General features: G+C 69.5%; 47 protein-coding genes and 1 tRNA gene (1 of these 48 running past the window's edge). 21 read left to right on the forward strand and 27 right to left on the reverse strand.

The annotated features are described in order from the left end of the window. Positions 1-185: 185 nt before the first annotated feature. From ACZ7L5_RS13580 to ACZ7L5_RS13590, 3 genes are all read right to left on the reverse strand, one after another. Positions 186-1,082, reverse strand: a complete 897-nt coding sequence (locus tag ACZ7L5_RS13580; protein ID WP_471516766.1) for a glycosyltransferase family 2 protein — start codon at positions 1,080-1,082, stop codon at positions 186-188. A 126-nt stretch (positions 1,083-1,208) separates the two neighbouring features. Next, entirely contained in the window at positions 1,209-2,594 is a 1,386-nt protein-coding gene (locus ACZ7L5_RS13585; protein WP_471517330.1) for a Tat pathway signal sequence domain protein, read from the reverse strand. 897 nt (positions 2,595-3,491) lie between these two features. Beyond that, positions 3,492-4,031: a hypothetical protein gene (locus ACZ7L5_RS13590; RefSeq protein WP_471516767.1), complete on the reverse strand. Its 540-nt coding sequence runs from the start codon at positions 4,029-4,031 to the stop codon at positions 3,492-3,494. Positions 4,032-4,130: 99 nt separating this feature from the next. Here ACZ7L5_RS13590 and ACZ7L5_RS13595 point away from each other — a divergent pair, with 99 nt between their 5' ends. Together ACZ7L5_RS13595 and ACZ7L5_RS13600 are read left to right on the forward strand one after the other, a co-directional pair. After that, on the forward strand, positions 4,131-4,613 hold the full coding sequence (locus ACZ7L5_RS13595) for a hypothetical protein (RefSeq protein WP_471516768.1): 483 nt from the start codon (positions 4,131-4,133) through the stop codon (positions 4,611-4,613). A gap of 490 nt (positions 4,614-5,103) precedes the next feature. Continuing rightward, entirely contained in the window at positions 5,104-5,970 is an 867-nt protein-coding gene (locus tag ACZ7L5_RS13600) for an ETEC_3214 domain-containing protein (protein WP_471516769.1), read from the forward strand. Between the two features lie 98 nt (positions 5,971-6,068). Here the strand turns inward: ACZ7L5_RS13600 and ACZ7L5_RS13605 are convergent, their stop codons facing one another. From ACZ7L5_RS13605 to ACZ7L5_RS13620, 4 genes are all read right to left on the reverse strand, one after another. Continuing rightward, positions 6,069-7,184 carry a hypothetical protein gene (locus ACZ7L5_RS13605; protein ID WP_471516770.1) on the reverse strand — a complete coding sequence of 372 codons (1,116 nt, stop codon included), beginning with the start codon at positions 7,182-7,184 and terminating at the stop codon, positions 6,069-6,071. 610 nt (positions 7,185-7,794) lie between these two features. After that, positions 7,795-8,877, reverse strand: a complete 1,083-nt coding sequence (locus ACZ7L5_RS13610) for a pentapeptide repeat-containing protein (protein ID WP_471516771.1) — start codon at positions 8,875-8,877, stop codon at positions 7,795-7,797. A 240-nt stretch (positions 8,878-9,117) separates the two neighbouring features. Then, positions 9,118-9,792 carry a YdcF family protein gene (locus ACZ7L5_RS13615; RefSeq protein WP_471516772.1) on the reverse strand — a complete coding sequence of 225 codons (675 nt, stop codon included), beginning with the start codon at positions 9,790-9,792 and terminating at the stop codon, positions 9,118-9,120. Next, the gene (locus ACZ7L5_RS13620; protein WP_471516773.1) at positions 9,789-10,583 is read right to left on the reverse strand and encodes a GntR family transcriptional regulator; all 795 of its coding nucleotides are present in this window, start codon (positions 10,581-10,583) and stop codon (positions 9,789-9,791) included. Before ACZ7L5_RS13620 ends, ACZ7L5_RS13615 begins: the two co-directional genes overlap by 4 nt. Positions 10,584-11,158: 575 nt before the next feature. Here ACZ7L5_RS13620 and ACZ7L5_RS13625 point away from each other — a divergent pair. The 14 genes from ACZ7L5_RS13625 to ACZ7L5_RS13690 all read left to right on the forward strand — a co-directional run bounded on the left by ACZ7L5_RS13625 (position 11,159) and on the right by ACZ7L5_RS13690 (position 21,948). After that, positions 11,159-11,452 (forward strand): DUF6284 family protein, encoded by a 294-nt coding sequence (locus ACZ7L5_RS13625; RefSeq protein ID WP_471516774.1) that lies wholly within the window; start codon positions 11,159-11,161, stop codon positions 11,450-11,452. After that, complete coding sequence (locus ACZ7L5_RS13630; protein WP_471516775.1) at positions 11,449-11,895, forward strand: Pycsar system effector family protein; 447 nt, start codon at positions 11,449-11,451, stop codon at positions 11,893-11,895. The genes ACZ7L5_RS13625 and ACZ7L5_RS13630 overlap by 4 nt, the downstream gene beginning before the upstream one ends. Next, positions 11,892-13,004 carry a conjugal transfer protein gene (locus ACZ7L5_RS13635; RefSeq protein WP_471516776.1) on the forward strand — a complete coding sequence of 371 codons (1,113 nt, stop codon included), beginning with the start codon at positions 11,892-11,894 and terminating at the stop codon, positions 13,002-13,004. The genes ACZ7L5_RS13630 and ACZ7L5_RS13635 overlap by 4 nt, the downstream gene beginning before the upstream one ends. Further along, complete coding sequence (locus ACZ7L5_RS13640; protein ID WP_471516777.1) at positions 13,004-13,351, forward strand: RRQRL motif-containing zinc-binding protein; 348 nt, start codon at positions 13,004-13,006, stop codon at positions 13,349-13,351. The genes ACZ7L5_RS13635 and ACZ7L5_RS13640 overlap by 1 nt, the downstream gene beginning before the upstream one ends. 1 nt (position 13,352) lies before the next feature. Next, positions 13,353-13,673, forward strand: a complete 321-nt coding sequence (locus ACZ7L5_RS13645; RefSeq protein ID WP_471516778.1) for a hypothetical protein — start codon at positions 13,353-13,355, stop codon at positions 13,671-13,673. Between the two features lie 2 nt (positions 13,674-13,675). Then, positions 13,676-13,846 (forward strand): pRL2-8, encoded by a 171-nt coding sequence (locus tag ACZ7L5_RS13650; RefSeq protein ID WP_471517331.1) that lies wholly within the window; start codon positions 13,676-13,678, stop codon positions 13,844-13,846. Between the two features lie 65 nt (positions 13,847-13,911). Next, the gene (locus ACZ7L5_RS13655; RefSeq protein WP_471516779.1) at positions 13,912-14,148 is read left to right on the forward strand and encodes a hypothetical protein; all 237 of its coding nucleotides are present in this window, start codon (positions 13,912-13,914) and stop codon (positions 14,146-14,148) included. Positions 14,149-14,249: 101 nt separating this feature from the next. Beyond that, the gene (locus ACZ7L5_RS13660) at positions 14,250-16,376 is read left to right on the forward strand and encodes an FtsK/SpoIIIE domain-containing protein (RefSeq protein ID WP_471516780.1); all 2,127 of its coding nucleotides are present in this window, start codon (positions 14,250-14,252) and stop codon (positions 16,374-16,376) included. 203 nt (positions 16,377-16,579) lie between these two features. Beyond that, entirely contained in the window at positions 16,580-17,044 is a 465-nt protein-coding gene (locus tag ACZ7L5_RS13665; RefSeq protein WP_471516781.1) for a hypothetical protein, read from the forward strand. A 19-nt stretch (positions 17,045-17,063) separates the two neighbouring features. Further along, the gene (locus ACZ7L5_RS13670; protein WP_471516782.1) at positions 17,064-17,357 is read left to right on the forward strand and encodes a hypothetical protein; all 294 of its coding nucleotides are present in this window, start codon (positions 17,064-17,066) and stop codon (positions 17,355-17,357) included. Between the two features lie 89 nt (positions 17,358-17,446). Continuing rightward, a complete protein-coding gene (locus ACZ7L5_RS13675) occupies positions 17,447-18,325 on the forward strand; it encodes a bifunctional DNA primase/polymerase (RefSeq protein WP_471516783.1) in 879 nt (292 codons plus the stop codon). 2 nt (positions 18,326-18,327) lie between these two features. Next, entirely contained in the window at positions 18,328-19,803 is a 1,476-nt protein-coding gene (locus ACZ7L5_RS13680) for an ATP-binding protein (protein WP_471516784.1), read from the forward strand. Positions 19,804-20,281: 478 nt separating this feature from the next. After that, positions 20,282-20,485, forward strand: a complete 204-nt coding sequence (locus tag ACZ7L5_RS13685) for a helix-turn-helix domain-containing protein (RefSeq protein ID WP_471516785.1) — start codon at positions 20,282-20,284, stop codon at positions 20,483-20,485. 65 nt (positions 20,486-20,550) lie between these two features. Further along, positions 20,551-21,948, forward strand: a complete 1,398-nt coding sequence (locus tag ACZ7L5_RS13690; RefSeq protein WP_471516786.1) for a tyrosine-type recombinase/integrase — start codon at positions 20,551-20,553, stop codon at positions 21,946-21,948. 47 nt (positions 21,949-21,995) lie between these two features. On the opposite strand, the gene ACZ7L5_RS13695 is transcribed toward ACZ7L5_RS13690, so the two are convergent. The 11 genes from ACZ7L5_RS13695 to bldG form a co-directional block, all read right to left on the reverse strand. Further along, positions 21,996-22,069 (reverse strand) — tRNA-Thr (locus ACZ7L5_RS13695). A gap of 215 nt (positions 22,070-22,284) precedes the next feature. Further along, positions 22,285-23,922: an alpha/beta hydrolase gene (locus tag ACZ7L5_RS13700; protein ID WP_471516787.1), complete on the reverse strand. Its 1,638-nt coding sequence runs from the start codon at positions 23,920-23,922 to the stop codon at positions 22,285-22,287. A 157-nt stretch (positions 23,923-24,079) separates the two neighbouring features. After that, complete coding sequence (locus tag ACZ7L5_RS13705; RefSeq protein WP_471516788.1) at positions 24,080-25,285, reverse strand: DNA polymerase III subunit delta'; 1,206 nt, start codon at positions 25,283-25,285, stop codon at positions 24,080-24,082. Between the two features lie 503 nt (positions 25,286-25,788). Then, positions 25,789-29,031 (reverse strand): dTMP kinase, encoded by a 3,243-nt coding sequence (tmk, locus tag ACZ7L5_RS13710; RefSeq protein ID WP_471516789.1) that lies wholly within the window; start codon positions 29,029-29,031, stop codon positions 25,789-25,791. Positions 29,032-29,219: 188 nt separating this feature from the next. Continuing rightward, entirely contained in the window at positions 29,220-32,057 is a 2,838-nt protein-coding gene (gene topA / locus ACZ7L5_RS13715) for a type I DNA topoisomerase (RefSeq protein ID WP_383234110.1), read from the reverse strand. Positions 32,058-32,306: 249 nt separating this feature from the next. Then, the gene (locus ACZ7L5_RS13720; protein ID WP_471516790.1) at positions 32,307-32,504 is read right to left on the reverse strand and encodes a hypothetical protein; all 198 of its coding nucleotides are present in this window, start codon (positions 32,502-32,504) and stop codon (positions 32,307-32,309) included. Positions 32,505-32,857: 353 nt separating this feature from the next. Beyond that, entirely contained in the window at positions 32,858-34,408 is a 1,551-nt protein-coding gene (locus tag ACZ7L5_RS13725; RefSeq protein WP_471516791.1) for a DUF7059 domain-containing protein, read from the reverse strand. 37 nt (positions 34,409-34,445) lie between these two features. Next, the gene (locus ACZ7L5_RS13730; protein WP_362383897.1) at positions 34,446-35,042 is read right to left on the reverse strand and encodes a small secreted protein; all 597 of its coding nucleotides are present in this window, start codon (positions 35,040-35,042) and stop codon (positions 34,446-34,448) included. 214 nt (positions 35,043-35,256) lie between these two features. After that, positions 35,257-37,662 carry a sodium-translocating pyrophosphatase gene (locus tag ACZ7L5_RS13735; protein ID WP_471516792.1) on the reverse strand — a complete coding sequence of 802 codons (2,406 nt, stop codon included), beginning with the start codon at positions 37,660-37,662 and terminating at the stop codon, positions 35,257-35,259. A gap of 303 nt (positions 37,663-37,965) precedes the next feature. Continuing rightward, positions 37,966-38,397 (reverse strand): ATP-binding protein, encoded by a 432-nt coding sequence (locus ACZ7L5_RS13740; RefSeq protein WP_471516793.1) that lies wholly within the window; start codon positions 38,395-38,397, stop codon positions 37,966-37,968. A gap of 123 nt (positions 38,398-38,520) precedes the next feature. Next, complete coding sequence (bldG, locus tag ACZ7L5_RS13745; protein ID WP_003975386.1) at positions 38,521-38,862, reverse strand: anti-sigma factor antagonist BldG; 342 nt, start codon at positions 38,860-38,862, stop codon at positions 38,521-38,523. 82 nt (positions 38,863-38,944) lie between these two features. Between bldG and ACZ7L5_RS13750 the strand changes: the two genes are divergently transcribed. Then, positions 38,945-41,494: a DEAD/DEAH box helicase gene (locus ACZ7L5_RS13750; protein WP_471516794.1), complete on the forward strand. Its 2,550-nt coding sequence runs from the start codon at positions 38,945-38,947 to the stop codon at positions 41,492-41,494. A gap of 309 nt (positions 41,495-41,803) precedes the next feature. Here ACZ7L5_RS13750 and ACZ7L5_RS13755 read toward each other — a convergent pair whose 3' ends face one another. From ACZ7L5_RS13755 to ssd, 7 genes are all read right to left on the reverse strand, one after another. Next, on the reverse strand, positions 41,804-42,271 hold the full coding sequence (locus ACZ7L5_RS13755; RefSeq protein WP_471516795.1) for an Rv3654c family TadE-like protein: 468 nt from the start codon (positions 42,269-42,271) through the stop codon (positions 41,804-41,806). Between the two features lie 203 nt (positions 42,272-42,474). Then, complete coding sequence (locus ACZ7L5_RS13760; protein ID WP_471516796.1) at positions 42,475-42,888, reverse strand: TadE family type IV pilus minor pilin; 414 nt, start codon at positions 42,886-42,888, stop codon at positions 42,475-42,477. Then, positions 42,875-43,084: a DUF4244 domain-containing protein gene (locus ACZ7L5_RS13765; protein ID WP_362383886.1), complete on the reverse strand. Its 210-nt coding sequence runs from the start codon at positions 43,082-43,084 to the stop codon at positions 42,875-42,877. Before ACZ7L5_RS13765 ends, ACZ7L5_RS13760 begins: the two co-directional genes overlap by 14 nt. A 153-nt stretch (positions 43,085-43,237) precedes the next feature. Next, positions 43,238-44,026: a type II secretion system F family protein gene (locus ACZ7L5_RS13770; RefSeq protein WP_471516797.1), complete on the reverse strand. Its 789-nt coding sequence runs from the start codon at positions 44,024-44,026 to the stop codon at positions 43,238-43,240. A 40-nt stretch (positions 44,027-44,066) separates the two neighbouring features. Continuing rightward, entirely contained in the window at positions 44,067-44,927 is an 861-nt protein-coding gene (locus ACZ7L5_RS13775) for a type II secretion system F family protein (protein ID WP_471516798.1), read from the reverse strand. A 187-nt stretch (positions 44,928-45,114) separates the two neighbouring features. Beyond that, a complete protein-coding gene (locus tag ACZ7L5_RS13780) occupies positions 45,115-46,308 on the reverse strand; it encodes a TadA family conjugal transfer-associated ATPase (RefSeq protein ID WP_471517332.1) in 1,194 nt (397 codons plus the stop codon). Positions 46,309-46,715: 407 nt separating this feature from the next. After that, positions 46,716-47,843 carry a septum site-determining protein Ssd gene (gene ssd, locus ACZ7L5_RS13785; RefSeq protein WP_471517333.1) on the reverse strand — a complete coding sequence of 376 codons (1,128 nt, stop codon included), beginning with the start codon at positions 47,841-47,843 and terminating at the stop codon, positions 46,716-46,718. Positions 47,844-48,400: 557 nt separating this feature from the next. On the opposite strand from ssd, the gene ACZ7L5_RS13790 reads away from it, so the two are divergent. After that, positions 48,401-49,234 carry an HAD family hydrolase gene (locus ACZ7L5_RS13790; protein WP_363033622.1) on the forward strand — a complete coding sequence of 278 codons (834 nt, stop codon included), beginning with the start codon at positions 48,401-48,403 and terminating at the stop codon, positions 49,232-49,234. A gap of 496 nt (positions 49,235-49,730) precedes the next feature. On the opposite strand, the gene ACZ7L5_RS13795 is transcribed toward ACZ7L5_RS13790, so the two are convergent. After that, the gene (locus ACZ7L5_RS13795; protein WP_471516799.1) at positions 49,731-50,555 is read right to left on the reverse strand and encodes a Fic family protein; all 825 of its coding nucleotides are present in this window, start codon (positions 50,553-50,555) and stop codon (positions 49,731-49,733) included. A 101-nt stretch (positions 50,556-50,656) separates the two neighbouring features. On the opposite strand from ACZ7L5_RS13795, the gene ACZ7L5_RS13800 reads away from it, so the two are divergent. Further along, positions 50,657-51,670 (forward strand): ATP-binding protein, encoded by a 1,014-nt coding sequence (locus ACZ7L5_RS13800; RefSeq protein WP_471516800.1) that lies wholly within the window; start codon positions 50,657-50,659, stop codon positions 51,668-51,670. 23 nt (positions 51,671-51,693) lie between these two features. Here ACZ7L5_RS13800 and ACZ7L5_RS13805 read toward each other — a convergent pair whose 3' ends face one another. Then, on the reverse strand, positions 51,694-52,977 hold the full coding sequence (locus ACZ7L5_RS13805) for a polysaccharide deacetylase family protein (RefSeq protein ID WP_471517335.1): 1,284 nt from the start codon (positions 52,975-52,977) through the stop codon (positions 51,694-51,696). A 373-nt stretch (positions 52,978-53,350) separates the two neighbouring features. Between ACZ7L5_RS13805 and ACZ7L5_RS13810 the strand changes: the two genes are divergently transcribed. Next, complete coding sequence (locus tag ACZ7L5_RS13810; protein ID WP_471516801.1) at positions 53,351-55,990, forward strand: bifunctional SulP family inorganic anion transporter/carbonic anhydrase; 2,640 nt, start codon at positions 53,351-53,353, stop codon at positions 55,988-55,990. A gap of 395 nt (positions 55,991-56,385) precedes the next feature. Then, on the forward strand, positions 56,386-57,671 hold the 5' portion of the coding sequence (gene acs / locus ACZ7L5_RS13815; protein ID WP_471516802.1) for an acetate--CoA ligase. It continues 673 nt past the right edge of the window; only the first 1,286 of its 1,959 coding nucleotides appear in the window; the start codon lies at positions 56,386-56,388; its stop codon lies beyond the right edge, outside the window.

The following is a 57,671-nucleotide window of genomic DNA, read 5'->3' on the forward strand; positions in this document are numbered from 1 at the left end:
CTGGCCCGACGGTGCGCGCGTACGACGCGTAACTCGGGGGAGTGTCGCCGCCGCGGCCGGATTCGGGGACGTATGCGGGTCCCGGTCGGCGGAGGTGAACGACCGGGACCCGCGTCCCCATCCCCTCCCACCGACTCCCCCTCCCCGGCCCGCTGTGGCCATGTCGCCCCCCTTGGGGTTGGCTCTCAGATGACCGGCGGCCGTCCCAGCCGGCAGAGCCGCCACACCGTGCGCCACCCCATGGGCCGCCGCTCACCGGCAGGTTCCCGTACGCCCTCCAGGAAGCCGCCGAACCAGGCGCGCAGGCCGGCGAGCGACGAGCGGTTGCGTACGAGGGTGAGGAGCACCCACAGCCCGAGATGCACGGGAATCAGCGCGAGGGGCAGTCGGCGGCGGGTCAGCCAGACCCGGTTGCGGGCGTTCACGCGGTAGTAGATGGCGTGCCGGGCGGGCGAGGTCTTCGGGTGCTGAAGGAGGAGTTCGGGCGCGTACAGGATGCGCCAGCCCGCGTCGACGGCCCGCCAGGCCAGGTCGGTCTCCTCATGGGCGAAGAAGAACTCGGCGGGCCAGTCCCCCGTCTCGGCGAGCATCGCCATACGCAGTGCGTGCCCGCCGCCGAGGAACCCGGTGACGTACCCGCCCCGCAGCGGATCCGACTTGCCGATCCTGGGCACGTGCCGCTGCTGAGTCTCGCCGTGCTCGTCGGCGATGCGGAAGCCGACGATGCCGAGCCGGTCGTCGGCGGCGTACAGGTCACGCACCCGCCGCAGCACGCCGGCGTCGACGAGGAGTCCGTCGTCGTCCAGCTCGACCACGACGTCGACGTCCCCGAAGTCGCGCAACCGGGCGAGGGCCGCGTTCCGTCCGCCCGGGCAGCCGAGGTTCTCGTCGAGCTCGATCGGCGTGAACTCACCGGGCAGCCCGAGCCGTGCGGCGAACTCGGGCAGCGGGCAGCCGTTGCCGACGACGACGATCCGTGCGGGGGCGAGGTCCTGCTTGGCCACGGACTCGAGCAGCGCGTCGACCTCGGCGGGGCGGTTCCCCATGGTCACCACGGCGACAGCGATCCTCGGATCCGTCATACCCTGCCCTCACCTCGTCCCGGCTGCGATTACCGCCGAGATGCTAGTGGTTCACGGTAAGGACGTCTCAATTTCTCCTTCTCGCAGGGCGATCGGCGGGCTACCTGCCTCGGGGCGAGGGCCGGCTCAGACCCGCAACGGGTTGGAACACATGGCCGCCATCAAGTACCAGGCGGTCGCCCCCACGTGCCGATACGGGTAGTACCCGAACCCGAACCCCGTGTCGAGCGGACTGCTGGCCGACACGACGCCCGCCCGCTCGGGAAGCGCCCGCCCACCGACGGTCTGACCCCCGCCGAGCAGATCCTGGGCCCGCTCGATGGAGTCGAGCAGCCGCCGCGCACGCGCCTCGTCACCGCGTCGGCGCCGTTCCCGCAGGGCGAGCGCGAGATGAGCGGTCCCCTCGAACCAGACGCCGTTGCGGTCGGGCCTGGGCTGGGAGTCGGCGATCGGGACGTCCTCGTTCGCGAGGAGGCTTGCGGAACTGAAGGTGACACCGTCGTACGACTGCCCCGCCGGCACCGTGCTGTTGCGCCGCCCGGCGTGGTCGAGGACGGCCAGTTCGCGCGCGGCCCAGTCCAGCGAACGGGCGTGGGCGCGGGAGTCGAGGGCGAGGTGGGTCCAGGTCTGGGTGTCCTCGGGGATCGGCGACCTGTTGACGGTCACCCCGTCATTGGTGCCGGTGTGGAAGAACCCTCCGTCCGGCTCCCACATCCTCATCACGAAGTCCTCGGCACGCGCCCGCCGAGCCAGCCACACCCTCTCCCCCGTGAGCCGGGCGAGCCGGCCGAAGAGGCAGAGGAGGTCGGTGTTGTGCTCGGTGGAGGTGAAGGGCAACTTCTCGTCGGCGCCGTTGACCCCGAACTTGTACCCCCCGAGCGGTTCATCGGTACGCCCGTTCCGCTCGATCCACTCCCCGATCCGCACGGCACCGCCCAGGAACCGCCGCTCCCCCGTCCGCCGCGCGAGCGCACTGAGCGCGATCCCGGCCCACGCCATGTCCCCCACGGCCGTACCCGTGAACCCGAACTGCGTCCCGACATTGACGGACCCGTCCGCCCGCACGAACCCGTCCGGCTGCCGCGAGCCGTCGTAGAAGGTGTACGGCCCGACGTTGTACCCCTGCCGGAGCCGGCCGTCGTCGTGCACCGGGTCGTGCTGCTGGGCGTACAGCAGCGCATCCCCGAGCACGACGGCACGCTCCCGCCCGTCGGCGGTGCGGGCGGCGAGGAGGGCGAGGATCGCGAGGGCGTTGTCGTAGGTGAAGGCGGTACTGAAGAGGCCCGCCTGGTCGGTGTAGCTCTGGGCGAGGCGGGTGGGGCCGTGGTCGGGGTGGGCGTCCATGGCGGTGGTGAGGAAGGTGAGCCCCCGCCGCCGAGGGGATGGGGTGGGCGCGGCTTGGGCGGCGCCGGCACCGGTCCCCGCGAGGGCCGCGACGCCGAGGCCCAGCCCGGTACCCATGAGCGCGCGACGACTGAGCGCCGGCCCCTGCATGCCGTTCATGCGGTTCATGTCGTCCATGTGGTTCAGGCCGTTCATGCGGTTCATGCCGTTCGTGCCGGTCATGGGTCTCCCTCGCCTCTGAGAGCGCTCTCAAGGATGCGCGCTCATTCTGCTGGTGTGCGTGAGGCGGGTCAATGTCCTTGACCTTTCCAGCAGTTGACGTGGGAGAGCCCCGGCCGGCCGGCGGATTACTGGCCGGGGCAGCTCAGGTTCGACCGGTACCGCCCGGACGATCGAAACTGCCACCCCACGGCACCCCAGCCGTGCGACACGCCATGCCCTGAGCAACAGAAAACCCCAGGTCGACGACTACCTGACCTGGGGTTTGATGGAGCCGCCTTCGGGATTCGAACCCGAGACCTACGCATTACGAGCTGTCCGATCTTGGTCCGCAGTGGTCCATGGGCGTCCACCAAAGGGCTCGCGTTGCAGGTCAGGCGACGTGCCGGACGTCCATGGACGAGCGCGTACTGTGCCGGATTGGGCGGCAATCGAGACTAAAACTGAGACTGGCCCAGCCGTACGGCTCCCTTGCGGCCGGAAGAGTAGGTGTCAGATTTACAGCGGGCTGGCTCGGCTGACTGTGAACTGGCGGAACAGGAGTGTGCACTCGTTCTGGGGGATGCCTGGGGGGACGAACTCTCCCCTTCCGACCCCGGATCATCACCAGAGCCGGACGTAGGCACAATCACCGCCGCTCAGGGCATCACGTCACAGGGAGCGCAGTAGTCGAGATGCAACGCGCTGCTCGCTGATCTGCTGCTGCTGGCTGCGCAGGGTGCCGCGCTCGTAGTAGGCGGCCACTGCTGCGAATGCGCCGGCTATCCAGGTTGGGGCATCGCCTCAGTTGATCGGGCCCATGGGCGCATCGTAGATCGCAGGAAGCAGAGCCCCGCAGCAGAGCGATTAGTCAGGGGGGGCCATCAACTTTTGGGCCTCCGTGACGAATTCCCTGCGAGCGGTGGATATCCGGCTAGACGCATCGACCATGATCCGCAGGGAACGCGCGTCCTCACCACCTGCACTAGCGAGCCTACGCGCGGCGATCGACAGCCGCAGGGCCTCCGCATACATGTTCTCTGCCAGTTCAGCCACGTGCTCAGGACCGGTGATCGTGACGTCTGTCGCCGCCCGCTTGAACGCGTCGAGAGCCAGCGACACCTGTCGCCACTCGTCTTGCGTCACCTCCCTGGTTCCGCCCGAAGACGATCGGTGCGCATTGAGAACGTCGTCGATCACCCTCTGAACGGTTTCCCCGTGATCCAATACCGCGGCGAAGGCCGCGCGGCGTTCGTCTCGCAGGCGGTGACGGACGTCAATCGCTTCCTGCTCTCGAGCTTGGCGGCGCGTCGTCCGGGCTTGGAGCAGCGGGCTTACCAACGCCGCCGCCAGCGTCCCCGCGATTCCAAGTCCTGCCGCCCATACTGCAGCATCCCCCTGATCCATGCGGGACATGATGCCGTTTCAAGTCCTTACACGGGCTGCCCACCCCGGCTAGGTGCCGGCCGCGAGGGCTCTCAAGCAGCCTCCGCTATCGTCCGGCCCATGAACTGGGGAGACGTACCTGCATGGGCTGCTCTTGTCGTCGCTGTCGCCGCGGCCGCGATCAGCGGCGTCGCGTTGAAGCACAGCAAGGAGTCGGTGCAGGCGGCGAAGGATTCTGCGGAGGCGGCACGGCGCTCGGCAGCGGCGGACGAAGCCACGCTTGCCGAGATGCGGCGTGAGGCGCAGGAGCGGCGGGGCGCTGAGGCCGAGGCGGCGCGGCCCAAGCCTGTACTGCGCGTGGATCACGTTAAGGGTGTGCTGTACATCGTGCGGAACTACGGCACCGGGCCAGCCGTCAACGTGACGACCGTACGGGCCGGCGAGCCGGACCAGTGCCGAGATCTGCCGAACGGCGAGACGATCGAAGCGGGCGACGGCCATGAATTCGCTATCGTCACCGCGATGGGTCTGCCGCTCCCGACGGCGATCTATGTGACCTGGGACGGCCAGACAACGCCATTCGCGCTGTCAGTGCCGAGGTGAAGTGCCTGCGGATCGGCTGTGAGCAATCGGGCTGCCCTTGCCAGGTGGGACACCACACGTGCGAGCAGGCGTAGAAACGACGTGCTCGATATCGGCTGCCCCATCCTGTGCGCTACACAAGGAACCCCTCGGCATACTTACAGCGGGCTCCGCCCACCGTCTGTGACCAGCAGCCTCGCCTCAGACCGCCGCTACTGGGGGACGCCTGGGGAGGCAGCGCTCGCTTCCTACGTCAGGGACCTGCCGTCTTAGCACAGATGATCAAGGACGGCGCCGAGCCTGAGTAATGCCGAGGGCAGGACTCACTACGCCTCTAGCACCGGCCAGCGCGAGAACTGGGCGAGGATAGCTTCAAGCCTTCCAATACTCCAGTCGCAGTTCGCTGTTCCTGCTCGTAAAGGGGAAACGCCACCCAGGTGCGAAGCGCAAGGGCGTAGACGACGCGTGTCATGCGAGGAGAGCACAACCGAAAACCTGCACGCTGGGTCACATGACTGGAGCTTCGAGGCGTCGGAGGGGACGGAACGGCCTCCGGAACAGTGGGGGCGAAGAGGAAGGGCGTTGGTATCACCACCCCTTCCTTAACCACCCAATCTCTAGCGCTCTAATTGTGACTTGCCTTACCGCACTGGCGGCCTTCCTTCTGTCCCTTTTCGCGGGTTGGATTGGCGGCGATGGAAAAGAGGATGACGAGGAGAGGATTTCGAAGCTTCCCCTCGGGGCGACCGTGGAATATTTTCAGCAAACACTTGGTAGTGAAGCGACAATTAACAGGGCCATCGGCGAGGGGTGGCGTGAACTACTGTGGATGCACGAAGAATATGCAGTCGAGGCCATCACTAATAGAGAGGGAACAGTGGAAGGATACTCGGTAACGACACACTCACACGACTTCCGCCCCGTGATTCCTCCAGGAGACGAGGATAGATTGGGAGCGTCTACGTTCGCCGAAGTATGGCCAAAAGGGCCACATGTTGTGAACGCCTTCACACAAGCAGGGCCAGATTACCGATACAGTGAAGCTTTGCCCGGTTCCGCACCTGGGCACAATATCACCTACATCATCACCGATAGCCTTGCCGGTAGAGGACGTGTGGGCGAAACACATGCGCTTGGTCTCGCTAACGCTTTCGGCGGGTTCGGTTCGGGCCCCCCTTGGCGACCCTACTGCGAGAATGATACTGATCATAGCTGGCGAGTCTATGAGACTACGAAGTCGCCAGACATTGCGCGAATGCGCCGCAAAGCCATAGTTACTACGTTTACCATTCTAGGGCCTAGATTGGAACTGTGTGACCTCCCTAAGGGGTTCAGCATTGGACCCACCTTCGATGACGAGAACGCCACCATCCATTGACGCAAGCCGCGACCAGGTCCGCTCTAGCCAGCCATCAGCGGCAGCAAGCCGGGGCGACCTGATATCACGATCAACGACTCGCACTAGGTGCCCGAAAGTCAGAAGTTTTCCAATCGAACCTCATGGCATTCCTCGCACATATCTGCCCAGGTGAGGTATCCGGCACATCCGCAATACGTACAGATTCCCTCGTGTTCCGAGCCGCATCGGAAGCAGATGAAAACGGCTTTGTCGGGAGAAGACACCGCGCGGACTTCGACCACGGCGGCGTCAGCACAGGACGTGCACTGGGCGAGGTCGTCCCCTCCCTCTTTGATGGTCACGTGCTGACTTTCGCCGATGTACTCCCAGGCAGCATCGACGCCGGTCCCGTATGTCTTCCCACAGAACAGGCATTCCAGGTCCATCGCTCCGCCGTCGAGGACCACGGCGTACTGACCGCAAGAGCGGCAGGCCACCGTGCTGCGCTCGTGACCGTCGAGCCGGTCACTGATTGACTCCCGCCGGTGTGCTACGAAATCCGTGAGGTGCTGCAGCTGCGCGCGGACTTTCTCCATCTGCTGCTCGGCAGCCCAAGAGTCTGCGGGCGTGTCGACGTGCGGCAGGACGTCCGCGCTGATGAAGCCAACGAGTAGGTCGAGCACAGGGACGGTCCGGGTCTGCACCGCGATGGCGGTGTCCTGGTGGCCGAAGTGCACGATGCGGTTGCGGAGATCGCCGAGAGCCTTGAGACCCGGGTCCTTGGCATCGATGCCACTCTCGATCTCCACGTCTTCGCCAAGACGCTTCAGCGCCATCTCGATTCCACAGCTCTTGAAGTCGCCGGCCTTGTGCTTGACCTTGTCGAACGTATGGGGTTTGGTCCACACGAGGGCGGGGTCGTGCATTTCCAGGCGGACCTTGAACAGAATCTCGGCCGCGATCTGAAGATGCACGACCGCATACTTCAGCTCGCGGGGAGCGGGACCGCCCTCCGCGGCGAGTGACTCGACGGCACTGACGAGGAAATCAAGGCCGTTGGTGAGCGGGGGGAAGTGGAAGTCCTGCACCTCAGCCTGGATGTCGGCCTTCAGCGCCGGCAGCGTCGACGGGTCCGGGAGTTCGCCACTTCCTGTCTCGGAGCCAGCCGCCGGGTGCGGGACGATGTCGTCGAGCGCCTCGCGCTGCGGCGGATCGGTCCCCTCAGTGGGCACGGGCAGCTCGGTGTCGCTCATGTGTTCCCCAATCCGTCAAATACCGGCTATCCAGGGAGACTCCCCGCCACCCTGCCTATCGGCAAATCGCGGTGCGCGCGGGCGTGCTCGGCCGGGGCGGAGCCGGTCGGGACGATGCGGATCCCTGTCTCCTCCGTCAAGTGCCACTTTTCCACTGCCGGCTCGCCTCCACGCGTCCATGGCCTACTGACGCCAGCGATCACGGTGGTGGCGGACGCACTCCAGGTCGATCGTGTGCCGCGGGTCGGTCCTGAGGACGCCGGCAGACTGGCCGCCGCGGGTCACCGTGAGGTCATCTTTGATAACGATGGCTCCGGCATCGAGCATTACGTGGCAGTTCGGGCACAGGCAGAAGGACGGATCGGATGGGTCGAGCTCGGTCGACTGAGTACCGTTTCTTGCGAGTCAGTGACGGGCAGGAGCGCTTGTTCGAGGAATAGTGGCTTCGCAGTCTTCTTCGTCGGTGCAGCCACCGAGGCGCGTGGGCCGCATGGAAGTAGCGAGGCGTTAAAGCAGTGCAGGGCCACTATCGGAGGGGGCTCCTTGGCCGGCCCCTTCTTGCGGCGAGACGGCGGGCATCGTGTTGCATGCGGTTGCCGAAGCCGTCGCTCTATACGTTATAAGGGTCTCGGCTGTTAGCCACCCATTCCCCTTGACTCATGTGCTGTTCGATTTCCTCGTTAGGTTCAATATCATTGGGTAGCGTGGTAGTGAACGCGATATGAGCTTCGAGAATCTGCTGGCGGCCGAGGTTAAAAGACTTCGAAAGGTCCGTTTGAAATAGAGTTGCCTCGCGCATATTGGCGCCCCATAGATTGGTTTCGGTAAGTTTTGCGTTGTTCAAGTAAGCGCCTTCCAAATCTGTTCTGTACAGGTAAGCGCCAGTGAGGTTTGCATCCTCAAGCTGCGCCCCAGCAGCCTGAGCGTGTTGCAGATTTGCCTGTGATAGGTCTGCCGATCTCAAATCCCACCTTCTCAGATCGGCACTTTCGAGTTGGAGTCCCTTCAGTTTCGCGCCGACGAGATTGACTCGAATAGACTTCGTGTTCTCTGGTCTTCTGGCCAATACGGTGATTGCTGCTTGAGCATCCTCCGACGCTTTTCCATCCGGAACCTCCGTGTCGCCCGCGTCCTCGGTGTTGATTGAGGGATTGCTGCGAACGAAAGCTGCCAGAACTTCGATCACGGTTTTAGCGTCACGTGCACTATCATTCATGATTCGTTCAAGCGAGTAGATCCCTCCTAGTCGTTCAGATAGGTTGGCTGATCCAAGAAGCTTGATCGCCTCGACATAGCGATCCGTGACCTGTCCTTCGCGTGCAATCTCTACTTGCTCGCGGTCCTTTTCTTGGGTGTGTGCGAACTGTTCTTGTGCATGCTCGAATTGCTGTTGAGCGAGTCTGAATTGTTCTTGCGTTTGTGTGAATTGCTCTCGTGCCAGCTTGTGGTTTCGACTGGTGTACCAAAGGCCGATAGTCGTCACTATCCCTGCGCCCAAGGCGACCAGCATGGTGCGGAAACCCGTGATCACAACGCCATCAGCTGGCTGTAGATCACGCTGCCGAAGGTGCGGCCGGTCGAAGTACCAGGGCCCTCTCCAAAGGAGCCACCCGTACCCGCAGACCCCGATCAGTGCGATCAGGGCGACCAGTACCGCTCCGAGGATCTTGCACGCGCGTTTCATGGCAGCCATCCTGCTTCGTGCCGCAGGGTGCTGACCTCGAAAAGTTGAAACCTGAGCTCGGCTGCCCCAACCACGGGGGTGTCTTCATGCCCCGAAGTCCTCAGCGCCCTGCAGGGCGCGGCCAGCCGGGGCGAAGGCAGCAGGCAGGCCGCGCCGCTGAAGCGGCGTACGCCCGCGCCGTGCGCGGGCCTTGATGAGGCAGGGAAAGTGCAGAGCGAAGCTCAAGGTGGGCTGCTGCCTGCCCTGGCATCACGTGCCGGCGCGGGGAGCAACGTCAGCTGGCATGAGTCGGCTGGTGAAGCCTTCGATGCACAGCCGCTCAAAAGCGGCAACGACGGTGTCGGGTACATCCTGCTCGATGGCCAGACCCAACCTCGGGAAAACGAGCACTCGTTGCAGGGCACCTGCGATCATGTCGATCACCATGCGAGCGTCCCCGATGGAGTCGGCGTACTCCTCCAGGCCCATCGGTGTGGACGCGCACACCACTTCGACCTCGGGCCACTTCTTGCGCATCATGGCGTACGAGCGCCGCTCTTCGTACGGCTTGGTCACGAGCAGGACGGACGAGACCTTGACGTCGGCCTCCGCCAACACCGCCTTCGTGAACTCGATGTTCTCGCCGGTGTTGGTGGCACGCGGTTCCAGCAGTACTGCGGAATCGGGCACCCCTAGCTGCAACGCCCGCTCGCGGTAGTGGACAGCCTCACCGCGCGGCATGCGCGCCCTGGTCGTGGGGCTGGTGGCCCCGGTGAAGACGATGACCGGCGCCATGCCCTGGTGGTACAGCTCCGCTGTCACGTCAGCCACACCAAGGTCGTGACTGCCCAGCCCCACGGCCACCGAACAAGGCTGTGGGTCGTGGTGCATGAAGTGGTAGTCCCACAGGAGTCGAGCATCCGCCCATGCCTGTGCCGAGATCATTCCTGCCCCTTCCTGTCCTGTGCCGAGTCGGGAACCTTGAAGTCGTACTCCCACGCGAAGCGAGAAGCCGAGTGAATGCCCACCGCGAACTCCACCACCGTGCCATCTGCGGTGAACGTGGTGCGGTGCAGCTCGACTACGGGCTCACCGGCGGGGAGCTGTAGGAGCTGCACTTCGTCCGCCGTCGGGACGCGGGCGAACAGGGCCTCTCTCATGTGGTCGATCTCGTATCCGGCGTCGTAGAGGACCCGGTATCCGCCGCCACGGCCGGCGGGGCCCGGGGTGGGGTCGACGATGCGTGTCCCCTCGACGTGCTCCGGCCTGTAGTAGCTGGTCAGGGTGTGAGTCGGCTGTACCCCTTCCTTCACGAGTCGGGCGCGTGCGTATACCTCGGAGCCGACTGGGACACCCAGCCCTTCCGCTACGAGGCTGTCTGCCTCGACACGGCTCACATTCTGCGTCTGCTCGTTGCGCTTGTACGCGCGTCCCGATGCGACACGGTCAGCGATGAACGCGACTTCGTCACCATCGCGCCACTTCGCCTTGTCGTACCGGGCGATCCCCAGCCGCTTGAGAGCAGCACGCGGACGCACGACGGTGCCGTGTCCACGCGTCGACGTCACAAGGCCTTCAGCCTCCAAGGCCTTGTAAGCCTTGTGGACGGTCTCCTTCGAGCCTTCCCCGGCCTCGACTAGCTCTCTGATCTGGGGCAACTGGGCGCCCGGCGGGTACTGACCGCCCTTGATCTGCTCCGCGAACCTGTCCGCCAGCTCGCGCCACTTCGGTGCCACGCAGAACTCCTCTCGACGCGAACCAGTGAACCACAGTCCTAGGACTGTTGACAGTCCTAGGACAGCGTGCCATCGTCATTCCAAGCCGTCCGCAGTCCTAGGACAGTGGCCGGAAGGAGCCTTCTTTGGGCTGCTTAGACAACTCCACAGCGTGATCCACCGCAGAACGATGGCCGTGACCACACCGGCTGAGGCGAGTGGAGACCAGTCGGTCATCTCCCGTCAGGGACACGTGCCGACTCAAAAGAACGGATCTGCCCAAGGGCACGCACGCCGCGCGAAAAGACCGAGATGCGATTCCTCGGAGGAGCGGGACTGAGGCACAGATCCATATCGCGCAACACGGGCTGTCACCTCCCGCAAAAGGTGTCCGGCGCGGCTCAGGCCCGCGCACCAGCCCCGGCATCCAGCCGTGAGGGCGCGGGATCGACTCCCGCCCGGGGCGCTCCGGCCGCTGTTCTGCGGCCGTGCCGCGCTTAGTCGCGGCTGATCACCCACAACGGCACGCACCCCCGGAGGGCCAACTCCGGGGGTGCTGTTCGGGCCGTTCACCCCTGTGAGAGGAACACGACCCAATGAGCCACATCGTCACTGTTCAGGACGCTGTTACCGAGTTCGCCGACTACATGGAGCCGACGGATGCGGAGCTGGACGCGATCGAGCAGGAGCTGCCCGTCATCCTGGCGGAACGCGACCTGCTCGACGCGCAGATCATCACCCTCGACCGCACGCCGAACGAGCTGGACGCGCAGCGCATCCGCCGGGCTCGCCGCAAGCTGCTCGCCGCACGCCGGGACCTGGCGAACGCGCCCACTTCGGTACGGCAGCACGCCGGGCACGGCTCGTTCCTGCCGGAGGTGGGAGCGTGAGCGCCACCAACCGCACGTTGACGGCTGCGCACGCTGAGGTGAAGGCGGAGATCGCGCGGACGGACACCAAGACGGGCCTGTTGCTGGCGTTCGTCGGCGCGGTGCTCGCCGGTACCTGGACGGTCGCCCGCGACCTGCCGCTGACCGTTCCCGCCGTTGTGGCGGGCGGGGTCGGGATGGCGCTGCTGGTCGGGGCGGCCGGTCTGCTGCTGCGCTCGACGCGGCCGAACATGCGCGGCCGGCACGGCTTCCCGCTGTGGGCCACCCTCAGCGCCGAGGAGATCACCGCCGCCGTCGCCACCGACCTGGCCGCTGATATTGCCGGGCTGTCCCGGCTCGCGGTCGTCAAGTTCACCTGCCTGCGCCGCGCGGTCGACCTGACTCTGACCGGCGGGGCCCTGCTCATCCTCGCCGCCCTGCTCACCGCCGGGGGTGCCCGATGACCACCGTCAAGCTGACGAAGGTTCAGATCAGTGTCCTGGCTGCCGCGTTCGTGCCGATGCTCGCCACGGGCGTGTTCGGCGGGATCGGCACGTACAGCAACATCGGCCACTCCTACGGAAAGGGCACCGCGCTCGGTGCACTCGCCGCTGGTGAGGGTGCCACCGCCGTGCTGGCCCTGGTCCTGTTGGGCTTGACCATGCTGGGCCAGTCCTCCCCGCGCATCGTGCGGGCAGGGTTGTGGGTGCTGCCGGCCGCGGCCGCTGTCATGGGTGCCATGGCCGCACCCGACCTGGGTCGGACCGTCATCTATGCCCTGACGCCGATGGGCATGTCCGTCTCTGCGGAGGGCATGGCGTTCCTCGCCCGGCGCATCGTGGTCCACACCGACGGCCGCGACGCGGAGCACGAGCGGCGCACCGCCGACCTGGTGCAGTCGCTCGCCTACCACCGCGCCCGCGCCACCCACCACCCCAGCGACCGCATCAAGTGGTGGTCGGAGCGCAAGTCGTGGCGGTTGGCGCGCAAGGTCGGTGTTGGGGATGTGGCGCTCGGATCGAGGCTGCTGGACGTGCAGCGCGATCGGGTCACAGCTGGTGCGGATGCCGCGCTCGCGTCGATGTTCGTCACCCCCGCCGCCCTCGATCCTGTACTGGACGCGAATGCGGAGGAATCGACCGAGACCGTAATGAAACGGTCTATGGCTGAGCTGCGGGAATCGACCCCGGACCCGGTAGTCACGCTGACCCGGCTGACGGTGCCGGATCCGGTCGCGGTGGACCTGGGTAAGTCGATTCCTCCGCTCAAGCCGGTGCCTGCGATCGGCGCCCCGATCGAGCCTGCGGTCACGGAGCCGGTACGGCGGAGTGTTCCTGCGGAATCGGCCCGGCCGCGAGGGGCGACCGGTCGACTGCCCGACGCGGCCCGATCGCCCCGCCCGAAGCGGACGCCGGATCAGTTGCTCGATGAGGCACGCAAGGCGACGGCCGACTGGCCGGACGCGCAGGTGACCGGCGAAGGCATCCGCCGTGCGATCCGCACCTCTCCGGCGAACGCCCGCAAGCTGCGGGATGCCCTGCTCGCTGAGCGGGCCGCCGCCCCGACCGGCTGATGGCGACGCTGCCGGTGTTCCGGTGGCACCTCGCCCCGGACGGCTACGCCACCCGCCGCCAACTGCGCGCACGGGGCTTGCGGCCTGGTGGTCAGGGTGTGGCGGCTCAGTTGGAGCGGCCGCGCCGGCGGCGGGGGCCGCTGGTCGCCTACCTGTACCGCATCGACTGCGCGAAGCCGGTACGGCCGATGACCCCGGCCCGGTGGGCGGCTCTGGCCAAGGCCAACGCCGCCCGCCGCCGCTGCCCGGCCTGCCGGCGCGATGCCGGATACGTCATCCCCACCTCGCTCGGCACCTGCACGCCGTGCGCCTACCCCGGCCCGCCCGGGCCTGAAGGGACTACCTGACATGGGCAACTCCGACATCCGCCGCCTGGACAAGGAGATCCAGCGCACGACGAACAAGCTGAATGCCGTCAAGCGAGGCGAGTGGTGGCCGCTGACCAGCCGTGAACGGCTCGACATGACCCGTGCGATGGCCGGTGGCGCCCGCAGTATCCACCGGGGCCGCAGCACGAGTGGTGCGGAGGACCGGATGGACTCCATCGGTTCCGCCGTCGAGACGCGGCTGAGCGCGGAGCTGACCGCCCTGATCGGCGAGCGCCAGCGGCTCATCACCGAGGCCGCCCGCGCCAAGGCCGCCAAGAAGTCCTCCGGTTGGGGCTGGTGACCATGCCCGCCAAGGAGACGCCTCCGGGCGAGTGCCCGCAGTGCTGGCAGCACGCCCACGACCGGCGCGCACACCGCCACCTCCGGCCGCGCGAGGACTGCCCGCAGTGCGTGGACCACATGGTCAACGGCCACCCCTACATCGTGCCCAAGAAGGCGTCGAAGTGGTGGTGAGCATGGACTGACGCTGTCCCGCCGCTCACCCGGAAGACCCCACGCCCTGCGGCGGTCCGGTCGCCGTGACCGTGCTGGACGCCCTCAATGCGGGGGCCGACGGGTGCGAGCATCACTGCGCCCGGCTGCTGGCCTCCCTCGCGGGTGGGCGTGTCTACGCCCTCCCGGACGCCCCGCCCGGGGCAGCGATCCGTGTCTTCAAGGCCGCCGCCGGTATCCGCCCGTTCTGCTGGGTCGACGGCCCGCGCACACAGCCGTCGCAGCTCAGCGACATCGAGAACCGGGCCCGTCGGGGCCGCTGACGCGCACCTCAGCGTCCGGGCGGCCGTCCCTGCCGGTCCCGGCCGCCCCGGCACTTCTCTCAACTCCCGCCCCGCTCGGGGCAGTCAGGAGACACCCCAGCATGTCCGAGAACGTCGTTTACCTGCACAAGAACATCGAGCCGTCGGCCGAACCGGCGAGCGTGACCACGCTGACCGTGGTCCCCGACGCGGCGCCGCCCAAGCCGGTGCCGCTGTGGGTTCGCTCCGGCCGCGCGGTGAAGACCGCCGCCACCCACGAGCGCACCAAGACCACCGTCCGCGCGGTGGCCCGCCACGGCCTCTACACGTTCAACGGGGGCCGGATCGTGGCCCGCCGCACCTGGGACGCCCGCACTCCTGCCCGCTACGAACGCATGCAGCGCGCCGCCGAAGCCGCGGGAAACTACGAGCTGGCCGAGGAGTGGGAGGAGCGCGGTCAGCGCTTCCGCGACGCACGTCACCGCCGCCGCATGGACCTGCTCCACTCCCCGGTCGAGGGTGCCAAGGGTGTCGCGGTCGGGACCGGCATGGGCATCGGGACCCTGATCGCGCTCGGGGTCGTGATGGCCATCAACAATGGCGACGTCAAGGACGTCATCACGCCGCTCGCGGCGACCATCGACTTCATCGGCCTGCTGATCCGGATCGTGCAGGTGGTGTGGGGTCCGGCACTCTCGATCGGCCCGTTCCTCGCCCTGCTCGCCCTGTGGGCCGTCGGCAGCAAGCAGCAGGCCGCACCCCAGTGGGCGCTTCCGGCGAACGTCCGCTCCGGTGAGGGTGAGCCGATCACGCCGTCGATCGTGGTCAAGGCCCTGCGTGACCTCGGCATCGCTCCACTGAAGAACGCCATCAAGGAGATGGGCGACGCCGGCGCGTCCATGCTCGGACCGATCACGATCGCCGGGTGCGGTGTCGAGGTCGACGTCACGCTGCCCTCTGGGGTGTCGACGAACGAAGTGCAGCAGCGTCGGCGCAAGGTCGCGGAGAACCTCACCCGGCACGAGCACGAGGTGTACATCACGATCCCCGAGGCCGCCCGCACCGTGCGGCTGTGGATCGCCGACTCCGGCGCGCTCGACGAGCCGATCGGCCCGTCCCCGCTGGTCACCGACGACACGATGACCGCGAACTACAAGACCGGCCGCGCCCCGTGGGGCCGGGACCTGCGCGGCGACGCGGCGGAACTGAGCGTGTATCAGCGCCACATGCTCGTCACCGGCCGCTCCAACCAGGGCAAGACCGCCGCCCTGCGCGCGCTCGCCCTGTGGCTGTCGCTGGACAAGTCGGTTCAGTTCTGGATCGCCGACCTCAAGGGCGTCGGGGACTGGAGCATGTTCAACGGCATCGCCGACGTGCTGATCGAGGGACCCTCGGACGACCACTGCATCCAGGCGACCGAGATGGTCGAAGACGCAGTCGATGAGATGAACCGCCGCATCGAGCTGCGCCGCCGCGACCCGTCCGCGACCTTCCCGCCGCTCATCGTCCTGGTCGACGAGGCACAGAAGGCGTTCATGTGCCCGGCCAAGGACAAGGAAAAGCGCCCCTACGGCGGCTCCAAGACCACCTCCCGCTACTACATGGCCGTACGGGAGATCCACAACCAGGGCCGAGTGGTCGACGTGCTGATGTGGCAGGGCACCCAGGACCCCACCAACGAGAACCTTCCCAAGCTCGTGCGCGAAGGCGCCCACACCCGCGCCTCACTCGTGCTGGGCACCGAATCGCAGTCGGCAATGGCGCTCGGGGACAAGGCCGTTGAGGACGGGGCCGCCCCGCACATGCTGCGCCAGGGACTGGACAAGGGAACCCTGGTGGTCGCCTCCGACGGCATCGAGATGCCCAAGGGACAGTCGCACATCACGGTGCGCACCCACTTCATCGACGACGACCCGGCCAATGCCATCGCCGACCGGGCCAAGGCACTGCGCGACGGCGTCACCACCTTGCACTCCATTGAGCGCGGCGAGAAGCGCGACCCGCTCGCCGACATCGCCAGCGTGTTCGGGGATGCGAAGCGGCTGCGGACGCAGGAGATCATCAACCGGCTCGCCGCGCTCAGCCCGGACACCTACAGCGGCTGGACGTTCCTCGATCTCACGCGCGAGCTGAACGACACCGGCGCGGAGCCGTACAAGTCCGACGGCGTCATGGTCGTCAGCCGCGACCGCCTCACCCGCGCACTCGCCAACCGCGACAACGAGGGTTCCGCTTCCGCCGCCGGATGACAGGGAGCCGACCCCGCCCGGGCCAGGGAGGCAGGGAGAACTCCCTAACCCCCTCCCTGACCCGCCTCCCTGGCCCTGACCTGCACGAATGATCACTCAGGGAGGCAGGGAGGCACCCCAGGTCAGACCCCTGAAACCCCTCCACAGCGCCCCTGCAAGGGGGTGCCTCCGCCTCCCTGACCCGGCATCGGAAGGGATTCCGCATGTACCCCGAGCCTGCCCGCCACGCCCCCGCCTACAGGGCCGTGGAAGTCCACCAGCCCACCCCCATCACCCCCGTGGTGATGACGTCGGCGCCGCTCGTTCCCGTCCAGCCGGGCACCGTCCCGGCCGTGGCGAGTGTCGTCCTGCCGGACGGGCGCGTCGTCACCGGCTATGCCATCGAGCCCGCCAAGCCGGAGCCCGTTGCGGCGAAGCCGCCCGTCTCCCGGGCGGCCGTGAACGTCGCCCTCGGGGGCGTCGGGTTCCTCGCCGTGTGCGGCGGACTGCTGCTGCTGACCACGTTCATCGCTGCCCTGACCGCGCTGATCACTCAGCTCATCGTTCTCGCCGCCGTCATCTTCGGCGGATGGATCGCCGTGCAGGTGCTCAGCGCGAGCGGCCACCAGGGCGAGACCACTGTCAACATCCGCAAGGCCGTCATCAAGCGCAACAAGTTCTACGGCTGACACAGGGAGGTCAACACTCGTGATCCGACTCCGTATCAAGGTCGTCTGCTGGTCACGCCGCGCGCTGGCCCTGACCGACACCCCTCGCCCCAACTGCCCGGACTGCCAGGGCAAGGGCGGTCACCACCACGACTACGGCGACCACAACGGCGAGTACGCCGGCACCGAATGGGTGTCCTGCCCCTGCTGGGACGAAAACCGGTGCACGGTCCTGCTGCCGCTCCCGCGCCGCCCCCGCTGGCTGCGCCGCCGCCGCGCCAACGGCCGTGACCCGTGGGGGCCCGGCGGCTACAGCGACGAACCGCCCTTCTAGCGACGCCAAGGGCGACCCCCCACTCACGCCAATGAATCGGGGCCGCCCTTGTCCACCTGCCACTGACTGACCTGTGGAGGTCTCCCAGCATGACCCAACCCACCGACATCCGGCGAGTGCACAGCGGCATGAGTGAGCACCTGCTCACCGCGCTGCACCTCGCAGCGTCCGGCGTCCCGCCCCTGCCACTGCGGGCGGGGAAGCTCCCGTTCGGGAACTGCCCGACCTGCGCGCGCAACGCGTGCGGTGGCAGGCCGAACATGAAGACCCCCGGCCCCTGCTCCTGCCCGCAGCCCTGCCACGGCTGGGCCGCCGCCACCACCGACCCGCACGTTCTCAACTCCCCCCAGTGGGCCACCGCGTGGCGGCAGGCGGCGGCGGTCGCCTACCACCCCGGCGGCGCCGGCGTGACCGTGGTCGACCTCGACAACGCGGACGCCATCACGTGGGCCCGCGGGACTCTGCCCGCCACCCGGACCGTTCGGACGACCCGGGGTGAGCACTGGCTGTACGAGGGCGTCATGCCGTCCGCCAACAAGGTCCGGCCGGGGATCGACGTCAAGTCCCTTATGGGGTATGCCCGTTGGCTCAGTTGGGGCCGTGGCGCCATGGCCGCTCTCCCGGCCTCTGTGCGTGCTCTGGCACTAACGGACCCCTCTACGGCCCGTAGGGCGCCACAAACCCTCTCTGCGCCCCTGGGAGGCCAGAACGGGGAGTGTCGCCACCGCTCGCCCGTGTTTCTGGACCGTGGGATTGCCATGGCGGAGCAGCAGATCACCGGGGCCCGGGAAGCGGTGCACGCCACCGTCTACCGGACGTTCCTCGCCGTGTTGTCCACGCACGGTCGGTGCGGCTGCCTCACGGACACGCATGTCGCCAAGCTGTTCACCGCCGCGCAGGCCAAGGGCGAGACGCCCCGGCACTGCACGGACGCGTGGGCCAACGCCCTCACCACGTTGGGACTGTGACCATGGCAGACGACGAGAAGAACCCCGCCCGCCAGATCATCACCGACTACGCGCAAGCGCACTTCCGGTACTTCCGCACCCCGGACGGGACCGTGTACGCGCAGCGCAACGGCCAGCCCATCGCCCGGCCGATCCGCTCCCAGGGCACCACCGGAAGCCACCGTCAGGAACTCATGGTCGGCCTCTACCGCGACGGACGCGGCGCGTTCAACGGATCGGCCCTGAAAGAGGCGTTGGATTTGATCGAGGCGCTCGCGCTGTCCGAGGACGTGCAGCCCGTGCACATCCGTGTCGCCCCCGGATTCGACGGGGCAACGTGGCTGGACCTGGGACGCGATGACGGGCAGTCCGTGCGCATCCATCCCACCGGATGGGACATCCTCACTCCCGACCCGCAGGAAGTGTGCTGGCGGCGCACCCAGCTCACCGGTGAACTGCCCCTGCCCGTCAAGGACACGAACGGCAAGGGGATCGATCTGTTGATGCGGCTGTGCAACTTCGCCGGTGCGGAGAACGAGTGCCTGGCCATCGCATGGCTGATCGGCTGTCTCGGTCCGTCCGTGCCCGTCCCGGCCCCGTTCCTCACCGGCCCCCAGGGCGCCGGGAAGTCGACCGGCGGGCGGATGTTGGTCCGGATCATCGAGGGCATGAGCGGGGACCTGCGCCGGGCCCCGAAGGACGAAGAGAACCTGATCGCGGCCGTAGCGGCGGGATGGGTCACGGCGCTGGACAACCTCTCGCACATGTCGCCGGACCTGTCAGATGCGATGTGCTGCATCGTCACCGGAGCCGAGAGCGTCAAGCGGGCCCTGTTCACCGACGGGGACGTCTTCCGCGTTGGCTACCGCCGCCCACTGCTGCTCACCGGGATCGACGTGGGCGTCATCCGGCCCGACCTCGCCGAACGGCTCCTCCCGCTGCGCTTGGAGCGGCCCCGCGTGCGACGGACCGAGGCGGAACTGTGGGCGGAGTACAAGGAAGTTCTGCCCGTCGTGCTCGGCTCCCTGCTCGACCTCACAGTCAGGGTTCGTGCAGCGGAGGCGGAGACTCCCACCGACCTGCGCATGGCCGACTTCGCGCACCTGTGCGCGCAGTTCGACGCGGCGACGGGGCTCGGGGCGCTGGCCGCGTATCGGGCCCGGCTGGACGACCTCAACGACGACGTCATCGAGGGCGACCTGTTGGCACAGACCGTCCTAAGCCACGCCGAGACCATTGAGCCAGGTACGGCGCAGCGGATGACGTCCACGGAGTGGCTGTCCTGCCTCAGTCGCCTCTACAGCGGCGATGACTGCCGTCCGCTGCCCAAGGGGTGGCCGACCACGGGCAAGGTGCTCTCCGACCGTCTCAAGCGCCTACAGCCCACCCTCGCCGCACGGGGTGTGCTCATCGACTCCGGCCGCACCAGTCAGGGCCGGTACCTGGAAATGACCCGCCCTGCCCCGGCGCCCCCGCACGGACAGCAGCGGATGCTCTGACCCACGCTCACGCGGACAAGCAAGAGGAGCACCACCCCGCCCCGCCGGGGGTGCTCCTCTTGCTGTTCGGCGCTCGCGCCGCCCCAAGGACGTGCCGCGCAGCGGCTCCTTCTTCGCGTTCTGAGCGGCACCGCACTACGACAGACACCCCCTTCTTTGTCCTAAGAGGGAAGACTCTGCGTCATCTGCGTCACGCGAGCCTGAAAACGGCACCTGACCTGCGACTACCGGCATGACGCAGACGGCCGCGCCTGCGTCATCCTGTGTCATCTGCGTCATGGGCCACGTCACGGATGACGCTGCGCATGACGCATCCATGACGCAGGCCTCGCCCCCAGCGTCACCTAAATCAGCAGGTCAGAGGCCTGAATGACGCTAGCGACGCAATGACGCAGAAATCCACACCTCGGACAGGTGCGGGCAAGGTCCCCCGCGCAACTCCCTGAAAGCGAAGACGAATTGCCCTGGAGGCACCCGGATGAGCACCGCGACTGCCGCCCCCCTCGACCGGCTTCTGTACAAGCCCGAGGAAGCCGCCGAGGCACTCGCCCTCGGTCGGTCTACGGTCTACGAGCTGATGGCCGAAGGCGCCCTGAAGTACATCAAGTTGGGCCGCGCGCGCCGAATCCGGCGCGCTGAACTCGAAGCCTTCGTTGCCGCCCTCGCTCTGCTGCCCAACTGATCCGAGCACACCCAGAGGCGCCCCGAGCACTCCGCTCGGGGCGCCTCCCACGTGGAGGAACACACATGAGCCCCCGGAAGTCGAATCTGGAATCGACCGTCTACTTCGGCGATGACGGCTGGTGGCACGGCCGCGTGACCATGGGCGTGCTGCCTGATGGAAGCCCCGACCGCCGCCACCGCATGGCCCGCACCGAACCGGCCGTGCGCCGCAAGGTCCGCGAACTGGAGAACCTTAGGGAGAAGGGGCGCGCCCCAAAGGCCGGCCGTAAACCGACCGTAGAGCAGTGGATGACGACCTACCTGACCGACATCGCGAGCCTGAAGCTCAAGCCACGCTCGCTGGACGACTACTGGTCCAAGACCCGCAACGACATCGTCCCCAGGGTCGGAAAGCACCGCATCGACAAGCTCGCCCCCGAGCACTTGGAGCAGATGTACCGGGCCATGCTCGACTCCGGTCACGCCCCGTCCCACATCGTCAAGGTCCACCGCATCCTGTCGCGGGCCCTGAAGATTGCCCACCGCCGCCGGATGATCGGCGAGAACGTCGCCACCCTGGTCGACCCGCCCTCGATCGACGAGACCGAGGCGAACCCATTCACCCAGGAAGAGGCCAAGGCATTCCTGGAAGCGGCGGCCAAGCGGCCCACGTTCATGCGCTGGATCGTCGGCGTCGGCATGGGCTTCCGGCAAGGCGAGACCCTGGGACTGCGCTGGCCCTACGTCGACCTCACGGCCGAACTGTTCCACCCCAAGTGGCAGCTACAGCGCCTCACATGGCGCCACGGCTGCGGTAACGCGCACGCCTGCGGGGGACGGCTGCACCGCTTCGAGCCCTGCCCACCCGACTGCGCCACGCACAAGAACTACAAGCGCGGATGCCCAAAGCCGTGCACCAAGACGTGCGTCAAGCACGCGAGCACCTGCCCCGACCGCAAGGGCGGCGGACTGGCCTTCACCCGCCCCAAGACCAAGAAGAGCACGAACCCCGTACCGATCCCCCCCGCCTTCATCCCCTACCTTGTCGCGCACAAGGCACAGCAGGACGAACTACGGGAGGCAGCTGGCGAACTCTGGCAGGAGCACCACGCCGTGTTCACCCGCCCCGATGGCCGCCCTATCGATCCCCGCGCCGACTGGGAGGAATTCAAGGAACTCCTCGACGAGGCGGGAATCACAGACCGTCGCCTCTACGACGGAAGCCGCCACACCGCCGGCACGATCCTCAACGAACTCGGGGTCGACATGCCCACGATCATGGAGATCCTGCGCCACACCCAGATCAGTCAGACCCGCCGTTACGTCAAGGGCCGCTCGCACCTCTCCAAGGACGCCATGCGCCGCATGGGAGACACCTTCCTGCCCGCCCCGGAGCCTGCCCCTGCGTCCGCAACTGAGACTAGAACTGAGACTGGGGACCGCCGCGCGGCCCGCTCTCGCGCCCGCCGCCGCATCCGTTAAAAGCAAAAGCCCCAGGTCACGGCGAGTGAGTCCTGAGGCTTCCACAGAGCCGCCTTCGGGATTCGAACCCGAGACCTACGCATTACGAGTGCGTTGCTCTGGCCATCTGAGCTAAGGCGGCGCGCTGTCCGCACTATGGTGCGATCAGCAACGTCGGTAAGTCTACACAGTTTCTGAGGGTGCTCCGTACCGCCCCCTACCCGGCCCTCCGCGGCCCTCCCCTGGCCCTCCGCGGCCCTCCCCTGGCCCTCCGCGGCCCTCCCCCGGGCCTCCGGCGACTCCCCTCGGGCCCCGGAGCGCGGCGCTCCGGGGCCTGGCATCACCGACCCGCAGCCGTCAGCAGCGCTTGTCCCGGGTAGGCGGTGTCCCCCGGAGGAGATACGTGTTGATCGTCCTGTCGATGCACGCGCTGCCCCGCCCGTACGCCGTGTGGCCGTCGCCGTCGTAGGTGAGGAGGCGGGACGAGGAGAGCTGGCGGGAGAGGGCCTTGGCCCAGCGGTAGGGGGTGGCCGGGTCGCGGGTTGTGCCGACCACGACGATGGGTGCCGCGCCCCTCGCCTCGATGCGGTGCGGCTCGCCGGTCGGTGCCACCGGCCAGTACGCGCAGTTCAGGGTGGCCCAGGCGAGGCCCTTGCCGAAGACGGGGGACGCCTTCTCGAACGCGGGGAGGGCTGCACGCACCTCCTCGGGAGTGGAGAAGGCCGCCGGGAGGTCCACGCAGTTGACCGCCGCGTTGGCGAACATCAGGTTCGTGTAGCGGCCGTCGGAGTCGCGCTCGTAGTAGCTGTCGGAGAGAGCGAGGAGGCCTCCGCCGTCGTTCTCGCGCATCGCCGCGGACAGGGCGTCGCGCAGGGTGGCCCAGGCTCCCTCGTCGTACATCGCCGCGATCACGCCGGTGGTGGCGAGGGATTCGCTGAGTTCACGGCCGGCGGAGTCGCCGGTCGGGATCGGCCGCGCGTCGAGCTTCCCGAAGAAGGCCTTGAGGTTCTTGCCGACCGCGTTCGCCTTCGTGCCCAGCGGACAGTCCCGCTGCCGCACGCAGTCCCGCGCGAACGCCTGAAACGCCGTCTCGAACCCAGCCGTCTGGTCGAGGTTCATCCGGCGAGCGGGCAGGGACGGGTCCATGCCGCCGTCCAGCACCAGCCGGCCCACCCGGTCCGGGAAGAGCCCGGCGTACGTCGCTCCGAGGAAGGTGCCGTACGACGCCCCCACATACGACAGCTTGTCGTCGCCCAGCGCCGACCGCAGGAGGTCCATGTCCCGGGCCGCCTCGGCGGTGGAGACATGCCGGAGCAGGCCGGGTGCGTCCGCTCCGCAGCCCTCCGCGAACTTCTTGTACGCGCCGACGAGCCGACCCGTCTCCTTGTCGTTGTCGGGCGTGAAGTCCGTCTGCGTGTACACGTCCATCTCACGGCCGTCGAGGCACTCGACGGGCTCGCTGCTCGCGACGCCGCGCGGGTCGACCGCGACCATGTCGTACTGGGCCCGCACCTCCATCGGGTAGCCGATCCCCGCGTACTGCTGGAGATAGCCGATCGCCGAACCGCCCGGGCCGCCCGGATTCACGAGCAGCGAACCGAGCCGCTTGCCCGGTCCCGTCGCCTTCTTGCGGGCCACCGCGAGACGGGTCTCCCCGCCGTTCGGCTTGGCGTAGTCGAGCGGCACCTTGATGGTCGTGCACTGGAAGCCGGGCACCCCGCAGCTGTGCCAGGTCAGCTTCTGTGCGTAGTACGGCGTGAGCGCCGCCGGAGTCGACCTCGGCAGCGCGGCCAGCGCCGCCCCCGCCGCCGGGCTTCCGGTTTTCATCGTCGCGTCGGGTGTCCCACCGGAGGAGCAGGCGGAGACGAGCAGCGCGGCAACTGCGATGAGGCTGCCGAACGTGCCGGCCCGCCGGGAGGTCGAGCGGCGGTTGCGTGCGCCCTGCCCGCTGGGGCTCGGGTCTGGGCTGACTGGAGAGCTGGGCCTGGTGTGCATTTGGCGAGCGTAACTCTGTGCAGTGGTTTGGATGCTTTGCGTGCACGACGCGGCTCGTACGTGTTACGTCGTCAACCTCCTGTTGATCACTTCTGCGACCTGGCCGGGGCTGCGGAAACGGCAGGGGCGGGCGCGGGCGGCGGCTCGCCCGGTGAATTCAGCCGGCTCTGAGCGCCATGGTCATCGCCTCCACCGCCAGTAGCGGCGCCACATTGCGGTCAAGGGCGTCGCGGCAGGCGGCGATCGCCTCGATGCGGCGGAGTGTGGACTCCGGGGAACTGTCGCCGGCGAGGCGCTGCAGGGCGTCCTCGGCGTCGGTGTTGGCGAGGGCCACGCGGGAGCCGAGCTGCAGGGCGAGGACGTCGCGGTAGAAGGCGGTGAGGTCGGTCAGGGCGAGGTCGAGGCTGTCGCGCTGCGTGCGCGTACGGCGCCGCTTCTGCTTGTCCTCCAGGTCCTTCATCACGCCCGCCGTGCCGCGCGGCATCCTGCCGCCCTGGACCGCACCCAGCGCCGCCTTCAGCTCCTCGGTCTCCTTGGCGTCCATCTCCTCGGCAAGCTGCTTCGCGTCCTCGGCGGCGGCGTCCACCAGCTCCTGGGCGGCTCTGAGGCAGGCGCCGACCTCGCCGAGCCGGAGGGGCAGCTTGAGCACGGCGGCCCGGCGCTCGCGGGCGGCTGGGTCGGTGGCCAGGCGGCGGGCCCGGTCGACGTGGCCCTGGGTGGCGCGGGCCGCGGCGGCCGCGACTTCCGGTTCGATGCCTTCCCGCCTTACGAGCATGTCGGCGACGGCGTCGACCGAGGGTGTGCTCAGGTTCAGGTGGCGGCAGCGGGAGCGGATGGTGGGCAGGACGTCCTCGATGGAGGGGGAGCAGAGCAGCCAGACCGTGCGCGGGGCGGGCTCCTCCACCGCCTTCAGCACGGCGTTGGCGGACTTCTCGTTCAGCCGCTCGGCGTCCTCGACCAGGATGACCTGCCAGCGGCCGTTCGCCGGCGACGTGAACGACTTGCGGACGGTGTCCCGCATGTCGTCGGCGAGGATCTGGGCGCCGACGGCGGCGACGGTGGTGACGTCGGCGTGCGTGCCGACAAGTGCCGTATGACATCCGTCGCAGAAGCCGCATCCGGGGGCGCCGCCCAGCGCTCTGTCAGGGCTGACGCACTGCAACGCGGCGGCGAAGGCCCGCGCCGCCTGATTCCGCCCCGCCCCGGGTGGTCCCGTGAACAACCAGGCATGCGTCATCTTGGACGCCTCGGGGGGCGGCGCGTCGGAGGCAGCGGCGGTGACGAGGGCATCAGCGTCCCGAGCGGCAGCACCGAGCTGCTCACTCACCCTCTCCTGTCCCACCAGGTCGTCCCACACGCTCACGGGTCACGCCGCCCTTCGCTCACATTTCGCGGTGCGGGATCCATTGTGCGGGGCAGCACTGACAACGAGTGACGGAGCGGGCGGAACCGGCCTGCGCCGACCCCACCATCGCACCGAGCCGGCCTGCCCCGAGCGGTCCCCCGGCGCCGAGCCGACCTGCCCTGAGCGGTCCCCCGCGCCGAGCCGACCTGCCCCGAGCGGTCCCCCGCGCCGAGCCGACCTGCCCCGAGCGGTCCCCCGCGCCGAGCCGACCGGCCGCGAACATCCCCGAGCCGAGCCAGCCGTAGGCCGTACCCCGAGCCACCCCCGCACAGAGCCGACCCCCGACCCGCGCCGACCGGCAGCCCCAGCCGACACCCGGCCGACCAACCGACCTCAGCGCCCCAAAATCTCAGCGCCGCTGAGATCCCAGCACCGCCGGATTTCAGCACCGCCGGATTTCAGCACAGCAAGATCTCAGCGCGGCCGGCGCTCGGCTTCGCCCGACCGCAACCCCAGCGACCTCAGCGCCGCCGCCCCCGGCCGCCGTCCTCGTCCTCGTGCGGCCCCAGCAGCTCGTCCGCCAACGTGGGCAGATCATCGAGCGGCGTCTCCTCGGCCCAGTCGGAGCGAGCCCTTCGGCGCGGTGCCCCGGCCTCGTCGACCTGAGGCATCTCGCGCGTACGCTCCTCCTCCCGGAAGTACCCCGGCGGAACACGGTCCGCGGACTCCCCGGACACCGGAGGCAGCACGGCCGTCTCATCCGCGGCGCCCGGCGGAACCGACGGCAGCACAGCGGTCTCATCGGCGGCACCGGGCGTCACCGGCGGCAGCACGGCCGTCTCGTCGGCCGCTCCGGAAGGCGTCGGCGGCTGCGGCAGCTTCGTGGTCACCTCGGCTTCGGACTCCCCGGATGCACGGCCATCGGATGCACGGCCACCGGCAGCACGTTCACGGGAGGCACGGTCCCCCGAAGACCCCTCACCGCCCGTCGTCCCCGGCCGCTCCTCATCCCGATCCCGCACCGGCCGCAGCACAGTCGTCTCGTCCGAGGCTGCGCCCGGCACCTGTTCCGGCGTAACGACCGGCGTCGGCACCGTCAACGCGTCCCCAGGAACAGCACCGGCAGCGGGCGCCGCCGGCTTCGGGCCCGCCTGGGCCTGCGCCGCGGCCTGCTCAGCGAGCCGCCTCGCCTCCTCGGCCCGCAGCAGGGCCTCCTCCGCCTTGCGCTGCTTCTCCACGCGGACCGCTTCCGCCTCGGCCCGCAGCCGGGCCTCTTCCTCGGCCTGCTTGCGGCGACGTACCTCGTCGGCCTTGCGGCGCGCTTCCTCCTCGGCGCGCACCTTCTCCTCCGCGAGGAGCCGCTGCCGCTCCTCCTCGGCCCGCCGACGTGCTTCCTCGGCCCGCAGCCGGGCCTCCTCCGCCTGCCGTTCGGCCTCGCGCCGCTGCGCCTCCTCCAGCTCGCGCCGCTTGCGCTCCTCCTCCTCGGCACGCAGCCGGGCGAGCTGCTCCTGGCGCTCACGCTCCAGGCGCTCCTCCTCGGCCTTGCGGGCGGCCTCTTCCTCGGCCTTGCGGCGGGCCTCCTCCTCGGCCTTGCGGCGCGCTTCCTCCTGCGCCTGGATCTCCGCCTCCGACAGCGGCAGCATCTGGTCGAGCCGGTGCCGGATGACGGTCGTCACCGCCTCGGGCTCCTGGCCAGCGTCCACCACCAGGTACCGACCGGGGTCGGACGCGGCCAGTGTCAGGAACCCGGAACGCACGCGTGCGTGGAACTCCGCCGGCTCCGACTCCAGCCGGTCCGGCGCCTCGGTGAACCGCTCGCGGGCGATCTCCGGCGAGACGTCCAGCAGCACCGTCAGATGGGGCGCGAGTCCGTTCGTCGCCCAGCGGTTGATCCGGGCGATCTCCGTCGGGGACAGGTCACGGCCCGCCCCCTGGTAGGCGACCGAGGAGTCGACGTACCGGTCCGAGATCACGATCGCGCCGCGCTCCAGGGCGGGCCGGACCACCGTGTCGACGTGCTCCGCGCGGTCCGCCGCGTACAGCAGCGCCTCGGCCCGGTGCGACAGGCCCGCGCTCGACACGTCCAGCAGGATCGACCGCAGCCGCTTGCCGACCGCCGTCGCCCCGGGCTCGCGTGTGACGACGACCTCGTGGCCCTTGCCGCGGATCCACTCGGCGAGCGCCTCGGCCTGGGTGGACTTCCCGGCGCCGTCGCCGCCCTCCAGGGCGATGAAGAAGCCGGCCGTCGCGGGCACCTGCTCGGGGTCGTCGCCGCCGAGCAGTGCGTCCCGCAGGTCATGGCGCAGCGGCACACCGGAGCGGTCGTCGACCTTGGCCAGCACCAGCACGGCCACCGGCAGCAGCAGCGCCCCGACCAGCATCAGCGTGAACGCCGCTCCGCCGTGCGCGAAGACGAACTTGCCGCTCTCCAGCCGGTGCGGCCCGATCAGGGCGGCGACCAGCGGCGCGATCACCGCGCCGAGCGCCACACAGACCCGTACGACCGCGTGCAGATGCTCCGTCGTGCGCGCGCGCCGGAATTCCTCGGCCTCCTGGTCGAGCAGGGTGTGGCCGGTGTTGGCGGCCACGCCCGCGCCGATCCCGGCCAGCGCGACGATCAACAGCACGGTGGTGACGTCCGGGACGAGTCCCGCGGCCAGCAGCGCGACGCCGGTGAAGGCGATCACCAGCGCCAGCAGCCGGCGCCGCGACAGGGAGGGCAGCACGGAGGGCGCCGTACGGATGCCGACGACCACGCCGCCGGTCAGCACGAGTACCAGCAGGCCGTACAGCACCGGGCCGCCGCCCAGGTCCTTGGCGTGCAGCACGGACACGGCGACCACGGCGGACACCGCCCCGGCGACTGCCGCGCATGCCGTCACCAGCAGCGGGATCGCGCCGGTACGGCCCTTGTCGACGCCGGAGCCGGTCTTCGGACGGCGCAGCCCCTCGAGCGGCGACCGCGCGCGGGGGGTGCGCGTGTCGGGCAGCTCCAGGAAGGTCAACACGGACAGGGAAGCGGCGAACAGACCAGCCGCGACGTACGACGCGAGGGCCGCCTGGTGCTGCTCGAACCAGTCGAGACCGGTACCGAGCAGGTTGTTCAGCAGGGCCGCGACGACAAGTGCGGCGGCGGCGAGGGGGACCGCCACGAAGCTCGTACGCAGCGACAGGCGGCGCAGGGCGTCCATGTGGTCCGGCAGCGGTCGTACGGTCGCGCCCTCCGGCGGCGGGGGCGGCAGCAGCGCGGGCGCAGCGCTCTCCCGGCACACCGTCCAGAAGCGCTCGGCGACGCCGGTGACGAAGACCGTCACCAGGAGGAGCGCCAGCGCGTTGTCCGGCGTCCAGTCGATCCACAGGGGCGCGACGATCAGCATGGCGGCCCGCAGGCCGTCCGCGCCGACCATGGTCCAGCGCCGGTCGAGCGGGCCTTCCTGGGAGGTCAGCGAGGTCAGCGGGCCGAGGAGCACGGCGCCGAAGAGCAGCGTCGCCAGGATGCGCACCCCGAAGACCGTCGCCACTGCGAACGCCACGCCCCGGTAACCGCCGCCGAACGACCCCTCGGCGATCGCCGCCTGAAGGGCCAGCAGGACCAGCACCAGGAGGGCGAGGATGTCGCCGACACCCCCTACCAGCTGCGCGCTCCACAGCCGCTTGAGCTGCGGTCGGCGCAGCAGGGCGCGGACGGCACGCTCGCGGGAGTCCGCGGCCAGGGCGTCGTCGGGGGCGGGGTGGTGGGCCGTTGGCTGGTCGGCTCGCGTCATGCGTTCAGCCTATCGGGACCCACCGACAGCCCGGCGCTCCCGCCCGAACGTACGCACGCCCCGACACCAAACTGATGCCGAGGCGTTCGTTTTGCGAACCGGAAGTGAAGAACCGGACCCTCAATCGGCCCCCGTGCGAGCCCGGTTGGACCTCACAAAGACCGATCGCTGCGCACGGGGGCGGCGGCTCAGTCCTCGCTCGCCGACTTCGAAGCCGTCGCCTTCTTGGCGGTCGTCTTCTTGGCCGTCGTCTTCTTCGCAGCCGTCGTCGTCTTCTTCGCCGCGGTCTTCTTGGCGGCCGTCTTCTTGGCCGGGGCGGCCTTCTTGGCGGTCGCCTTCTTCGCGGGTGCCTTCTTCGCCGTCTTCTTGGCGGGCCCCTTCGCCCGCTTCTCGGCGAGCAGCTCGAAGCCGCGCTCGGGGGTGATCTCCTCGACGCTGTCGCCGGAGCGCAGGGTCGCGTTGGTCTCCCCGTCGGTGACGTACGGCCCGAAGCGACCGTCCTTGACGACGACCGGCTTCTCGCTCACCGGGTCGGTGCCCAGCTCCTTCAGCGGCGGCTTGGCGGCCGCGCGGCCACGCTGCTTGGGCTGGGCGTAGATCGCCTGCGCCTCTTCCAGCGTGATAGTGAAGAGCTGCTCCTCGGCCTGTAGCGAGCGCGAGTCCGTGCCCTTCTTCAGGTACGGGCCGTAGCGGCCGTTCTGCGCGGTGATCTCCACGCCCTCCGCGTCCTTGCCGACGACTCGCGGCAGCGACATCAGCTTGAGCGCGTCCTCCAGCGTCACCGTGTCGAGCGCCATCGACTTGAACAGCGAGGCCGTACGCGGCTTCACGGCGTTCTTGCCGGTCTTCGGGGTGCCCTCGGGGAGCACCTCGGTGACGTACGGGCCGTAGCGGCCGTCACGGGCGATGATCTGGTGGCCGGTCTGCGGGTCGGCACCGAGCTCGAAGTCACCGCTCGGCTTGGCGAGCAGTTCCTCCGCGAGCTCCACGGACAGCTCGTCCGGGGCCAGGTCCTCGGGGACGTCCGCCCGCTGGTGGTTCTCGGAGTCCTTCTCGCCGCGCTCGATGTACGGGCCGTAGCGGCCGACGCGCAGCACGATGTCGTTGCCCACCGGGAACGACGACACCTCGCGCGCGTCGATCGCGCCCAGGTCGGTCACCAGCTCCTTGAGGCCACCGAGGTGGTCCCCGTCGCCGTTGCCGGCCTCGGCCGCGCCGCCGTTGTGGGTGCCTTCGCCGAAGTAGAACCGCTTCAGCCACGGCACGGACTGGGCCTCGCCGCGGGCGATGCGGTCGAGGTCGTCCTCCATCCTCGCGGTGAAGTCGTAGTCGACGAGCCGCCCGAAGTGCTTCTCCAGGAGGTTGACCACGGCGAAGGACAGGAAGGACGGCACCAGGGCCGTGCCCTTCTTGAACACGTAGCCGCGGTCGAGGATCGTGCCGATGATCGACGCGTACGTCGACGGGCGGCCGATCTCCCGCTCTTCCAGCTCCTTGACCAGCGACGCCTCGGTGTAGCGGGCCGGGGGCTTGGTGGCGTGCCCGTCGACCGTGATCTCCTCGGCGCTGAGCGCGTCGCCCTCGCTGACCTGCGGCAGGCGCCGCTCACGGTCGTCCAGCTCGGCGTTCGGATCGTCGGCGCCCTCGACGTAGGCCTTCAGGAAGCCGTGGAAGGTGATGGTCTTGCCGGACGCGCTGAACTCGACGTCCCGTCCGTCGGCCGACGTGCCGCCGATCTTGACCGTGACCGAGTTGCCGGTCGCGTCCTTCATCTGCGAGGCGACCGTCCGCTTCCAGATCAGCTCGTAGAGCTTGAACTGGTCCCCGGTCAGCCCGGTCTCGGCGGGCGTGCGGAAGCGGTCACCGGAGGGGCGGATCGCCTCGTGCGCCTCCTGCGCGTTCTTGACCTTCCCGGCGTACGTCCGGGGGGCCGACGGCAGGTAGTCGGCGCCGTAGAGCTGTGTGACCTGGGCGCGGGCCGCCGCGACGGCCGTGTCGCTCAGCGTCGTGGAGTCCGTACGCATGTACGTGATGTAGCCGTTCTCGTACAGCTTCTGCGCGACCTGCATGGTGGCCTTCGCGCCGAAGCCGAGCTTGCGGCTCGCCTCCTGCTGCAGCGTCGTCGTGCGGAACGGGGCGTACGGCGAGCGGCGGTACGGCTTGGACTCGACGGATCGCACCGCGAACTGCGTGTTCTCCAGGGCGGCGGCGAGGGCGCGGGCGTTCGCCTCGTCGAGGTGGAGGGTGTTCGCGCTCTTGATCTGTCCCAGGGAGTCGAAGTCGCGGCCCTGCGCGACCCGCCTGCCGTCGACGGTCTGCAGGCGGGCGACCAGCGACGACGGGTCCGACGAATCCCCGGCGCGGCCGGTCGCGAAGGTGCCCGTCAGGTCCCAGTACTCAGCAGAACGAAACGCGATGCGCTCGCGTTCCCGCTCCACGACGAGCCGGGTGGCGACGGACTGGACTCGGCCGGCCGACAGGCGCGGCATGACCTTCTTCCACAGGACCGGCGAGACCTCGTAGCCGTAGAGGCGGTCGAGGATGCGGCGGGTCTCCTGGGCGTCGACCAGCTTCTGGTTCAGCTCGCGCGGGTTGGCGACGGCGGCCTGGATCGCGGCCTTGGTGATCTCGTGGAAGACCATCCGCTTGACCGGGACCTTGGGCTTGAGCACTTCCTGGAGGTGCCACGCGATGGCCTCGCCCTCGCGGTCCTCATCGGTGGCGAGGAAGAGCTCGTCGGACTCCTTCAGCAGGTCCTTGAGCTTCTTGACCTGAGCCCGCTTGTCGGCGTTGACGACATAGATCGGCTCGAAGTCGTGCTCGACGTCCACGCCGAGGCGACGGACCTCGCCGGTGTACTTCTCCGGCACCTCCGCGGCGCCGTTCGGAAGGTCGCGGATGTGCCCGACGCTCGCTTCGACTACGTAGCCGGGGCCCAGGTAGCCCTTGATCGTCTTCGCCTTGGCAGGCGACTCGACGATGACGAGTCGGCGGCCGCCCTGTGCGGTCTCGCTGGTCGGGGACAACTTCGCTCTTCTCTCCGGTCGACGCTGGGGCCTCCCCAGGGTCGCGTGGATCCCGGGGTCGGGTGGTGGTGACGCTGCGGAGTGTGACGGTACATCCCGCCCGGTTGTCAAACGGGAAAAGCCCGCAACGGCCACTCGAACGGTAACCCGACTTCCGCCATTCCTGCCGCCCGGAGTGCCCACCGGCCTTTTCGAGCCTTTCCGGAAGAGGGCCTCCCAATTACCGGCCGCCCAGCTCGTGGGCCGTTCTCAGAGTCGGGTGAAGCACCATGTTCCGATGATCAGCGCGATCACCGAGACAAGGCCCGCGAGCGTCGCCGATGCGACGGGACTCACACCCTGAGCGACGGGCTGATGCTGCCGCACCCGGACCACGGTCCAGGCCAGCAGCCCTCCTCCGAACAGGGCGAACACAACCCCGGCGAAGAGCGCCGGTCCTGATTCCATGGTTCCGCTTGCCCCTTTTCTCCCGTCAGTATGCGCCCAGCCCGGCGAGGCTGACACGCACGGACGGCGTACAGGCGAACCTGAGGTGAACGAGGAACCGACGGGCCTGTGGACTTCCGCCCCGGTGGACTCAGCCGCCCCGAGCGCCCCGGAATGGGCTCGTGGACCCATGAGACCCACGCCCCTCCCTGGTCCCACTCCTGGGCCGCCTCCCGGTCTCACCTCTGCGCTCCAGCCGTGGATGATCTTCTCCGTACCCGGCGTCCAGATCGACTCGAATTTGATGCTGCACGGCTTGGCGGCGTTGTCGGAGCCCTTCTTGCGGATCATTTCGACCGACGCATGAACTGCGCCTATGACCTGGCCGGCTCGAGAAAGCCCTGCTCCACCAACAGCCGGATCTGCGCGGGCGTACGGTCGCGGAGCAGCACCGGGTCCTCGCCCATGAGTTGGGCGATGGCGTCCAGAATGCGCCCCGCGCTCAGCGAGCCGTCGCACACGCCCGCGAAGCCCGCGCCGACCGTGTCCACCTGGGTGGCCCGGCGCATGCCGCGGTGCTGGCGCAGCACCACGTGCTCCGGGTCCTCGGCGCCGGGCATCCCGATCTGTTCCTGCACGATCTCCGCGGCGAGCCTGAAGTGGTCCTCCAGCAGGGCCGCGTCGTCGTTGGCACGCAGGTAGTCGAGCCGGTCGAAGTGCGCCCGGACCGTCTCGCCGAGGGGCTGCTCGACCGGGTGCGGCCATTCCTCCACCGTGATCGCGGGCACGGCGGCCGACGTCTTGCGCAGGGTGATCCACCCGAACCCGACGGCCTTCACCTTGCGCGCCTCGAACTCGTCCAGCCACGCGTCGTACCGCGCCTGGTACTCGGCCGCGTCACCCCGGTGGTCGCCGGCGTCCCTGAGCCACAGCTCGGCGTACTGCGTGACGTCCTGGACCTCGCGCTGCACGATCCACGCGTCGCACCCGCGCGGCACCCACGACCGCAGCCTGTCCTGCCAGTCCTCCCCTTCCACGTGCTGCCAGTTGGCGAGGAACTGCGCGAACCCGCCCTCGCTCAGCCGCTCCCCCGCCCCCTGAACGATCGACCGGCACAGATCGTCCCCGCCCATGCCGCCGTCGCGGTACGTCAGCCGCGCGCCCGGCGAGATCACGAAGGGCGGGTTCGAGACGATCAGGTCGTACGTCTCACCGTTCTTGAGCGGCTCGAACAGCGAGCCCTCGCGCAGATCCGCGGTCGGGGCGCCGGACAGCGCGAGCGTGAGCGCGCTGATGTGCAGCGCGCGCGGGTTGAGATCGGTCGCCGTCACGCGCGTGGCGTGCTGCGTGGCGTGGAGCGCCTGGATTCCGGAACCGGTGCCGAGGTCCAGGGCGGCGGAGACGGGCGTACGGACGGTGATGCCTGCGAGGGTCGTGGACGCGCCGCCGACGCCGAGGACGACGCCCTCGTTCTTGCTGCCGATGCCGCCGGCACCGCCGACCGCGCACCCCAGGTCGGACACGATGAACCAGTCCTCGCCCGCGGGCCCGCCGTACGGCCGTACGTCGACGGTCGCGGCGACGTCGTCGCCGGGGTCCCCGGGCCCGGCCGGATTCCCGCCGACGCGGACCAGCCACCCGCTCTCCAGACACGCCTCGACGGGCAGAACACCCGCCACGCGCGCGTGCGGGACGGGCTGCTGCAACAGGAACAGCCGTACGAGCGCCTCCAGGGGCGTGTCTCCGCGGGTCGCCCGGAGCGCGGGCACGGTCTCGCTGCGCGCGAGCGCCGCGTACGCGGGCGCGCCGAGCAGTTCGAGCAACCCGTCGGCGGTGAAGGAGGCCCCGAGCAGGGCCTCCCGCAGCCGGGCGGCTACATCGTGGCGGTCGGACGCGGGCAGGGCAGGCAGGCTGGAGTCACTCACGCCCTCATTGTGACCCGCTCCCGCGCGCGGAGGGGGCTCAGCTGTCGGCAGCCGCGGCCGACGCGGTCACCGAGGCGGCCTGCTTGCAGCCCTCCTGTGAGGTCAGCGCCTTCTTGGTGTCGCCCGACTCCAGCGTCTTCAGCGCCTGGACGGCGCTCTTGCGCTGGGTCTCCACCTGCTTCATCTCGGCCGACACGTCCTTGAGGCCGGACGCGAACTTCGCCTGGTTCTTGGTGTCCAGACCGTCGACCCGCTTCTTCAGGTCGCCGTATGCCGCGGACAGAGCGGTGAGCTTCTTGACGACGTCCTGCTGGACCTTCGCGCCGTCCTTGACGCCGGGAGGCGCACCGGCGTTGCTGATGAGGCTCGCGCGGGCCTTGTAGCCGTCGGCAAGGTCCTGGAAGGCCTCGGAATCGGCCTGCTGGAGCTCCTTGGGCGTGCTGGTGGTGTCCTTGGCCGCCTTGGTGATCGCGACGTAGGCCGCCGAGATCTTCGCGTTCTGCGCCGGCACGGCGTCGCAGACCTTCTTGGCCCAGGCGTCCAGCTCCGGGTTGCCCTCGTCGCTCGTGCATCCCGTCAGCGCCAGCAGCAGCACCGCACCGCCGGACAGTGCGGCTGTGAGCTTCTTGTTCACCGGTTTGGTCCCTTCCGTGGCTCTCGGCCACCGGACCTTACACGGATGCCGGGAGGCTGCCGCGAGCGGAATGCGGCATTCATGGCGTTACCCAAGTTTTTGCACCATGTGAGAGAAGGGTCACGGCTGGGGCGTGAACGGACACAAGGCGGGCGGGCGGCACGCGAACGCGCGCCGCCCGCCCGCATCTTGAGCTGGGCCGTCGTAAGACCGGCTATGAAACCACCGCGGGGTCGGCCGGCTTGGCCACCCTGTCGGCGTTGCCTTCGTCACCCATGGCGATACCGCGCCGCTTGGAGACGTACACCGAGCCGACGATCACGAGGAGCGAGAGCACGGCGATCACGACCCGTACCCCGACGTTCTTGTCCTCGCCGTAGCTGAACTGGATGACCGCGGGCGCGATGAGCAGTGCGACCAGGTTCATCACCTTCAGCAGCGGGTTGATCGCGGGACCGGCGGTGTCCTTGAAGGGGTCGCCGACCGTGTCGCCGATCACCGTCGCGGCGTGGGCCTCGCTGCCCTTGCCGCCGTGGTGGCCGTCCTCGACGAGCTTCTTGGCGTTGTCCCAGGCGCCGCCGGAGTTGGCGAGGAACACCGCCATCAGCGTGCCGGAGCCGATCGCGCCCGCCAGGAACGAACCCAGGGCACCGACCCCGAGCGTGAACCCGATAAAGATGGGCGCCAGTACGGCGAGCAGTCCGGGCGTGGCGAGCTCGCGCAGGGCATCCCTGGTGCAGATGTCGACGACCTTGCCGTACTCCGGCTGCTCCGTGTAGTCCATGATCCCGGGGCGCTCGCGGAACTGCCGCCGCACCTCGTACACCACGGCGCCCGCCGACCGCGACACGGCGTTGATCGCGAGCCCCGAGAAGAGGAAGACGACCGCCGCGCCCGCGATCAGACCGACGAGGTTGTTGGGCTGCGAGATGTCCATCATCAGGTTCATCGGCGCGCCTTCGCCGCTGAGTTTCTCGCCCACGTCCCGCGCGCCGGTGGTGATGGCGTCGCGGTACGACCCGAAGAGCGCCGCTGCCGCGAGGACGGCGGTGGCGATGGCGATGCCCTTGGTGATGGCCTTGGTGGTGTTGCCGACCGCGTCCAGGTTGGTGAGCACCTGGGCGCCCGCGCCCTCGACGTCGCCGGACATCTCGGCGATGCCCTGCGCGTTGTCGGAGACCGGACCGAAGGTGTCCATGGCGACGATCACGCCGACCGTGGTGAGCAGGCCGGTGCCGGCCAGCGCCACCGCGAACAGCGCCAGCATGATCGACGTACCGCCGAGCAGGAACGCCCCGTAGACGCCGAGGCCGATCAACAGGGCGGTGTAGACGGCGGATTCGAGACCGACCGAGATGCCGGCGAGGACGACGGTGGCGGGACCGGTGAGCGAGGTCTTGCCGATGTCCATGACCGGGCGGCGGTTGGTCTCGGTGAAGTAGCCGGTCAGCTGCTGGATGACAGCGGCCAGCACGATGCCGATGACCACGGCGACGAGCGCGAGGATCCGCGGATCGCCGTCCTTGGCCGCGATGGCCGCGTCGGTGACGCCGTCGAGGTCGGCGTACGACGACGGCAGGTAGATGTAGACGGCGGCCGCGACGAGCACGATCGAGATCACCGCGGAGATGAAGAACCCGCGGTTGATCGCCGTCATGCCGCTGCGGTCGCTGCGGCGCGGTGCCACGGCGAAGATGCCGATCATCGCGGTGATCACGCCGATCGCCGGCACGATCAGCGGGAAGGCGAGCCCGGAGTCACCGAACGCCGCCGACCCGAGGATCAGCGCGGCGACCAGGGTCACGGCGTACGACTCGAAGAGGTCGGCCGCCATGCCCGCGCAGTCGCCGACGTTGTCGCCCACGTTGTCGGCGATGGTCGCGGCATTGCGCGGGTCGTCCTCCGGAATGCCCTGTTCGACCTTGCCGACCAGGTCGGCGCCGACGTCGGCGGCCTTGGTGAAGATGCCGCCGCCGACACGCATGAACATCGCGATCAGCGCGGCGCCGAGGCCGAATCCTTCGAGCACCTTCGGCGCGTCGGCCGCGTACACCAGCACCACACAGGAGGCGCCCAGCAGACCGAGCCCCACCGTGAACATGCCGACGACGCCGCCGGTGCGGAAAGCGATCTTCATGGCTTTGTGCGAGACGGCGGTGAGATCCTTTTCCGGCTCACCCTCCGCCGGGGTCGCTTCGCGCGCGGCTGCGGCAACGCGCACATTGCTGCGCACGGCGAGCCACATACCGATATAACCGGTGCCCGCCGAGAACGCGGCGCCGATCAAGAAGAACACCGATCGGCCGATGCGCTGATTCCAGTCGTCCGCGGGAAGCAGCATGAGCAGGAAGAACACGACGATGGCGAATACGCCGAGCGTGCGCAGCTGCCGGGCCAGATAGGCGTTGGCTCCTTCCTGGACCGCGGCCGCGATCTTCTTCATGCTGTCGGTGCCCTCGCCCGCCGCGAGCACCTGGCGTACCAGGACTCCGGCGACCACGAGCGCTGCCAGTGCGACGACACCGATGATCGTGATGATGATCCGGTTGTCGTCCGTCAGCACTGCGGCCGCGAGGGTAGTGGGTTGGTCCAGCTGATGAGGGGTAGGAAGCCCCGCCATTCGTCCTCCTTGACGCTTGGGCTGAGCTCAAGATGTGGACGGATTCTAGGTACCGGAACCTGATCAAAACAGAGCGCGGTAAACGGAATCAGCCTTCACATGCCGTTCAGCAAATGATCGGCGTACCGCCACGGAACCCGAAAGCGCTAATGCCCCAAAACCATTGACGCCCGCGTTTACTTGATCAAATTATCGGCGGATTGATCGTGAATTCATTCACGAATTCCCGCGCGCTCCCCGGAAAAACGCGAAGGGGCCCTGCTGAGCAGGGCCCCTTCGCGATGAGACGGGTGGACGGTTCGGTCAGGCGAGCACCGCGGCCGGCGGTGTGGTCGGCCAGGTCATACGGATCAGCCCACCGTGCTCCCCGGCGGAGACTTCGACGTCGTCGACGAGTCCGCTGATGACCGCGAGGCCCATCTCGTCCTCCTCGGCCTCCACTTCGCCGCCGGCGGCACCGGCCGACCGTTCACCGGGAACGGAGCGCGGCGCCTCGTCGCCGACCTCGATGGAGAACTGTTTCTCCTCCTCGATCAGCGCGACCTTCACCGGAGCCGTGATGCCGACGCTCTGGTGCAGTCCGACGGCACGGGTACAGGCCTCGCCGACGGCGAGCCTGACCTCGTCGAGTACGGCCTCGTCCACTCCGGCCCTGCGCGCCACCGCTGCCGCCACCAGTCGGGCGGTCCTGACGTGCTCGGGCAGCGCGCTGAAGCGGAGTTCAACGGTGGCCATGCATCCCCCTCTGAACTACGGGCGTGCTGTCGGGGGACCGGGCCGCCGAAAGCCCAATCCCCCTTCACTTTCACCTTCTGCGGACCCGGGCACGCCGCTGCACGGCGTGCCCGGGTCCGGTGATCAGTCGGTAGCCGCTACCGCTTCCTCGACCGAGGTGTGGATCGGGAACACCTTGGTGAGGCCGGTGATACGGAAGATCTTCAGAATGCGCTCCTGGTTGCAGACCAGGCGCAGGGAGCCCTCATGGGCACGCACACGCTTCAGGCCGCCGACCAGCACGCCGAGCCCGGTGGAGTCGAGGAAGTCCACGCCCTCCATGTCGACGACGAGGTGGAAACTCCCGTCGTTCACCAGCTCGACCAACTGCTCGCGCAGCTTGGGCGCGGTATATACGTCGATTTCGCCACCGACCTCGACGACCGTACGATCGCCGACGGTACGGGTCGACAGGGACAGGTCCACGGATCCTCCAGCACCTTGCTATCGAGCGGTCGTCCCTAGGGACATCTCGGCTTACAGCCCCCTGGACGGTTCGCCAGCCGCGATGGCATTCAATCACTTACCGGCAGGCGTGCACGACGCCTTGGTCCCATTGTCCGTCACGCCAGTGACACACTCGGTGCCGATGGCCAAGAATCTCCGATCCGATCGATCCCCGACGGGCCCCGTTTCCCGGGTGGACCCGGGCACGGTGCTGGGACGGCTCGCCTCGGGACCGAACCGGGCTTCGCGCATCACTCATACGGAGCATGTGCCCCCGCGCGCCGGTCGCCATGCCGTCTGGCCTGATCGGATCCGCGCCGAGGTCATCGCCGCGGTACAGACGGCCGGAATCGAACATCCCTGGGCCCACCAGGCACGCGCCGCCGAGCACGCCCTGGACGGCGACTCGGTGGTCGTCGCCACGGGCACGGCGTCGGGCAAGTCCCTGGCCTACCTGGTGCCGGTCCTCTCGACGCTTCTGGACGGCTCCGAGGCGCCGAACGGACGCGGCGCCACCGCCCTCTACCTGGCTCCGACCAAGGCTCTTGCGGCGGATCAGTGCCGTTCTGTGAAGGAACTTTCACATCCGCTGGGCAATTCCGTACGGTCGGCCGTGTACGACGGCGATACTCCGTTCGAGGAACGCGAGTGGATCCGCCAGTACGCCAACTACGTGCTGACCAACCCCGACATGCTGCATCGCGGCATACTCCCGTCCCACCCCCGCTGGTCCTCCTTCCTGAAGTCGCTGAAGTACGTCGTCATCGACGAGTGCCACACCTACCGCGGCGTCTTCGGCTCCCACGTCGCCCAGGTCCTGCGCCGCCTGCGCCGCCTGTGCGCCCGCTACGGCGCCTCTCCCGTCTTCCTGCTGGCCTCCGCGACCGCCGCCGAGCCCGCGGTCGCCGCCGGCCGTCTCACCGGCCTTCCGGTGGTGGAGGTCGCCGACGACGCCTCCCCGCGCGGCGAGCTGGTCTTCGCCCTCTGGGAGCCGCCGCTCACCGAGCTCCAGGGCGAGAAGGGCGCCCCCGTCCGCCGCACCGCCACCGCCGAAACGGCCGACCTCCTGACCGACCTCGCCGTCCAGGGCACCCGCACGGTCGCCTTCGTACGCTCCCGGCGTGGCGCCGAGCTGATCTCCGTCATCGCGCAGGAACGCCTCGCCGAGGTAGATCGCTCCCTCGCCCGGCGTGTCGCGGCGTACCGCGGCGGCTACCTCCCCGAGGAACGCCGCGCCCTGGAACAGGCCCTCCACTCCGGCGAACTCCTCGGCCTCGCCGCCACCACCGCCCTCGAACTCGGCATCGACGTCTCCGGCCTGGACGCCGTGCTGATCGCCGGCTACCCGGGCACGCGCGCGTCCCTGTGGCAGCAGGCGGGGCGGGCCGGGCGCTCCGGGCAGGGCGCGCTGGCCGTCCTGGTCGCCCGCGACGACCCGCTGGACACCTACCTCGTCCACCATCCCGAGGCCCTGTTCGACCGTCCGGTGGAATCGACCGTCCTCGACCCCGACAACCCGTACGTCCTCGCCCCCCACCTGTGCGCCGCCGCCGCCGAAATCCCGCTGACGGACGAGGACCTGGCACTGTTCGGCCCCGAGACCGAGGCGCTGTTGCCGCAGCTGGAGGCCGCGAAACTACTGCGCCGCCGCACGAAGGCCTGGCACTGGACGCGCCGGGAACGGGCCGCCGACCTGACCGACATCCGCGGCGAGGGCGGCACCCCGGTCCAGGTGGTCGAGTCGGGGACGGGCAGGCTGCTCGGCACCGTCGACGCGGGCGCCGCGCACGGCACGGTGCACGAGGGCGCGGTGCACCTGCACCAGGGCCGTACGTACCTGGTGCGCTCCCTCGACCTGGAGGACTCGGTCGCCCTGGTCGAGGAGGCCGCCCCGTCGTACTCGACGGTCGCCCGCGACACGACGGCGATCTCCGTCCTGGAGACGGACATCGAGGTCCCCTGGGGTGACGGCCGCCTGTGCTACGGCTCCGTCGAGGTCACCAACCAGGTGGTCTCCTTCCTGCGGCGCCGGCTGATCACCGGCGAAGTACTGGGCGAGACGAAGCTCGACCTCCCTCCTCGTACGTTGCGCACGCGCGCGGTGTGGTGGACGGTCACCGAGGACCAGCTGGACGAGGCCCGGATCAACCCGGAGATCCTCGGCGGCGCCCTGCACGCCGCCGAGCACGCCTCGATCGGCCTGCTGCCCCTCTTCGCGACCTGCGACCGCTGGGACATCGGCGGCGTCTCGATCCCGCTGCACCCCGACACGCTGCTCCCGACGGTCTTCGTCTACGACGGCCACCCCGGCGGCGCGGGCTTCGCCGAGCGCGCCTTCCACACCGCCCGCAGCTGGCTCACCGCCACCCGCCAGGCCATCGCCTCCTGCGAGTGCGACGCCGGCTGCCCGTCCTGCATCCAGTCCCCCAAGTGCGGCAACGGCAACGATCCGCTGCACAAGCGGGGGGCCGTGCGACTGCTCACGGTGCTGTTGCGGGGGGCGCCGGAGGAGGCGGGGGAGTCCGGGGTGGGTCAGGGCGAGGAGGTCGCCATGGAGCGGGAAGGGGCCGCTGTCGCGGCTCGTGAGGGCGAGGCTGTGCCGGATCGGTGAGGGGCGCTCTCCCGGCTCGGGGGGCGAGACTGTGCCGGATCGGTAGGGGCAAGCTGCCCCGCGCCCGGCCCGGGCCCCACGGGGCGCGGCGCTCCCACACCGGAGGCGAGAGCCAGCACCTGGCCCCGAGGGCGGGTCTGTCCCGTCGGGCGAGTGAGCCTCCCGTCCCCGGCCCAACCCTTGGGCAGCAGCGGCAGGGGGATCGGCCGGTGGCCGGTGGCCGGTATGGCCACGCAACCGGTCAGGGAGGCGGCGTCGCCGGTCGGTGCCCTCAGGAAAGGCCTGCGCCGTCAGGAAGGACCTGCGTCGTCAGGAGGAACCTGCGTCCTCAGGAGGGGCCTGTGGACTCCCCATCAGCCGGTCCGTCCCCTCAGGGCCGAACGGCTGAGGCCCCGGCGGCAGCGACGCCCGCGTCGGCCCGGCGGGCCCCGCTGGCCCCGCCCGCGCCCTGACCTCCGCCGCGAACGGCCCGCGACCCGACGCCGCCGTCACATCCGACACCTCCCCCACCAGCACACACCTCACCAGCCGCACGCCCTGCGCCTCTGCCACTCGTTCCGCCCGGGCGCAGGCCGCCGTACCGCCCTCTGCCCAGTGGTCGGCCGCCGCCAGCGCCGCGAGATCCGCACCGCCGGCCGCACGGTGCCGGGTCGTGACGGCCTGGCCCAGGGCGAGTACGACGCCGAAGACGACGCAGAGTACGGCGATGGCGCCGACGCTCCAGACGGTGGCGGAGCCGCGATCGGAACGGACGGCGACGGCGCGCTGCCGGGTCACTCTGCACCACGCCCGGCCCTGGCCCTCATGCCGTTCGGCCGCGCGGCCCCGGGCCCTGCCCTGGTCTTGGCCTTGGCCCTGGCCCTGGCCCCACTCGGCCTCGTCATCTGCACCGGCGACCCGCCCGGACCGCCGACCGCGCTCCGCCCCGCGCCCAGGGCGTTCCCCGGCTCCAGACCCAATGCGTACTGCCCAACCCCTTCTCATGTCCCCGCCCCCACGTTGTCCTCCGCCGACGCCACGGCCTCCTCCCGTACCTCGAAGGGAATGCCACCCAGCACCGGCGGCTTGGCAACGACGACCACGCGGACCTCGTCCCCCTCCCGGCCGACCGTGACCGTCGCGCCGCGCGGTGCTGCCTCCCGGGTGACCTCTATGACCGCGTCGGCCGGATCCTGCCGGGCTGCCGCGCGGGCGCCGGTCCGAGCCGCGTCCACGCACTGGATCTGCGCTGCCACCACGAGCAGCCCCCACACCAACGCCATCGCGAACATCACCAGCACGGGCAGCACGACAGCCGACTCCGCCGTCACGAACCCCCGATCCGAACCCCGTACCGCGAGCCGGCCCGGCCCTCGCCGGCTCCTCCGCCCTGTCCCCTGCTCACATCCGCGCATCGAGCGCCTGCTTCACGATGTCCTGCAGCTGCGCGCTGACTTGCCCGCTCGTCACGACCTTGTAGAGCACCACCGCGAACGCCACCGCCGCGACGATCCCCATCGCGTACTCGGAGGTGACCATCCCCGCGTCCCTCCGCGCCGCCCGCATCCTGCACACCAGGGCGCGCATCCGTGCCTGTACCGCCTTGTACATCTCAACCCCCGTAGAGCTCGGTTCCTTTGAAAACAGCTGTTGAATGTTTTGCTACTGCACCGTTGAAGGTCCCGCTGGACCGTTGAAGGTCCCTCTGATCCGCTGCATCTCCTGTTGATCCGCAGCCGTCCGCCGCACTCGCCCCTCACCCCCTCATCCGCCACCTCCTGCCAGCACTCCACCCGCCAGCCCGATCACCACCGGCGCCACTCCGACTGCGATGAACGCGGGCAGGAAGCACAGCCCCACCGGTGCGCTGACCATGACGGCCGCTCGCCTGGCACGTTCCGTCGCCGCGCGTGCCCAGTCGGCGCGGGCCTCCGCCGCGATCCGCGCGACGGGCCCGGCCGCAGGGAGCCCGGACACGTCGGCCCGTTCCAGCAGCCGCGCCAGCGCACCGGCCCTCGGCAACGAGGCCAACCGCTGCCATGCCTCGCCCGGTTCACCGCCGAGCCGCACTTCCGCTGCGCCTCGCGCCAGGCGGTCCCCGACGGGGCCGCCCAGGGCCTCACCGACGGCCTGTGCCGCGATCACCGGACCGGCTCCCGCAGCGATGCATGCCGCCAACAGATCCGCCGCGAGTGGAAGTTGCCTGTCCACTTGACCGGCATCGGGTTCGTCCGCGGGGCGGACGGCTTCCTGCCGACGCCGCCACACCCACAGCCCGCCTGCGGCGACCAGCCCAACCGCCGGCCCGGCAACGCCGCCCACCACCGCCCAACCGGCCGCCAGGACAGCCGCCATGGGCAGCCCTCGCCGCACGGCCCGCCACACATCGAACCGCCGGCGACTCGACACCAGGTCGATCGTCGTCATCAATTCGGCGAGCCGTCGCCGGGCCCTTCTCTCGTTCCGGGCCGCGACCGACCACCTCAACAGCCACCCGACGACCACCGCCGCCCCCAAGGCCATCCCCACCCTGTGGACAACTTCCACGTTCACGGCGCCACCTCCCTCTCACGCCCTCGATCGGTTCGAGTCCTCACGTCGCCTCCGCTCCTCGCACGATCCGCAGCGCCCACCACATCCCCAGCCCCTCCAGCACGCCCCCGACGGCCAGGCACCCGATCCCGGCCCCGGTATGCAGCAGCACTCGCAACGGTTCGGCCCCCATGGCGGCACCGAGCAGCAATCCGAGAGCCGGCAGACCGGCGAGCATCACCACCGTCGAGCGCGCACCCGACAACTGCGCACGCAGATCGGCACGTTGGTCGCGCTCGGCCCGCAACGCCCCTTCCAGCCGATCAAGTCCGGCAGCGAGCCCCGCACCCTGGTCCACGGCCACCCGCCAGCACGCCGCCAGACCCGACAGGCCCTCGGCGCCCGGCTGCCGTGCCGCGGAGGAGAGAGCGCCCGTCACATCCCCGCCGAACCGTGCCGCCGCCAGCACCGCGGCCTGCGCCTCGCCGAGCCCACCGGAGTCCCGCGCCGCCCGCAGCAACGCCTCACCCGGCTGCCGCCCGGCCCGCACCTCCCCGGCGAGCGCCCCGCACAGCGCAATCACCGCGTCCCCGCGACGCTCCCGTGCCCGCCTCACCTCCCGGGCCAGCCGTACCCGCCGCAGCACCGGCACCCCGGCCGCCCCCGCGACGACCGGCAGCACCGACGACCCCAGCACCGCCAGCGCCAACCCGATGACCGGCGCCCACCACTCGGCCCGCAACCGCCCGCGAAGCCGCCGCAGCTCCCGAACCATCTGCCACCAGTCGGGTGGCCCGGCGCCCACAGACCCACCGCCCGCGAGCAGCAACTCCGCCCGCCGCGCCCCGGAGTTCCGCCCGCCCAGCAACCAGACCGCCGCCCCGAGGCAGGCCACGGCAGCGCCCAACGACATCTCACCCATCCGGATCACCCACACCCTTCACGCCTGCACAGCCCTCACGTCCCGCGCGCCTCACGACTGCCCCATCGCTCACGAATTCGCGTCCCTCACGTCGCCGCGCCCTTCCCAGAGTTCGCACTCGTCACGACCACCCGCCAACCCCTCACGACCGCCCGCCAACTCCTCACGCCCCCTGCCCCCGGCCCCCTCACACCTCCGCCCCGCGATCGCCCTCCTCCCGAAGCAGCCCCCGCAGCCGCTCCCATCCCCGCTCGAACGCGAACCCCTCCGCGCCCCACCGCAATGCCGGCACCGTCCGCACCAGGCCCGACGGGTCCCGCTCGAGGACATGCACCTCGGCGATCCGTCGCCGCCCGTTCCGGTCGCGCACGAGATGGAGTACGACCGACAGCGCGGCCGCCAACTGGCTGTGCAGCGCGGCCCGGTCGAGGCCGGCCGCCGTGCCGAGTGCCTCCAGTCGGGCCGGCACGTCGGCCGCAGCGTTGGCGTGGACGGTCCCGCAGCCTCCCTCGTGGCCGGTGTTCAACGCAGCCAGCAGATGGACCACTTCGGGCCCTCGCACCTCGCCCACGACCAGCCGATCCGGCCGCATGCGCAGCGCCTGGCGCACCAGGTCCTCCAGAGTGACGAGCCCGGCGCCCTCCTGGTTGGCGGGTCTGCTCTCCAGCCGGACGACATGCGGGTGGTCCGGCCTGAGTTCCGCCGAGTCCTCCGCGAGGACGATCCGCTCACCGGGCCCGACGAGCCCCAGCAACGCGCTCAGCAGCGTCGTCTTTCCGCTGCCGGTCCCGCCGCTGATCAGGAAGGACAGCCGAGCCTCGACCAGCGCCCGCAGGACCCGGTCCCCGCCCGGCGGCACTGTGCCCGCGCAGACCAACTCGTCGAGTGTGAACGCCCGTGGCCGTACGACACGCAGCGCCAGGCAGGTGCAGCCGACGGCCACCGGCGGCAGCACCGCGTGCAGCCGGGTCCCGTCAGGCAGGCGGGCGTCCACCCACGGCCGCGCGTCATCCAGGCGCCGCCCTGCCACCGCGGCGAGGCGCTGGGCGAGGCGCCGTACGGCCGCCGCGTCCGGGAAGGACACGGACGTCAGTTCCAGGCCGCCGCCCCGGTCCACCCAGACCCGGTCCGGCGCTGAGACCAGCACGTCCGTCACGGACGGATCGGCGAGCAGGGGCTCCAGCGGGCCGCTCCCGACCAGCTCGGACCGCAACTGCTCGGCCGCCCCGAGGACTTCGGCGTCCCCTAGCACCCTGCCCTGCTCCCGCAAGGCCTGTGCGACCCGTGCCGGAGTCGGCTCGGCCCCGCTCTCGGCCAGCCTCTGCCGCACCCCGTCGAGCAGCCCCGCCGGTACGCCCACCCCGGCCGCCGGCCCCTCCACCGCCCACCGCGCATCCGCCGACCCAGCCCGATCGGCTGACTCCCAGCGCACAACCGACGATCCGTCCCTGTCGGCCAACTCCCGCCGCCCGGCGACCGAAATCGCCGTCGGGTCCAACAGCCGCCCCGCGACAGCGCCGTTCGTCGTGTGGCCCCGCAGCCGCCCGGCCGCAGCTCCACTCACCGCACAACCCGCCGGCCGCCGCTCGGCCGCATCGCTCGCCGACCCATTCGCCGCCCACCGCGGCGTACCCCTACGAGCCCCGCCGCCCGACGCCCGGCCACCTGACGCCCCACCGCCCGACGCCCGACCACCCGACGCCCCGCCGGCCGCTCGCGCCCCCGCGGACGACCCCCGTACCGACCGAGTCACGCGACCGCCAACCCGCCCAAGCCCCGAAGCCGTACTCATGCCACCCTCGCCTCAAGCAACGCCCGCTCCCAGAACTCCCGGCAGAACCGGGCCAACGGCCCCCGCCCCGCCATCCCCGGCGGATCCTTGCTCTCGTGCGGCCGCAGCAGTCCCGACTCGACCGGCACCTCGCCCACGAGCGGCAGATCCAGCAGGCGGGCGACCTCGCGGTCGTCGAACCCGGCCGCGTACGGTCCGCGTACCGCCACCCGCAGGTCGCGCAGGACCAGTTGGACCGCGGAGGCCACCTGCCGCGCGGCCGCCACCGCGCGCAGTTCGGCGGGGGCCACGAGGATCCCGACATCGAGTTGTGCGAGGGCTTCCGCGACCCCGTCGTCGATGCGGCGGGGCAGGTCGACGACGACCGCACCGCCCCGCCGCCGGGCCGCTGCGAGGACCGCTCGCATCGCCTGGGGCGGGACGGCGACGCAGTCGCCGCGGTCCCAGCTCAGGACCCGCAGGGAGTGCAGTTTCGGCAGCGACTCCTCCAGGGCACTGCTCCCGAGCCGTCCGCGTGAGCCGGCGAATGCCGGCCAGCGCAGGCCGTCGGCCGATTCGCCGCCGAGGAGTACGTCGAGCCCGCCGCCCAGCGGATCGGCGTCCACGAGCAGCGTGCGCAGCCCCTCACTTGCGGCGGTGACGGCGAGGGCGCACGCGAGCGTGGAGGCGCCGGCCCCGCCGCGTCCACCGATGACGCCGACGGTGAGGGCGGGGCGCCCGACGCCCTCGGTGACGTCGGCGATGCGGTCGACCAGCCACTGCTCGCCGTCCGGCAGCATCAGGACGTGATCGGCACCGATCTCGACGGCCCGGCGCCAGACCCCGGAGTCGTCCTGGTCCCGGCCGACGAGTACCACTCCGCGTCGGCGTCCGGCGCCGCGCACGCGGCGTGCTGCATCGTCGCCGACCAGGACGAGCGGTGCGGCCTCCCAGTTGCCCCTGGGCTCGGGCACTCCGTGGTGGACCTCCGGTGTGGCGCCTGCCGCGGCGCACAGGCGCAGCAGGTCGTCGAGCAGATCGGCGTCCTCCGTGACGATCAAGGGCCGACCCGGCCGCCCTGAGGCGGCGGGCGGCGGATCGTGTGTGACGGTTGCGGTCACGGTTTCCGTCTCCCTTCGCTGCATCACTCGCGCAGCCCTGCGGCCCCGCGATTCCCAAACGTGTGAAGAACCGGCAAGCGGCCTCCATATGAACGGCCGATACGAACCGGCCAAACACGCCCGACTAACCAGAACCGGCCATGAAGTCGGCCTGAGCGGGACGCGTTGGAAACACGGTGCAGCGAACCCGGAAATCGTGTGGATCTTGGTCGATAACTGTGGACAACTCGGCGGTTGTGAATATCACCGTCACCCATACCGGTGACCTCGCACCGACCCCTGTGCGACTTCCGCAGAGCAGCGCGATGACTACGCACGGTGATGAATCATGGGCATGCAAAAGAGGCGGCCGCAGCCGCCTCAACTCGGCCCTGCGGCCGCTCTCGAAAGGGGAAAATGCACCCGGACATGCGACGACCCCCGCCGGGGGGGAGAGCGGGGGTCGTCTCCACGGCCGACTCGGGGGGGGAGGAGTCGGACCGGGTTAGCACGGTCGCGAACGATCCGTGACTTCCATGGTGTACCCGAGAGCCCTCTCAGGCAAACCCACGCGCCGACCTTACGCCGAATGGGCTGCACCTATGCTCGGGGTCGTGGAAAACCACTCCTTGCCCCGCACAGCCGCCTTCTTTGACCTGGACAAGACGGTCATTGCGAAGTCGAGCACGCTCACGTTCAGCAAGTCCTTCTACCAAGGCGGTCTGATCAACCGCCGGGCCGCCTTGCGGACCGCATACGCCCAGTTCGTCTTCCGCCTGGGCGGTATGGACCATGACCAGATGGAGCGCACACGCGAGTACCTCTCCGCGCTCGTCCGCGGCTGGAACGTCCAGCAGGTCAAGGAGATCGTCGCCGAGACGCTGCACGACCTGATCGACCCGATCATCTACGACGAGGCGGCCTCTCTCATCGAGGAGCACCATACGGCCGGCCGCGACGTCGTGATCGTGTCCACGTCGGGCGCGGAGGTGGTCGAGCCGATCGGCGAGCTGCTCGGCGCCGATCGCGTGGTGGCCACGCGCATGGTCGTGGGCGACGACGGCTGCTTCACCGGAGAGGTGGAGTACTACGCGTACGGCCCCACGAAGGCCGAGGCAATCAAGGAGCTTGCCGGGTCCGAGGGCTACGACCTCTCCCGCTGTTACGCCTACAGCGACTCGGCCACCGATCTGCCGATGCTTCAGGCCGTCGGCCGTCCCCATGCGGTGAATCCCGACCGCACACTGCGCCGTGAAGCCATCGCGCGCGGGTGGCCGATTCTCGACTTCCATCGCCCGGTCCGGCTCAAGCAGCGCATTCCCTCGTTCTCCGTACCCCCGCGTCCCGCCCTTGTCGCGGCTGCGGCCATAGGAGCCGCGGCGGCCACCGCGGGCCTCGTCTGGTACGCGAGTCGACGCCGCTCCGCACTCGCCTGAACTGCGCTCCCAGGACTGGGCACATCACGTTCGACAAACCGATGACCGTTTGTCTCCGTTTTGCGAGCAAAAGTAAAGAACTGCAGCCAGGCCTTCCGCTTGGTTGGGTCCTGGAGTACAAAGGACTCAACGGCCCGCGAGACCAAGGACATCCGAGAGGATCACCTTAAATACGCATTTGGCCCCACGGACCGAGCATGGACACCGGGCACCCACGCGACGTCGACCCGTCGATTACGGGCCAGCCGCACCAGGTGACGGGCAAAGTTCCCGACCTGATGGGCAACATATCGAGGACGCCTGGTAACCCGGTGGACATGCCAGCGGCGGTACGAATTCTCGTACCGCCGCAACTTATGTGGGCCCCCGCTCGGGGGCTTTTTTCATGCCTTACAGATCACCACGTCCAGAGGCTCGCCACTCCCTGCTGATGGCAACGCCTCACGGCACTGCCGGCAATGCCTCACGGCTCGCAATGCCCTCACGCGCGCGTGCGTCACGCCGCGCCGCGCTGAAGCGCCTCGCAGACAGCCGTCGACTCGCGCGCGCCGAGCTCGATCGCCCTGCCGCAGTGGGCGATCCAGGCGGCCACGCCCTCGGGGGTGCCCGAGACGTAACCGTCGAGCGCTGCCAGGTAGGCCGCGCGACCCAGTTCGCCGTGGCCGGCCTCCGCCGGACAGACGGACTTCGGATCGAGGCCGCTGCCGACCAGGACGATGCGCTCGGCCGTACGCGCGACCAGGCCGTTGTGGGAGGTAAAGGGGCGCAGTGCGAGAAGCTCGCCGTGCACGATGGCGGCCGTCACCAGCGCGGGCGCGGACCCGCCGGCGATGATCAGCTCGGACAGCCCCTCCAGCCGGCCGTGCACCTCCGCCGCGCTCGGCAGCGGCAGCTCGACCAGCGGCTCGTCGACCGGCTCGCCCTCCTGCCGCGGTCGTCCGACCTGGTCGTCCTTGCTCGCCGCCGCCACGAGGTGCAGCCGGGCCAGCACCCGCAGCGGCGACTGCCGCCAGATGGACAGCAGTTGGCCCGCCTCGGCCGTCAGCCGCAGGGAGGCGCCAACAACGCGCGCCTCGTCGTCCCCGCTGAAGTCGGTACGCCGACGCACCTCTTCCAGCGCCCAGTCGGCCCCGGACAGCGACGCCGACCCACGGGCACCGCGCAGCGCCGCCTCGGCGGTGATCTCGTTGCTGCGGCGCCGCATGATCCGGTGCCCGTACACCCGGTCCACGGACTTACGCACGGACTCCACGGACTCGGGCACACCTGGCAGGGAACCGAGAGTCGCGAGCGGATCGGCGGACGCGCCTGTCGTACTCATGAGTACGACACTACGCAACCCGGACGCGCACCCCACGATCGAGTGGCCTTCTTCACGCACGCGTGCCACGTACAGCTACCGCTCCACTACCCTTTGTGAACATGAAAATTGCTTTCGTCGGGAAGGGCGGCAGCGGCAAGACGACCCTGTCCTCCCTGTTCATCCGCCACCTCGCCGCCGTCGGCGCGCCGGTCGTGGCCATCGACGCCGACATCAACCAGCACTTGGGAGCCGCGCTCGGCCTCGACGACACGGAGGCCGCGGCACTGCCCGCGATGGGCGAGCGGCTGTCGCTGATCAAGGACTACCTGCGCGGTTCCAACCCGCGGATCGCCTCCGCACAGACGATGATCAAGACGACGCCGCCGGGCGAGGGGTCGCGACTGCTGCAGGTCTGCGAGAGCAATGCGGTGTACGACGCCTGCGCCCGGCCGGTGGAACTCGACGGCGGCGCCGTCCGTTTGATGGTCACCGGCCCCTTCACGGATTCCGACCTCGGAGTCGCCTGCTACCACTCCAAGACGGGGGCGGTGGAGCTGTTCCTGAACCACCTGGTGGACGGCCACGACGAGTACGTCGTGGTCGACATGACGGCCGGCTCGGACTCCTTCGCCTCCGGCATGTTCACCCGCTTCGACATCACGTTCCTCGTCGCCGAGCCGACCCGGAAGGGGGTCTCCGTCTATCGCCAGTACAAGGAGTACGCCCGCGACTTCGGCGTCATCCTGAAGGTCGTCGGCAACAAGGTGCAGGGGCAGGACGACCTCGACTTCCTCCGCGCCGAGGTCGGCGACGACCTGCTGGTGACCGTCGGGCACTCGGACTGGGTGCGCGCCATGGAAAAGGGCCGCCCACCCCGGTTCGAGCTCCTGGAGGACGTCAACCAGCTCGCCCTCCGCCGCCTGCACACGGCCGTGGACGCCACGTACGAGCTGCGGGACTGGGAGAGTTACACCCGCCAGATGGTGCACTTCCACCTGAAGAACGCCCAGTCCTGGGGAAACGAGCGCACCGGGGCCGACCTGGCGGCGCAGATCGACCCCGGATTCGTACTCGGCGAGCATCTCCTCGGCGAGAACGTCACGGCCTTGTCAGGGGCAACAACCCCCGCCTGACTCCTACCTACCGACCGCCTGACCTACTCCTTGGCCCGTTCCCTCACCGCCGGCGCCCCGGGCACCCCCTTCGGGGCCGGGGCCGGGCGTCCCGACAGGAAGGACGCCCAGCCCTCCTTGGGAGGCTCACCGACCCCAAGGGTGCGCAGCTTCTTCAACGTCGCCGGGTCCTGGGCGTCCAGCCAGTCGACGAGCTGGCGGAAGGACACGCAGCGCACGTCGGGTTTGTTGCACACGGCCTCGACGACGTCCTCGACGGCGCGCATGTAGGTGCCGCCGTTCCAGGACTCGAAGTGGTTGCCGATGATCAGGGGCGCGCGGTTGCCGTCGTACGCCCGTTGGAAGCCCTTGAGCAGGCCATCCCGCATCTGGTCGCCCCAGAAGTCGTGCTTGGCGGGGTCGCCCTGGGTGTCGGTGCCCGACTGGTTGACCATGAAGTTGTAGTCCATGGTGAGCTGCTCGTAGGAGTGCCCGGGGAAGGGCACGAGCTGCAGCGAAAGATCCCACAGGCCCTCCTTCTTCGTGGGCCAGAGCTGAGTGTTGACGCCGCTGGAGTCATAGCGGAAGCCGAGATCCCGCGCGGCCTTCACGAAGTTCTTCTGACCTTCCAGACAGGGCGTGCGGGCGCCGATGAGCTCCTTGTCGTAGTCGAAGGGCAGCGGGGTCGCCTTCGTCATTCCGGCGTTGGTCTTCCAGGACTTCACGAACTTCTTCGCCTGGGTGATCTCCTCCTTCCATTCCTCCACCGACCATTCGCCGACTCCGCCGTCGCTGCCGCAGAAATGGCCGTTGAAGTGAGTGCCGATCTCGTTGCCTTCGAGCCACGCGAGGCGCAGTTGCTTCACGGTGTCGGCGATGCCCTCCTCGTCGTTGAAGCCGATGTCGGAGCGGCCCGGGGAGTGCTGGGGCGGCCGGTACAGGTCGCGTTTGTGGTTCGGCAGCATGTACACGCCGCTGAGGAAGTACGTCATCGTCGCGTTGTTCGCCTTGGAGACCGCACGGAAGTGGGAGAACAGCTTCTGGCTGTCCTCGCCGGCGCCGTCCCAGGAGAACACCACGAACTGCGGTGGCTTCTGACCGGGCTTCAGCCGCTCCGGTCTGGGCAGATGCGGCTGCGCTCCGGTGTACGCGGTGGACCCGTCGCCGATCAGGCGGACGACGTTCTGCGGCGCGGGTGCCGCCGGCTTGACCTTGGGCGGTCCGGGCACGCCCTGCCCGGCATCGGTGCCGGTCGAGCAACCTGCGAGCGAAGCGGCACAGACCGCCGCGATCGCGGTGCCCGCGGTGATCCTGTGCGTCGCAACGATCCTGTGCAGCGCGGAGGCCCTGTGTGACGCGGCAATTCCGCGGGGGGCGGCGTTGTGGCGGGTGGCGGCCATGCTCCGTCCACCTTCTTCCTTCTCTCGGGTGCCGACAGCGCCGTCAAGATCGCATGGGGTCGAGAAGGAATTAGTACGACAAGCCGACTAATCGGCCACTTCACTCTTCAGGGGGATTTATTAGTCCATTTGCTCGGAAAAACTATTCCGGTCCTTTACTCTGCATTACGATCCGTTTACCGACTGTTAATGCATCCCGCCGCTGCACGCCGTGACCACACGGCCGCGACCAGACCCCTCGCCCGAAAGGCGGGGGACCGCCAGATCCGCGACCGCGCTGCCCCGGAGGAGACGGGAAAACATGTCAGCCTTCGTCCCCACCCGCACCGACGAACCCAGCCGAGAGAAGCACCTCCACGAACCCCACAGCCCGCCACCGACCCGGCCCCGCCACCGCATCGCGGGCGCCGACGTGTCGGCCTCGATCGCGGTCTTCCTGATCGCCCTCCCCCTGTCCCTGGGCATCGCCCTCGCCACGGGCGCGCCCCTTCAGGCCGGCCTCGTCGCCGCTGCCGTCGGCGGGATCGTCGTCGGCTATCTCGGCGGCACTCCGCTCCAGGTCAGCGGCCCCGCGGCCGGTCTCACGGTCGTCACCGCCGAGCTCATCCAGAGATACGGATGGCGTACGACCTGCGCCATCACGGTCCTCGCCGGACTCGCCCAACTCGGCCTCGGCTTCGTGCGCGTGGCACGCTCCGCACTCGCCGTCAGCCCCGCCATCGTGCACGGCATGCTCGCCGGTATCGGCGTCACCATCGCCGTGGCCCAGCTGCACATCGTCCTCGGCGGCATCCCGCACAGCTCGGTCCTCGACAACATGCGTGAGCTGCCGGCCCAGTTGGCCGGTGTGCATGCCGCCGCCCTGTCGGTGAGCGCGCTGACCCTCGCCCTGCTGTTGGCCTGGCCCCGGATTCCCGGCCGTATGGGCGGACTGCTGCGCAAGGTGCCGGCCCCGCTCGTCGCCGTCGCCGGAGCCAGCACAGCCGCGTCGTTCGCGGGGCTGAGCCTGCCCAAGGTCGACCTGCCGTCCTGGAGCAGCCATGCCCTCGCCGGGCTTCCCGAGGGCCCGGTCCTCGGCCTGGTCGCCGCCGTGCTGACCATCACGCTGGTGTGCAGCGTGCAGTCGCTGCTCGGTGCGGTCGCCGTGGACAAGCTGGTCGCCACGCGTCCGGAGCTGTCCGCCCGCGTCGGGCGCTCCGACCTGGACCGTGAGCTGCTCGGTCAGGGAGCCGCCAACGTCGTCTCCGGCGTGCTCGGCGGACTGCCCGTAGCCGGAGTGGCCGTGCGCAGTTCCGCGAATGTGCAAGCCGGTGCCGTCAGTCGGAACTCCACGATGCTGCACGGCGTTCTCGTAGTAGTCGCCGCGCTGCTGATGGTCCCGATCCTGGAGCTCATCCCGCTCGCCTCGCTCGCCGCCCTGGTGATGGCCGTCGGCATCCAGATGGTGTCCCTGCACCACATCCGCACGGTGACCCGCCACCGCGAGGTGCTGGTGTACGCCACCACCACACTCGGCGTGGTGTTCTTCGGCGTCCTGGAGGGCGTCACGCTGGGGATCGCCATGGCCGTAGCCGTCGCCATGCACCGCCTCACCCGCACCCGCATCACGCACGACGAGAAGGAAGGAGTCCATCACGTTCACGTAAGAGGCCAGTTGACGTTCCTCGCAGTGCCACGGCTCAGCCGGGCCCTGCATCTCGTACCCCAAGGCGCCCGAGCCGTAGTGGAGTTGGACGGTTCGTTCATGGACCACGCGGCGTACGAGTCACTGCAGGACTGGCAGAACACTCACACCGCCCACGGCGGCTCCGTCGAGCTGATCGGCCGCAGGTCCGGGGTCCGGATCGGTGAGCCGACAGGACCGGTCGGTCTCCATCTCGACGGGACGGGCACGGCCGAGTCGGCCGACTGCCGTTGCCACCCCTGGACAGCCTGGCGCAACCACCAGTGCGAGATCCCGGAGTCCGTCACCTCCCGCGACGGACAGGCCGGGGAAGCGCAGGCGGCCGGGGCCGACGACAGCGACGAGGCAGGCGCGCCCGGCAAGGCCGGAGCCGCCGGCAACACGGGAGCCGCCGACGACACCGGCGCCTCGGACGACACCGGCGAACTCGACACGGTCGGCGGTGCCGGCACGTCCGACGGCACCGAAAGCCCCATCGGATCCGGCCGGCCCGACGAAAGCGGGGTCGACGGGGCCGACGCGGCCGGCGCGGGCAGCGAGACCCGCGGGGTGACCGGCGGCACCGACGGGAGCCGGCCGAGTGGACGGCAACTGGCCCGTGGCATCAGCGCGTTCCAGCGCAACACCGCGCCCCTGGTGCGGGGCGAGCTGGCGCGGCTGGCGCGGGAGGGGCAGCAGCCTTCCCAGCTGTTCCTCACCTGCGCGGACTCACGGCTGGTCACGTCGATGATCACCTCCAGTGGTCCCGGCGACCTGTTCGTGGTGCGTAACGTCGGCAACCTCGTTCCGCTGCCCGGCCAGGAAAGCGGCGACGACTCGGTGGCGGCCGCGATCGAGTACGCGGTGGACGTGCTGGAGGTGCGGTCCGTCACGGTGTGCGGGCACTCCGGGTGCGGGGCGATGCAGACGCTGCTCAACTCCGAGCCGGACGGCCCGCAGACCCCGCTCAGGAGATGGCTGCGGCATGGGCTGCCGAGCCTGGAGCGGATGTCCGACGAGGACCGGCCTTGGGCCAGACTCGCCGGGCGAGCCCCGGCCGATGCGGTCGAGCAGCTGTGCCTGACCAATGTGGTCCAACAGCTGGAACATCTGCGAGCGCACGAGTCGGTGGCCCGGGCTCTGCGGGAGGGGGCGCTGGAGCTGCACGGGATGTACTTCCACGTGGGCGAGGCGCAGGCTTATCTGCTCGCCGAGGAGGGTGAGGAGAGTACGGACGACGTGTTCGACCACGTGGGAGTGGCGGATCTGTCGGCGTGATGCGGGGTGGTGGTGCGCGGCCTCGCTCGGCGCGGGGCCGCGCTTCACATGGGTCGTACGTGGGCCCGCGCTTCGAGTGAGCCGCGCTTCACCTGGGGCAGCCATTTCCCGAGCCGGGCGGGGCCTCGAACCCCCTTGCTGCCGGGTCGGCGTTTCGCCTGGACCAGGCTGGAATGTGAAAGGGATTACAGACCTGAACCGCGTCCGTCCGGCGTCCGTGGGAACGGATGACCCCGGCGCGTTCACCCCGGCGCCCGAAAGCCCCTCCGAGCCACCCCCGGGCCGCACCCACCGACAGGTCTAAACCAATTTTCCGTCGACCCTTGTCATCGGGCCCCCAGGTCTGATGAGCTGTGGCCTGGGACACAACGGACACCCTGGGAAAGGGAGATGTCGTGAGCAACGAAAGCCTGGCCAACCTGCTCAAGGAAGAACGCAGGTTCGCACCCCCCGCTGACCTGGCCGCAGGTGCCAACGTCACAGCGGAGGCGTATGAACAGGCCAAGGCTGACAGGCTCGGCTTCTGGGCCGAGCAGGCCCGCCGGCTGACCTGGGCCAAGGAGCCTACCGAGACGCTGGACTGGTCGAACCCGCCGTTCGCGAAGTGGTTCAAGGACGGCGAGCTCAACGTCGCGTACAACTGCGTGGACCGGCATGTGGAGGCCGGACACGGCGACCGGGTCGCCATCCACTTCGAGGGCGAGCCCGGCGACAGCCGCGCGATCACCTACGCCGAGCTCAAGGACGAGGTCTCCAAGGCCGCCAACGCCCTGCTGGAGCTGGGCGTTCAGAAGGGCGACCGGGTCGCGGTCTATATGCCGATGATCCCCGAGACGGCGGTCGCGATGCTGGCCTGCGCGCGTATCGGCGCCGCGCACTCCGTCGTCTTCGGCGGCTTCTCGGCGGACGCGCTCGCCACCCGTATCCAGGACGCGGACGCCAAGGTCGTCATCACCTCCGACGGCGGATACCGGCGCGGCAAGCCGTCCGCGCTCAAGCCGGCGGTGGACGACGCGGTCGCGCGCGTGGAGAGCGTCGAGCATGTGCTCGTCGTCCGGCGCACCGGCCAGGAGGTCGCCTGGGACGACAGCCGCGACGTGTGGTGGCACGAGGTCGTCGAGCGGCAGAGCGCCGAGCACACGCCTGAGGCGTTCGAGGCGGAGCACCCGCTGTTCATCCTGTACACGTCCGGGACGACGGGTAAGCCGAAGGGCATCCTGCACACCTCCGGCGGCTACCTCACCCAGACCGCGTACACCCACCACGCCGTCTTCGACCTCAAGCCGGAGACGGATGTCTACTGGTGCACCGCCGACGTCGGCTGGGTGACCGGGCACTCGTACATCGTGTACGGGCCGCTGGCGAACGGCGCGACGCAGGTCATGTACGAGGGCACGCCGGACACGCCGCACCAGGGCCGGTTCTGGGAGATCGTGCAGAAGTACGGGGTGACGATCCTGTACACGGCGCCGACCGCGATCCGTACGTTCATGAAGTGGGGCGACGACATCCCCGCGAAGTTCGACCTCGGCAGCCTCCGGGTGCTCGGGTCCGTCGGTGAGCCGATCAACCCCGAGGCGTGGATCTGGTACCGCAAGAACATCGGCGGCGACCGCACCCCGATCGTGGACACGTGGTGGCAGACCGAGACCGGCGCGATGATGATCTCGCCGCTGCCGGG

This window comes from Streptomyces sp. NPDC107528, assembly GCF_055639295.1.

Bases quoted from the DNA above. Each gene is read 5' to 3' on its own strand.
- ACZ7L5_RS13580 (WP_471516766.1), bottom strand. From the start codon at position 1,082: ATGACGGATCCGAGGATCGCTGTCGCCGTGGTGACCATGGGGAACCGC.
- ACZ7L5_RS13585 (WP_471517330.1), bottom strand. From the start codon at position 2,594: ATGAACCGCATGAACGGCATGCAGGGGCCGGCGCTCAGTCGTCGCGCG.
- ACZ7L5_RS13590 (WP_471516767.1), bottom strand. From the start codon at position 4,031: ATGGATCAGGGGGATGCTGCAGTATGGGCGGCAGGACTTGGAATCGCG.
- ACZ7L5_RS13595 (WP_471516768.1), top strand. From the start codon at position 4,131: ATGAACTGGGGAGACGTACCTGCATGGGCTGCTCTTGTCGTCGCTGTC.
- ACZ7L5_RS13600 (WP_471516769.1), top strand. From the start codon at position 5,104: ATGACTGGAGCTTCGAGGCGTCGGAGGGGACGGAACGGCCTCCGGAAC.
- ACZ7L5_RS13605 (WP_471516770.1), bottom strand. From the start codon at position 7,184: ATGAGCGACACCGAGCTGCCCGTGCCCACTGAGGGGACCGATCCGCCG.
- ACZ7L5_RS13610 (WP_471516771.1), bottom strand. From the start codon at position 8,877: ATGGCTGCCATGAAACGCGCGTGCAAGATCCTCGGAGCGGTACTGGTC.
- ACZ7L5_RS13615 (WP_471516772.1), bottom strand. From the start codon at position 9,792: ATGATCTCGGCACAGGCATGGGCGGATGCTCGACTCCTGTGGGACTAC.
- ACZ7L5_RS13625 (WP_471516774.1), top strand. From the start codon at position 11,159: ATGAGCCACATCGTCACTGTTCAGGACGCTGTTACCGAGTTCGCCGAC.
- ACZ7L5_RS13635 (WP_471516776.1), top strand. From the start codon at position 11,892: ATGACCACCGTCAAGCTGACGAAGGTTCAGATCAGTGTCCTGGCTGCC.
- ACZ7L5_RS13640 (WP_471516777.1), top strand. From the start codon at position 13,004: ATGGCGACGCTGCCGGTGTTCCGGTGGCACCTCGCCCCGGACGGCTAC.
- ACZ7L5_RS13645 (WP_471516778.1), top strand. From the start codon at position 13,353: ATGGGCAACTCCGACATCCGCCGCCTGGACAAGGAGATCCAGCGCACG.
- ACZ7L5_RS13650 (WP_471517331.1), top strand. From the start codon at position 13,676: ATGCCCGCCAAGGAGACGCCTCCGGGCGAGTGCCCGCAGTGCTGGCAG.
- ACZ7L5_RS13660 (WP_471516780.1), top strand. From the start codon at position 14,250: ATGTCCGAGAACGTCGTTTACCTGCACAAGAACATCGAGCCGTCGGCC.
- ACZ7L5_RS13665 (WP_471516781.1), top strand. From the start codon at position 16,580: ATGTACCCCGAGCCTGCCCGCCACGCCCCCGCCTACAGGGCCGTGGAA.
- ACZ7L5_RS13675 (WP_471516783.1), top strand. From the start codon at position 17,447: ATGACCCAACCCACCGACATCCGGCGAGTGCACAGCGGCATGAGTGAG.
- ACZ7L5_RS13680 (WP_471516784.1), top strand. From the start codon at position 18,328: ATGGCAGACGACGAGAAGAACCCCGCCCGCCAGATCATCACCGACTAC.
- ACZ7L5_RS13685 (WP_471516785.1), top strand. From the start codon at position 20,282: ATGAGCACCGCGACTGCCGCCCCCCTCGACCGGCTTCTGTACAAGCCC.
- ACZ7L5_RS13690 (WP_471516786.1), top strand. From the start codon at position 20,551: ATGAGCCCCCGGAAGTCGAATCTGGAATCGACCGTCTACTTCGGCGAT.
- ACZ7L5_RS13700 (WP_471516787.1), bottom strand. From the start codon at position 23,922: ATGCACACCAGGCCCAGCTCTCCAGTCAGCCCAGACCCGAGCCCCAGC.
- tmk (WP_471516789.1), bottom strand. From the start codon at position 29,031: ATGACGCGAGCCGACCAGCCAACGGCCCACCACCCCGCCCCCGACGAC.
- ACZ7L5_RS13720 (WP_471516790.1), bottom strand. From the start codon at position 32,504: ATGGAATCAGGACCGGCGCTCTTCGCCGGGGTTGTGTTCGCCCTGTTC.
- ACZ7L5_RS13735 (WP_471516792.1), bottom strand. From the start codon at position 37,662: ATGGCGGGGCTTCCTACCCCTCATCAGCTGGACCAACCCACTACCCTC.
- ACZ7L5_RS13740 (WP_471516793.1), bottom strand. From the start codon at position 38,397: ATGGCCACCGTTGAACTCCGCTTCAGCGCGCTGCCCGAGCACGTCAGG.
- ACZ7L5_RS13750 (WP_471516794.1), top strand. From the start codon at position 38,945: ATGGCATTCAATCACTTACCGGCAGGCGTGCACGACGCCTTGGTCCCA.
- ACZ7L5_RS13760 (WP_471516796.1), bottom strand. From the start codon at position 42,888: ATGCGCGGATGTGAGCAGGGGACAGGGCGGAGGAGCCGGCGAGGGCCG.
- ACZ7L5_RS13765 (WP_362383886.1), bottom strand. From the start codon at position 43,084: ATGTACAAGGCGGTACAGGCACGGATGCGCGCCCTGGTGTGCAGGATG.
- ACZ7L5_RS13775 (WP_471516798.1), bottom strand. From the start codon at position 44,927: ATGGGTGAGATGTCGTTGGGCGCTGCCGTGGCCTGCCTCGGGGCGGCG.
- ssd (WP_471517333.1), bottom strand. From the start codon at position 47,843: ATGCAGCGAAGGGAGACGGAAACCGTGACCGCAACCGTCACACACGAT.
- ACZ7L5_RS13790 (WP_363033622.1), top strand. From the start codon at position 48,401: ATGCTCGGGGTCGTGGAAAACCACTCCTTGCCCCGCACAGCCGCCTTC.
- ACZ7L5_RS13795 (WP_471516799.1), bottom strand. From the start codon at position 50,555: ATGAGTACGACAGGCGCGTCCGCCGATCCGCTCGCGACTCTCGGTTCC.
- ACZ7L5_RS13800 (WP_471516800.1), top strand. From the start codon at position 50,657: ATGAAAATTGCTTTCGTCGGGAAGGGCGGCAGCGGCAAGACGACCCTG.
- ACZ7L5_RS13810 (WP_471516801.1), top strand. From the start codon at position 53,351: ATGTCAGCCTTCGTCCCCACCCGCACCGACGAACCCAGCCGAGAGAAG.